Origin of the sequence: Streptomyces sp. NPDC056452, assembly GCF_042796085.1 — a bacterium.
GTDB lineage: Bacteria > Actinomycetota > Actinomycetes > Streptomycetales > Streptomycetaceae > Streptomyces.
Window position 1 is genome coordinate 112968 of sequence record NZ_JBHTRI010000007.1, and the last position, 53762, is coordinate 166729.

62 protein-coding genes, 1 tRNA gene and 1 riboswitch (1 of these 64 only partly in view) are annotated in these 53762 nt (G+C 70.1%); of the genes, 26 read left to right on the forward strand and 37 right to left on the reverse strand.

Translation table 11 applies throughout. The features are described from left to right. Positions 1–34: 34 nt before the first annotated feature. Entirely contained in the window at positions 35–1060 is a 1026-nt protein-coding gene (locus ACFQ6X_RS09510) for an NlpC/P60 family protein (protein ID WP_383178459.1), read from the forward strand. A 364-nt stretch (positions 1061–1424) separates the two neighbouring features. Then, complete coding sequence (locus tag ACFQ6X_RS09515; RefSeq protein WP_383178462.1) at positions 1425–2429, forward strand: MarR family transcriptional regulator; 1005 nt, start codon at positions 1425–1427, stop codon at positions 2427–2429. 44 nt (positions 2430–2473) lie between these two features. Here the strand turns inward: ACFQ6X_RS09515 and ACFQ6X_RS09520 are convergent, their stop codons facing one another. Further along, positions 2474–3136: a hypothetical protein gene (locus ACFQ6X_RS09520; RefSeq protein ID WP_383178466.1), complete on the reverse strand. Its 663-nt coding sequence runs from the start codon at positions 3134–3136 to the stop codon at positions 2474–2476. Positions 3137–3521: 385 nt separating this feature from the next. Here ACFQ6X_RS09520 and ACFQ6X_RS09525 point away from each other — a divergent pair, with 385 nt between their 5' ends. Beyond that, positions 3522–4253 carry an alpha/beta fold hydrolase gene (locus ACFQ6X_RS09525; protein ID WP_383178469.1) on the forward strand — a complete coding sequence of 244 codons (732 nt, stop codon included), beginning with the start codon at positions 3522–3524 and terminating at the stop codon, positions 4251–4253. A gap of 20 nt (positions 4254–4273) precedes the next feature. On the opposite strand, the gene ACFQ6X_RS09530 is transcribed toward ACFQ6X_RS09525, so the two are convergent. The 4 genes from ACFQ6X_RS09530 to ACFQ6X_RS09545 form a co-directional block, all read right to left on the reverse strand. Beyond that, a complete protein-coding gene (locus ACFQ6X_RS09530; RefSeq protein WP_383178472.1) occupies positions 4274–4753 on the reverse strand; it encodes a hypothetical protein in 480 nt (159 codons plus the stop codon). 10 nt (positions 4754–4763) lie between these two features. Further along, on the reverse strand, positions 4764–5132 hold the full coding sequence (locus ACFQ6X_RS09535; RefSeq protein ID WP_383178475.1) for an ArsR/SmtB family transcription factor: 369 nt from the start codon (positions 5130–5132) through the stop codon (positions 4764–4766). Beyond that, positions 5129–5575, reverse strand: coding sequence for an SRPBCC domain-containing protein (locus ACFQ6X_RS09540; RefSeq protein ID WP_329210645.1), 447 nt, complete (start codon positions 5573–5575; stop codon positions 5129–5131). Before ACFQ6X_RS09540 ends, ACFQ6X_RS09535 begins: the two co-directional genes overlap by 4 nt. Positions 5576–5670: 95 nt before the next feature. Continuing rightward, positions 5671–6117 carry an anthrone oxygenase family protein gene (locus ACFQ6X_RS09545; RefSeq protein ID WP_383178479.1) on the reverse strand — a complete coding sequence of 149 codons (447 nt, stop codon included), beginning with the start codon at positions 6115–6117 and terminating at the stop codon, positions 5671–5673. Positions 6118–6207: 90 nt separating this feature from the next. Between ACFQ6X_RS09545 and ACFQ6X_RS09550 the strand changes: the two genes are divergently transcribed. After that, positions 6208–6786 carry a TetR/AcrR family transcriptional regulator gene (locus tag ACFQ6X_RS09550; protein WP_383178482.1) on the forward strand — a complete coding sequence of 193 codons (579 nt, stop codon included), beginning with the start codon at positions 6208–6210 and terminating at the stop codon, positions 6784–6786. Positions 6787–6886: 100 nt separating this feature from the next. On the opposite strand, the gene ACFQ6X_RS09555 is transcribed toward ACFQ6X_RS09550, so the two are convergent. From ACFQ6X_RS09555 to ACFQ6X_RS09565, 3 genes are all read right to left on the reverse strand, one after another. Beyond that, positions 6887–7489, reverse strand: coding sequence for a hypothetical protein (locus ACFQ6X_RS09555; protein WP_383178485.1), 603 nt, complete (start codon positions 7487–7489; stop codon positions 6887–6889). Between the two features lie 95 nt (positions 7490–7584). After that, the gene (locus tag ACFQ6X_RS09560; RefSeq protein ID WP_383178488.1) at positions 7585–8877 is read right to left on the reverse strand and encodes an RNA polymerase sigma factor; all 1293 of its coding nucleotides are present in this window, start codon (positions 8875–8877) and stop codon (positions 7585–7587) included. 5 nt (positions 8878–8882) lie between these two features. After that, positions 8883–9233 (reverse strand): YciI family protein, encoded by a 351-nt coding sequence (locus ACFQ6X_RS09565; protein ID WP_351181475.1) that lies wholly within the window; start codon positions 9231–9233, stop codon positions 8883–8885. A 258-nt stretch (positions 9234–9491) separates the two neighbouring features. Here ACFQ6X_RS09565 and ACFQ6X_RS09570 point away from each other — a divergent pair, with 258 nt between their 5' ends. Beyond that, positions 9492–10253, forward strand: coding sequence for a MerR family transcriptional regulator (locus ACFQ6X_RS09570; RefSeq protein WP_383178493.1), 762 nt, complete (start codon positions 9492–9494; stop codon positions 10251–10253). An 86-nt stretch (positions 10254–10339) separates the two neighbouring features. Here ACFQ6X_RS09570 and ACFQ6X_RS09575 read toward each other — a convergent pair whose 3' ends face one another. After that, positions 10340–10945: a GNAT family N-acetyltransferase gene (locus ACFQ6X_RS09575; protein WP_383178496.1), complete on the reverse strand. Its 606-nt coding sequence runs from the start codon at positions 10943–10945 to the stop codon at positions 10340–10342. A 79-nt stretch (positions 10946–11024) separates the two neighbouring features. Between ACFQ6X_RS09575 and ACFQ6X_RS09580 the strand changes: the two genes are divergently transcribed. Beyond that, entirely contained in the window at positions 11025–11315 is a 291-nt protein-coding gene (locus ACFQ6X_RS09580; protein ID WP_383178499.1) for a hypothetical protein, read from the forward strand. Between the two features lie 19 nt (positions 11316–11334). Here ACFQ6X_RS09580 and ACFQ6X_RS09585 read toward each other — a convergent pair whose 3' ends face one another. Further along, positions 11335–12156 (reverse strand): SGNH/GDSL hydrolase family protein, encoded by an 822-nt coding sequence (locus ACFQ6X_RS09585; protein WP_383178502.1) that lies wholly within the window; start codon positions 12154–12156, stop codon positions 11335–11337. Further along, complete coding sequence (locus tag ACFQ6X_RS09590; protein ID WP_383178505.1) at positions 12143–12712, reverse strand: PadR family transcriptional regulator; 570 nt, start codon at positions 12710–12712, stop codon at positions 12143–12145. The genes ACFQ6X_RS09585 and ACFQ6X_RS09590 overlap by 14 nt, the downstream gene beginning before the upstream one ends. A gap of 127 nt (positions 12713–12839) precedes the next feature. On the opposite strand from ACFQ6X_RS09590, the gene ACFQ6X_RS09595 reads away from it, so the two are divergent. The 4 genes from ACFQ6X_RS09595 (at position 12840) to ACFQ6X_RS09610 (ending at position 16690) form a co-directional block, all read left to right on the forward strand. Continuing rightward, complete coding sequence (locus ACFQ6X_RS09595) at positions 12840–13436, forward strand: cysteine hydrolase family protein (protein ID WP_383178508.1); 597 nt, start codon at positions 12840–12842, stop codon at positions 13434–13436. Between the two features lie 159 nt (positions 13437–13595). Next, positions 13596–14978: an SGNH/GDSL hydrolase family protein gene (locus ACFQ6X_RS09600; protein ID WP_383178511.1), complete on the forward strand. Its 1383-nt coding sequence runs from the start codon at positions 13596–13598 to the stop codon at positions 14976–14978. A gap of 20 nt (positions 14979–14998) precedes the next feature. Continuing rightward, positions 14999–15655 carry a class I SAM-dependent methyltransferase gene (locus ACFQ6X_RS09605; protein ID WP_383178514.1) on the forward strand — a complete coding sequence of 219 codons (657 nt, stop codon included), beginning with the start codon at positions 14999–15001 and terminating at the stop codon, positions 15653–15655. 207 nt (positions 15656–15862) lie between these two features. Further along, positions 15863–16690: an alpha/beta fold hydrolase gene (locus tag ACFQ6X_RS09610; protein ID WP_383178517.1), complete on the forward strand. Its 828-nt coding sequence runs from the start codon at positions 15863–15865 to the stop codon at positions 16688–16690. Positions 16691–16758: 68 nt separating this feature from the next. Here ACFQ6X_RS09610 and ACFQ6X_RS09615 read toward each other — a convergent pair whose 3' ends face one another. Continuing rightward, positions 16759–17496 (reverse strand): SDR family oxidoreductase, encoded by a 738-nt coding sequence (locus ACFQ6X_RS09615; protein WP_383178520.1) that lies wholly within the window; start codon positions 17494–17496, stop codon positions 16759–16761. Positions 17497–17620: 124 nt separating this feature from the next. Here ACFQ6X_RS09615 and ligD point away from each other — a divergent pair, with 124 nt between their 5' ends. Further along, the gene (gene ligD / locus ACFQ6X_RS09620) at positions 17621–18580 is read left to right on the forward strand and encodes a non-homologous end-joining DNA ligase (RefSeq protein WP_383178523.1); all 960 of its coding nucleotides are present in this window, start codon (positions 17621–17623) and stop codon (positions 18578–18580) included. Between the two features lie 15 nt (positions 18581–18595). On the opposite strand, the gene ACFQ6X_RS09625 is transcribed toward ligD, so the two are convergent. Both ACFQ6X_RS09625 and ACFQ6X_RS09630 read right to left on the reverse strand, forming a co-directional pair. Continuing rightward, positions 18596–19555 carry a Ku protein gene (locus tag ACFQ6X_RS09625; RefSeq protein WP_383178526.1) on the reverse strand — a complete coding sequence of 320 codons (960 nt, stop codon included), beginning with the start codon at positions 19553–19555 and terminating at the stop codon, positions 18596–18598. Positions 19556–19716: 161 nt separating this feature from the next. Continuing rightward, the gene (locus tag ACFQ6X_RS09630; protein WP_383178529.1) at positions 19717–20193 is read right to left on the reverse strand and encodes a GNAT family N-acetyltransferase; all 477 of its coding nucleotides are present in this window, start codon (positions 20191–20193) and stop codon (positions 19717–19719) included. A 236-nt stretch (positions 20194–20429) separates the two neighbouring features. Between ACFQ6X_RS09630 and ACFQ6X_RS09635 the strand changes: the two genes are divergently transcribed. The 3 genes from ACFQ6X_RS09635 to ACFQ6X_RS09645 all read left to right on the forward strand — a co-directional run bounded on the left by ACFQ6X_RS09635 (position 20430) and on the right by ACFQ6X_RS09645 (position 23086). Beyond that, positions 20430–21281: an excalibur calcium-binding domain-containing protein gene (locus ACFQ6X_RS09635; protein WP_383178532.1), complete on the forward strand. Its 852-nt coding sequence runs from the start codon at positions 20430–20432 to the stop codon at positions 21279–21281. Positions 21282–21424: 143 nt separating this feature from the next. Then, positions 21425–22279: a ketose-bisphosphate aldolase gene (locus ACFQ6X_RS09640; RefSeq protein ID WP_383178535.1), complete on the forward strand. Its 855-nt coding sequence runs from the start codon at positions 21425–21427 to the stop codon at positions 22277–22279. Between the two features lie 27 nt (positions 22280–22306). Beyond that, a complete protein-coding gene (locus ACFQ6X_RS09645) occupies positions 22307–23086 on the forward strand; it encodes a DeoR/GlpR family DNA-binding transcription regulator (RefSeq protein ID WP_383178538.1) in 780 nt (259 codons plus the stop codon). 18 nt (positions 23087–23104) lie between these two features. Here ACFQ6X_RS09645 and ACFQ6X_RS09650 read toward each other — a convergent pair whose 3' ends face one another. The 3 genes from ACFQ6X_RS09650 to ACFQ6X_RS09660 all read right to left on the reverse strand — a co-directional run bounded on the left by ACFQ6X_RS09650 (position 23105) and on the right by ACFQ6X_RS09660 (position 25744). Further along, positions 23105–23632, reverse strand: coding sequence for a hypothetical protein (locus tag ACFQ6X_RS09650; RefSeq protein WP_383178541.1), 528 nt, complete (start codon positions 23630–23632; stop codon positions 23105–23107). 61 nt (positions 23633–23693) lie between these two features. Next, on the reverse strand, positions 23694–24278 hold the full coding sequence (locus tag ACFQ6X_RS09655) for a TetR family transcriptional regulator (RefSeq protein ID WP_383178544.1): 585 nt from the start codon (positions 24276–24278) through the stop codon (positions 23694–23696). After that, entirely contained in the window at positions 24275–25744 is a 1470-nt protein-coding gene (locus ACFQ6X_RS09660; RefSeq protein ID WP_383178547.1) for an MFS transporter, read from the reverse strand. Before ACFQ6X_RS09660 ends, ACFQ6X_RS09655 begins: the two co-directional genes overlap by 4 nt. Before the next feature lie 175 nt (positions 25745–25919). Here ACFQ6X_RS09660 and ACFQ6X_RS09665 point away from each other — a divergent pair, with 175 nt between their 5' ends. Then, positions 25920–26222 carry a hypothetical protein gene (locus ACFQ6X_RS09665; RefSeq protein WP_383178550.1) on the forward strand — a complete coding sequence of 101 codons (303 nt, stop codon included), beginning with the start codon at positions 25920–25922 and terminating at the stop codon, positions 26220–26222. 169 nt (positions 26223–26391) lie between these two features. On the opposite strand, the gene ACFQ6X_RS09670 is transcribed toward ACFQ6X_RS09665, so the two are convergent. Beyond that, the gene (locus tag ACFQ6X_RS09670) at positions 26392–27858 is read right to left on the reverse strand and encodes a DUF445 domain-containing protein (RefSeq protein WP_383178553.1); all 1467 of its coding nucleotides are present in this window, start codon (positions 27856–27858) and stop codon (positions 26392–26394) included. Positions 27859–27999: 141 nt separating this feature from the next. Here ACFQ6X_RS09670 and ACFQ6X_RS09675 point away from each other — a divergent pair, with 141 nt between their 5' ends. Beyond that, the gene (locus ACFQ6X_RS09675; RefSeq protein ID WP_383178556.1) at positions 28000–29253 is read left to right on the forward strand and encodes an SGNH/GDSL hydrolase family protein; all 1254 of its coding nucleotides are present in this window, start codon (positions 28000–28002) and stop codon (positions 29251–29253) included. Between the two features lie 12 nt (positions 29254–29265). Here the strand turns inward: ACFQ6X_RS09675 and ACFQ6X_RS09680 are convergent, their stop codons facing one another. The 4 genes from ACFQ6X_RS09680 to ACFQ6X_RS09695 are packed head-to-tail and all read right to left on the reverse strand — an operon-like array spanning position 29266 to position 32685. Further along, positions 29266–29955: a DUF1707 domain-containing protein gene (locus tag ACFQ6X_RS09680; RefSeq protein WP_383178559.1), complete on the reverse strand. Its 690-nt coding sequence runs from the start codon at positions 29953–29955 to the stop codon at positions 29266–29268. Between the two features lie 34 nt (positions 29956–29989). Further along, the gene (locus ACFQ6X_RS09685; RefSeq protein ID WP_383178562.1) at positions 29990–30964 is read right to left on the reverse strand and encodes an ATP-binding cassette domain-containing protein; all 975 of its coding nucleotides are present in this window, start codon (positions 30962–30964) and stop codon (positions 29990–29992) included. 13 nt (positions 30965–30977) lie between these two features. Beyond that, positions 30978–31868 (reverse strand): ABC transporter permease, encoded by an 891-nt coding sequence (locus ACFQ6X_RS09690; protein WP_383178820.1) that lies wholly within the window; start codon positions 31866–31868, stop codon positions 30978–30980. A 16-nt stretch (positions 31869–31884) separates the two neighbouring features. Then, positions 31885–32685 (reverse strand): ABC transporter permease, encoded by an 801-nt coding sequence (locus ACFQ6X_RS09695; RefSeq protein ID WP_383178565.1) that lies wholly within the window; start codon positions 32683–32685, stop codon positions 31885–31887. 154 nt (positions 32686–32839) lie between these two features. On the opposite strand from ACFQ6X_RS09695, the gene ACFQ6X_RS09700 reads away from it, so the two are divergent. After that, positions 32840–35227 carry a transglycosylase domain-containing protein gene (locus ACFQ6X_RS09700; RefSeq protein ID WP_383178568.1) on the forward strand — a complete coding sequence of 796 codons (2388 nt, stop codon included), beginning with the start codon at positions 32840–32842 and terminating at the stop codon, positions 35225–35227. 3 nt (positions 35228–35230) lie between these two features. Here ACFQ6X_RS09700 and ACFQ6X_RS09705 read toward each other — a convergent pair whose 3' ends face one another. The 3 genes from ACFQ6X_RS09705 to ACFQ6X_RS09715 form a co-directional block, all read right to left on the reverse strand. After that, the gene (locus tag ACFQ6X_RS09705) at positions 35231–35551 is read right to left on the reverse strand and encodes a multidrug efflux SMR transporter (protein WP_329210587.1); all 321 of its coding nucleotides are present in this window, start codon (positions 35549–35551) and stop codon (positions 35231–35233) included. A 30-nt stretch (positions 35552–35581) separates the two neighbouring features. After that, positions 35582–35653, reverse strand: a riboswitch (guanidine-III (ykkC-III) riboswitch). A gap of 49 nt (positions 35654–35702) precedes the next feature. Beyond that, the gene (locus ACFQ6X_RS09710) at positions 35703–36041 is read right to left on the reverse strand and encodes a co-chaperone GroES (RefSeq protein WP_329210585.1); all 339 of its coding nucleotides are present in this window, start codon (positions 36039–36041) and stop codon (positions 35703–35705) included. 62 nt (positions 36042–36103) lie between these two features. Beyond that, positions 36104–36424, reverse strand: a complete 321-nt coding sequence (locus ACFQ6X_RS09715) for a DUF3618 domain-containing protein (RefSeq protein ID WP_329210583.1) — start codon at positions 36422–36424, stop codon at positions 36104–36106. Positions 36425–36553: 129 nt separating this feature from the next. Between ACFQ6X_RS09715 and bcp the strand changes: the two genes are divergently transcribed. The 4 genes from bcp (at position 36554) to ACFQ6X_RS09735 (ending at position 39930) form a co-directional block, all read left to right on the forward strand. Then, positions 36554–37021 (forward strand): thioredoxin-dependent thiol peroxidase, encoded by a 468-nt coding sequence (gene bcp / locus ACFQ6X_RS09720; RefSeq protein WP_383178573.1) that lies wholly within the window; start codon positions 36554–36556, stop codon positions 37019–37021. A gap of 130 nt (positions 37022–37151) precedes the next feature. Continuing rightward, complete coding sequence (gene proP / locus ACFQ6X_RS09725; protein ID WP_383178576.1) at positions 37152–38648, forward strand: glycine betaine/L-proline transporter ProP; 1497 nt, start codon at positions 37152–37154, stop codon at positions 38646–38648. 143 nt (positions 38649–38791) lie between these two features. Next, the gene (locus ACFQ6X_RS09730) at positions 38792–39793 is read left to right on the forward strand and encodes an HNH endonuclease signature motif containing protein (RefSeq protein WP_383178579.1); all 1002 of its coding nucleotides are present in this window, start codon (positions 38792–38794) and stop codon (positions 39791–39793) included. Positions 39794–39846: 53 nt separating this feature from the next. Continuing rightward, a tRNA-Leu gene (locus tag ACFQ6X_RS09735) sits at positions 39847–39930 on the forward strand. Between the two features lie 48 nt (positions 39931–39978). Here ACFQ6X_RS09735 and rdgB read toward each other — a convergent pair. The 4 genes from rdgB to ACFQ6X_RS09755 form a co-directional block, all read right to left on the reverse strand. Then, complete coding sequence (gene rdgB / locus ACFQ6X_RS09740; RefSeq protein ID WP_383178582.1) at positions 39979–40581, reverse strand: RdgB/HAM1 family non-canonical purine NTP pyrophosphatase; 603 nt, start codon at positions 40579–40581, stop codon at positions 39979–39981. Positions 40582–40602: 21 nt separating this feature from the next. Continuing rightward, the gene (locus tag ACFQ6X_RS09745; RefSeq protein ID WP_383178585.1) at positions 40603–40992 is read right to left on the reverse strand and encodes a hypothetical protein; all 390 of its coding nucleotides are present in this window, start codon (positions 40990–40992) and stop codon (positions 40603–40605) included. Positions 40993–41094: 102 nt separating this feature from the next. Next, positions 41095–41832: a ribonuclease PH gene (gene rph, locus ACFQ6X_RS09750; protein WP_383178588.1), complete on the reverse strand. Its 738-nt coding sequence runs from the start codon at positions 41830–41832 to the stop codon at positions 41095–41097. Between the two features lie 149 nt (positions 41833–41981). After that, positions 41982–42215: a glucose PTS transporter subunit EIIB gene (locus ACFQ6X_RS09755; protein WP_014156020.1), complete on the reverse strand. Its 234-nt coding sequence runs from the start codon at positions 42213–42215 to the stop codon at positions 41982–41984. 220 nt (positions 42216–42435) lie between these two features. On the opposite strand from ACFQ6X_RS09755, the gene ACFQ6X_RS09760 reads away from it, so the two are divergent. Both ACFQ6X_RS09760 and ACFQ6X_RS09765 read left to right on the forward strand, forming a co-directional pair. Then, a complete protein-coding gene (locus ACFQ6X_RS09760) occupies positions 42436–43755 on the forward strand; it encodes a PTS transporter subunit EIIC (RefSeq protein WP_383178592.1) in 1320 nt (439 codons plus the stop codon). 253 nt (positions 43756–44008) lie between these two features. Continuing rightward, positions 44009–45274: a PTS transporter subunit EIIC gene (locus ACFQ6X_RS09765; RefSeq protein WP_383178595.1), complete on the forward strand. Its 1266-nt coding sequence runs from the start codon at positions 44009–44011 to the stop codon at positions 45272–45274. A gap of 94 nt (positions 45275–45368) precedes the next feature. Here the strand turns inward: ACFQ6X_RS09765 and ACFQ6X_RS09770 are convergent, their stop codons facing one another. Continuing rightward, positions 45369–46121: an MBL fold metallo-hydrolase gene (locus tag ACFQ6X_RS09770; protein WP_383178598.1), complete on the reverse strand. Its 753-nt coding sequence runs from the start codon at positions 46119–46121 to the stop codon at positions 45369–45371. Between the two features lie 172 nt (positions 46122–46293). Between ACFQ6X_RS09770 and ACFQ6X_RS09775 the strand changes: the two genes are divergently transcribed. Then, positions 46294–46761: a type II toxin-antitoxin system PemK/MazF family toxin gene (locus tag ACFQ6X_RS09775; protein WP_383178601.1), complete on the forward strand. Its 468-nt coding sequence runs from the start codon at positions 46294–46296 to the stop codon at positions 46759–46761. A 93-nt stretch (positions 46762–46854) separates the two neighbouring features. On the opposite strand, the gene ACFQ6X_RS09780 is transcribed toward ACFQ6X_RS09775, so the two are convergent. The 7 genes from ACFQ6X_RS09780 to clpS all read right to left on the reverse strand — a co-directional run bounded on the left by ACFQ6X_RS09780 (position 46855) and on the right by clpS (position 51697). Then, the gene (locus ACFQ6X_RS09780; protein ID WP_383178604.1) at positions 46855–47805 is read right to left on the reverse strand and encodes a PLP-dependent cysteine synthase family protein; all 951 of its coding nucleotides are present in this window, start codon (positions 47803–47805) and stop codon (positions 46855–46857) included. Further along, positions 47805–48083, reverse strand: a complete 279-nt coding sequence (locus ACFQ6X_RS09785; protein WP_329210557.1) for a MoaD/ThiS family protein — start codon at positions 48081–48083, stop codon at positions 47805–47807. The genes ACFQ6X_RS09780 and ACFQ6X_RS09785 overlap by 1 nt, the downstream gene beginning before the upstream one ends. A 115-nt stretch (positions 48084–48198) precedes the next feature. Next, a complete protein-coding gene (locus ACFQ6X_RS09790) occupies positions 48199–48312 on the reverse strand; it encodes a putative leader peptide (RefSeq protein ID WP_329210556.1) in 114 nt (37 codons plus the stop codon). A gap of 121 nt (positions 48313–48433) precedes the next feature. After that, positions 48434–48868: a Mov34/MPN/PAD-1 family protein gene (locus ACFQ6X_RS09795; protein ID WP_383178608.1), complete on the reverse strand. Its 435-nt coding sequence runs from the start codon at positions 48866–48868 to the stop codon at positions 48434–48436. A gap of 111 nt (positions 48869–48979) precedes the next feature. Then, positions 48980–50413 carry an amino acid permease gene (locus tag ACFQ6X_RS09800; RefSeq protein WP_383178611.1) on the reverse strand — a complete coding sequence of 478 codons (1434 nt, stop codon included), beginning with the start codon at positions 50411–50413 and terminating at the stop codon, positions 48980–48982. A gap of 344 nt (positions 50414–50757) precedes the next feature. Next, the gene (locus tag ACFQ6X_RS09805) at positions 50758–51345 is read right to left on the reverse strand and encodes a DUF2017 domain-containing protein (protein ID WP_329210551.1); all 588 of its coding nucleotides are present in this window, start codon (positions 51343–51345) and stop codon (positions 50758–50760) included. A 43-nt stretch (positions 51346–51388) separates the two neighbouring features. Continuing rightward, positions 51389–51697, reverse strand: a complete 309-nt coding sequence (gene clpS, locus ACFQ6X_RS09810) for an ATP-dependent Clp protease adapter ClpS (RefSeq protein WP_031100168.1) — start codon at positions 51695–51697, stop codon at positions 51389–51391. A gap of 109 nt (positions 51698–51806) precedes the next feature. Between clpS and ACFQ6X_RS09815 the strand changes: the two genes are divergently transcribed. Continuing rightward, positions 51807–53135, forward strand: coding sequence for a nicotinate phosphoribosyltransferase (locus ACFQ6X_RS09815; protein WP_383178616.1), 1329 nt, complete (start codon positions 51807–51809; stop codon positions 53133–53135). Positions 53136–53324: 189 nt separating this feature from the next. Next, positions 53325–53762: the 5' portion of an isochorismatase family protein gene (locus tag ACFQ6X_RS09820; protein WP_383178619.1), read on the forward strand. The gene runs 147 nt beyond the window's last position; only the first 438 of its 585 coding nucleotides appear in the window; the start codon lies at positions 53325–53327; its stop codon lies beyond the right edge, outside the window.

The following is a 53762-nucleotide window of genomic DNA, read 5'->3' on the forward strand; positions in this document are numbered from 1 at the left end:
CCCGGTACGGCTCGAGGAGGAAGGAGTCGCCTTCGTGGCGTCCCACCGTCGCCCCAAACAGCCGAGCCGCACCCGCGTGACCGTGCTCACCGCGACCGCCGCCGCTGCCGTCGCACTGACCTCCCAGGCAGCCCACGCCGACCCCAAGCCGACCAAGAGCGAGGTCAAGGCGAAGGTCGACAAGCTCTACCACGAGGCCGAGGCCGCCACCGAGAAGTACAACGGGGCCAAGGAACAGCAGGACAAGCTCAAGAAGCAGGTCGACGCGATCCAGGACAAGGTCGCCCGCGAGCAGGCCGACCTCAACACCCTGCGGCGGGAGCTCGGCTCGATCGCCACCGCGCAGTACCGGTCCGGCGGAATCGACCCCTCGGTGCAGCTCTTCCTCGCCTCGGACCCGGACAGCTTCCTCGATCAGGCCTCCGCGCTTGACCAGTTGACGGCCAAGCAGGCCGAGTCGCTCCAGAAGATCAAGGCCAAGCAGCGCACCCTCGCGCAGCAGCGCAAGGAGGCCCAGGAGAAGCTCGGCACCCTCGCCGACGTACGCGAGTCGCTCGGCCGGAACAAGCAGAAGTTCCAGAGCAAGCTCGGCGAGGCCCAGCGCCTGCTGAACACCCTGACCGCCGCCGACCGCGCCAAGATGGCCGAGGGGGAGCAGCGCGCCAGCCGTGCCGCCGGCGACCGTGTCGAACTCGGCAACGAGGTCCCCGCGTCCGCCCTCGGCGCGGCCGCCCTCCAGGCCGCCGACACGCGCGTGGGCATGCCGTACGTCCGCACGGCCACGGGCCCCAACTCGTTCGACTGCTCGGGTCTGACCCAGTGGGCCTACGCCCAGGCCGGTGTCGAGATCACCCGCACCACGTTCACCCAGATCAACAGGGGCACCCACATCGCGCGCAGCCAGCTGAAGCCGGGCGACCTGGTCTTCTTCAGCAACACCTCGCACGTGGGCCTCTACGCGGGCAACAACACCGTGCTGCACGCCCCGTACCCGGGCGCCTACGTCCGCTACGAATCGATGAGCACCATCGGCAGCTACCAGGCCGCGGTCCGCATCTGATCCCCGCACCGACCCGGTCCGAAGCTCGGATCCCGAGACCCGGGACCCGAGCGCCGGACCGGGTCGGTTCGCTCTTTCGAGGGTACGGAGGCAAGCCCCGGCCCGGCGCTCGAGCTTCGGGATCCGGGGGCCGGGATCCGGGGTCCTGGATTCGAGCGGTGCCTTTCACCCGGTAGGCAAAAGAAGGGTGGGGAAGAACCTTCCCACCCTCCCCGACCCGTCACGGCCAGCAAGTATGACTAATCGTGACCGACTTGCGGCGGAGTGTCGCGCCTGCTTACGGTTCCCACAACTGAACGACCCCGACGCGGTGTTGGTCGCACCAGGCCGGGGTCTCACCCCAAGATCGTTAGGACCCGATCTCGTGGCTACCGAGCAGCCTAACTCCGCCCTGCGCGCACCCGCACGCCCCTCACGCCCGTACCGGAAAGCCCACCGCGGCTACGGCAAGCGCTCCGCGCCCGGCCAACGCCCGCCCGGGGCAGCCGATTTCGCACTGCTGCCGGAGCGCGAGCGGTACATCGCCGGATACGTCGACCTCCTGCCCGACGGTGCGGCCATGGACATCAAGTCGCTGGCCAAGGACCTTCCCCTGTACGGGCAGATGGCCATCGGAACCGCCCTGCGCGCCCTGGGCGTTGCCGGGCACCTGCGCCACGTACGGTGCCGGGTCGAGGCCCTCGGGCAGAGCCGCTGGGTCACCCTCACCTTCTGGTCGCGCACCGCCCGCGACAACGAATGGTGGGCCGCCCACCTCGACGCCGAGAGCGGCCGGGCAGCCGGGCCGACGACCGCCACCGCTCCCGCGCCGTACCCGGTCACCGCGGAAGCGGACCGCCAGGCCGAGCCCCCGGTCGCCGCAGCCGTACCGCAGCAGCGGAGTCCGGAACCGGAACCGGAACCGGCACCGGCCGAAGCCCCCTCCCCCGCATACCTCGCCCTGGCCCGACTGGGCCGCGCCGAACCCCGGCTCGCGCTCTCCGCCTCCGACTGCGACGCCCTGGAAGACCTGGCCGCAGCCTGGTTCGTACGCGGCGTGAGCGCCGACTACCTCACCCAGGCACTCACCTCCGGGCTCCCGGAGCAGGTCGGCTCCCCCGTCGGATTCGTCCGCCGCCGGCTCCTCGACAAGATCCCGGCCCAGCTGCCCGACGCCGCACCCGCACCGGACACCCCGGCACGCCGCCTGCTGGTCGAGTGCACCGAATGCGGCCGCCCCGGACCCGCCGAGTCGCTGCCCGACGGTCTCTGCCGCCCCTGCCGCACACCCGCCCCGGCGGAGCAGGAGGCCCCGGCCGGCCTGCCCACCGAGCGCGATGTCCGCAGCTACGTCGACGTACTGCGCGGCAAGCACCGCATGCCCTCGTAACCGCCGATCAGCGACTGCTTGCCACGCCCCGCACACGCCACGGCTCAAGCCGGAGCCTCCCGGAACAGCCTCCCGACAAGCCGCGCCCCCTCTACGGCGACCACGGCGGTGACCGTGTAAATGCCAGACGCTATGGCCATCACATAGCCATTCGGATCGGTGACCCAATCAGCGCTCAAGCTGATGTTGACGAACTCACCTCCCGACAGGACATAGGGAATCCCGAACAGGAAGAAGTCGATCACCAGCGTAATGGCCACCATGGAGAGAAAGCCGAACGCGATCAGGTTGCACGGTGCGGCCAGCAGGTACGTCAGACCTCTGCTCGAATCGCCGCCGCGATAGGCGTTGAGCATGAGGAGGGCGGCACATGAGGTGAACCCGACGGATATCATGTCCGTGTGCAGATAGGGCGACAGTGATTCCATTTCGAGAAGTGAATCGAAAGGCAAATTGGCGAAGCGGTCTCGCCGCTCAGGGTCGAAGGCCGACGAAATGATGCTGCCGACGATGCAGGCGAGCCGGAGCATGACGTACTGGACGACGATCACCATGGCAGTGATCATCAATGTGATGACGAGCCGCGGGAGTGGCTTGCCGAGGAGCCTGGCAATTCCTGCGCTTCCGGCGCGCCGGGTCGCCCTCGCCAGCTTCATCGCATTCTGAGCATTCGTTACGTACGATTCGACCGCGTAGGCCAATGTCACGAGAGCGATAATGGCGGGGTGTATACCTATCAAGGCAAAAAAGCTGCCCAGTGAAGCCGTGAAGTCTGGCAAGCTCGGCAAGGGACCTCGCTAGGGAGTCGGCCCAGTCGGCGCATGGCGCCGATACGGATTCTCGGCGGGAGACGCTGCAACAGCATTGCGCACACGGCGCGTCTACCGCTGAGCTTCACGGATTTCCCTCCGCGCTTACCCCGGTGTCCCTGGTGCGTACGAGATCGACGTTGCGCGTGGGCAGCAGGGGCAGGTCCGGCGGAGGACGTGTCGCGCCGCGACCGAGCATCCCCTGGCCGGCATCTCCACGCCCCGGTCCTGGACGGCCCGCCGGTAGGGTCGGCCGCAGGAGAGCACTGATCCGGGGGGACTCATGACGGCTGCGGGTGCACCGCCCATCGTCTTCGTGCACGGGACGCGGTTCAGCGCGGGACAGTGGAGTCCACAGCTCGCCGCACTCCAAGAGGACTTCCCGGTGGTTGCCGTCGACCTGCCCGGACACGGCGCCCGCTCCGCCCAGCCCTGGAGCCTGAACGCGGCGACGGAGATCATCGCTTCCGCGGTGGACTCGCTCGGCTGCGGACCGGCTCTCGTCGTCGGCCACTCGCTCGGCGGATACGCCTCGCTGGAGTTCGCGCGACGCCGCCCCGAGCAGCTGCGAGGGCTGGTCCTCGCCGGGGCCAGTGCCTCGACCCGTGGCCCGTGGGCAAGGCCGTACCGGTGGGCGGCCGGGCTCGTCCCCCGCATACCGGCGGACCGGCTGACCCGGTGGAACGACCGGTTGCTGCGCCGGCTCTACGCACCCGAGGTGGTCGACGCGACCATCCTTTCCGGTTACGCCTTCCACACCCTGCCGGCCGCCTGGGGCGAGGTGCTGGGCCGCTTCGACGCAGGTGCGATGCGTCATGTGGCGGCTCCCGTGCTCATCCTGAACGGCGAGAAGGACACCGTCTTCCGGTCCGGCGAGTCGGACTTCGTCCGCGCCCATCCGTACGCCCGCGTCGAATTGATCCCGCGGGCAGGACATCTCGCGAACTTCGATGATCCGGACGCCTTCACCGATGCGGTCCGCCGCTTCGCCCAGCAGCTGCCTGCTGCCGGCTGAACTCGCCGGAGCCTGGCCCGTCAGGGCTTCCCGGGCACAGTGGGAAGGTCCAGGAGCTGTCGGGTATGCCCCGGCACATGGCTCTCGGCGAGGCCGTCGATGAGGCTCGACAGCGGGATCGGCCCGTCCAGCACCAACTCGTCGTCGGACAGCAGGAGCGTCGGCACCAGGACCGAGGCGGCTTGCTCGTTGAGCCGATCGGCGATGTCGCAGAGGACGGCGGCCTGGCTGCGGACGTGATCGATCAGGTCCGCCCTGCCCGAGTGCTCGGCGATGATCCGCCCAAGGTTCCAGGTGTCGAGGGAGACCCGGTTGTCGAAGGCGGGCCGCGCGCCGGCCACAACACCGAGAGCAACCGCCGCGGTTGCGGCATCGACGCTGAGGACATGCGCCAGGATCCGGTCGGCGTTCCACCCTCCGTCGTCGGCGTCGCCGAGGTCGGGGGTCGCCGCGGCGTCGAGCAACCTGCCGTAGGCGCTGCGCAGTTCTGTCGTATCCATGGATGCCTCCTCAGTCGGGTCGTGTCGAGGGCGATTCCCGCTCGGCCGCCTCGGCGACGCGTTTGATGTCGGCCAGCCGCCGGTCCCAGTCGGTGGCGAGCGTGGCCATCCACCGTGCCGTCGCGTCCAGCGCCGCGGGCCGCACCGTGTAGCGGACCTCGCGTCCGACCCGGCCGCCGGTCACCAGACCGGCGGCATCCAGAACGGCGAGGTGCTTGACCACTGCCTGGCGCGATACGGGGAGCCCCTCGGCGAGCGTCGTCGCGGTGGCCTCGCCCTGTGCGGCGAGCAGATCGAGCAGTCGGCGTCGCGTCGGATCGGCCAGCGCACCGAGGACGCTGTCGACGACCTCGGCCGCGCCGGGAGGTTCTTCCGTCACGTGGAAGGCTGTTCCGCGCGGGCCTTGAGCGCGTCGAGCTCCAGGGGCCAGCCTCCGCTGTGGTCCTTGAGGTTCTGGCTGCGCAGCTCCTGGGAACCTGCCAGCGCCGCGAACCCGCTCTCGACGACACGCAGCCGCGTCCGGTCGCCCTCCTGGGCCAAGGTGAACTCCACGAGGGTGCTGTTGTTCTCGCGCAGCTCCTCCCCGGGGAAAGCGCTGGTCCAGCGGTACGCCAGGTACGTCGGCGGCTCGACCTTCTCCACGCGCACCGGGAAGTCGCCGTGCTCGGGGTGCTTCGCGATCATCACTGCCCCTTCCTCGGCCACCGTGCCGGGCAGGCTCGCCTTGTCGGCCACCCAGAACCCGGGCTGGGCCACCAGCGACCAGACCCGTTCCAGGGGGGCCTCGATCAGGGTTTCGCGTTCGATCCGGTCCTCGCTCATGAGCTGACTCCGTTCATCGCCGCCAGTAACTTGCAAGCCCAGAGTTGCACAGCCCTGGACTTGATGCAACCCAACGGTTGCACATCCGCCCCGAGTCAGGCGAGGGCGGCGACCAGCAGGGCGAAGGCGGCGACGATGACCGCGACGCGGACGTAGTGGAAGCGGTCCCAGCGGTTCATCTGCTGCTTCCAGTCGGCAGGCCGGTTCTCAGGGGTCCACGTCTTGCCCCGGTTGTTGATCGGGACGAGCAGCGCGATCGACATGATCACGCTGAGGATCAGCAGCCCACCGGCGGTGACGACAAGGCCGGCGCCCCGGTGGCCCCATCCGGCGACGGCCCAGACCGCGACGAGGACGAGCGAGCCTATGTACCAGACCGGCATCACGGCGCCGAGCATCCGGCCCCCGTGTGCGCGGCCGAGTTGACCACTGTCGTCGGGGAGCGCATCCAAGATCCGGTTGATGACGAAGGCGACGGAGAACTCCACTCCCACCATCAGGCCGACGGTCACGGTGGTGAACACCTCGAGTGCGTTGAGCATGATGACCCCTCTGTTTTCTAGCGTTGCTAGCTGGTGAGGCAACGCTAGTACTACTGCTGCTTGATTGTCTAGCGGTGCTAGGATCGAGTCATGTCGGTTCAGGAACGCAAGGAGCGTGAACGGGGGGTCCGCGAGCGCCTCATCGTGGCGACAGCCCGTGAACTCGCCGAGCAGCAGGGCTGGGACGCGGTCACCACCCGCCGCCTCGCCGAGCGCATCGAGTACAGCCAGCCCGTCCTCTACAGCCACTTCCGCGGCAAGCGCGAGATCATCGGCGCCGTCGCCCTCGAAGGCGCTGCCGAGATGGCCGCGGCGCTTCGGGCCGCGACCTCCGCCGCGGACGGCCCGCCCGCCCGGGTCACCGCTCTCGCCCGCGCCTACCTCGCATTCGCCGTACGCAATCCGGCGGTCTACGACGCCATGTTCCAGCTCGACGGCGGCCTGGCGTTCGCGGCCGAGGAGACCCCGGAGCCTCTGAAGGACGCCTTCGCCGCCCTCCTGGAGACTCTCGGCGAGGTCGCCGGGGACGGCGTCCACCCGGGACTGTTCACCGAGGTGTTCTGGGCATCCCTGCACGGGCTGGCGACCCTGACCCGGGCGGGACGGCTGCCCCCGGGGGACGCCGAGCGGAGAGCCGAGCTGCTGGTGGAACGACTCGCCGTGCTCTGACGCTTGGTACGGCCGAGCAGCAGGCGTCTTCGGGCCCGGCTGCCCTGCCTGCGGCAGCGCTCCCCCAAGGGCTGTCCCGCAATCCCTGGCCGGACAGCCCTTAGTAGGGGCCGCCGCGAAAGAGCACGCTGCCGCTGTGCTGCGGGCGGTCCCCGCGTTCGTGGGCCGCGTCCGACCGGTCGGCGGGGGCCGAGAGACGGGCGAGGGCCCGGAGGGTCTCCAGGCCGGCCAGCACCTCGTCACGGCGCGCCGCGGACTTCATCCAGGCCGGCAGACGGGCGAACATCGCCATCGTCGGGGAGGCGTGACGCTCGCGCAGCCGGGCTCCCACGTAGGCGGCGAGAGCATCGACGTGCTCCTCGTCGTAGGCCCACAGGACCCGTCCCGCACAGCGGGTCTGAAGCCAGAGCGGCCGCCGGAAGAAGGGGTCCTCGGTGCCGCCGGGCACCGCGCCGACCAGACCTGCGCCCCGCTCCTCGGCCGTCCAGTCGGCGACCGCCCCGCAGCCGGCGCAGGTGAGACGGCGGGGCCGGAAGAGGAGGGCGCTGAAGTACTTCGGGGCGTCGAGGCCGGGGAGAGGCGCGACGAGCGCGCGGCCACCGCACCTCGGGCAGACCACGAGCACCCGGCCGGTGAACTGGACGAGCCACTGGCCGTGGTCGTGATGGCGGACCGGTTCGGGGCGCGCGGGCTCGGAGCTCATGACGGACACCCTGCCAGGCCCGGACCACCCCGGCGACAGGGTTACGGCGGACCCGGCGGGATCCCCACCTCATGCCGCGGCACCCACCGCGGTGTTCAGCGGCTGTCGCGCTCGATCTCGTCCAACCGCCTGCGCGCATGCGCGCGTTCGGGCTCGGTGCCTGCCAGGCCGAGTGCCTCCCGGTACGCCTCCGCGGCCTCCGCGTGGCGGCCGAGACGGTGCAGCAGGTCGGCACGCGCGGTCGCATAGGGGTGGTAGGCGCGCAGCCTCGGCTCGTCGGCCAGTTCGTCCAGAAGGGCCAGCCCGGCCGCGGGCCCGTCGCGCATCGCCACCGCCGCGGCCCGGTTCACAGCGACGACCGGCGACGGGGTGAGCGCCTGCAGCACGTCGTAGAGCGCCACGATCTGCGGCCAGTCGGTGGCCGCGACGGAATCGGCCTCGTCGTGCAGTGCCGCGATGGCGGCCTGCACCCCGTACGGGCCGGGCGGGCCGCCCTCCAGCGCGGTGACCACCAGCCGGGTGCCCTCCTCGATCATGGCGGCGTCCCAGCGGCCCCGGTCCTGTTCGTCGAGCAGCACGATCTCCCCGCCGGGTCCGGTCCTGGCCTCGCGCCGGGCATGGATCAGCAGCATCAGCGCGAGCAGCCCGGCCGTCTCCCGCTCGGCGGGCAGCAGCGTGTGCAGGATCCGGGCCAGCCGGATGGCCTCCTCCGCCAGGGCGATCCGCTGCAACTGCGGGCCCGAGCAGGCCGCGTACCCCTCCGTGAAGATCGAATAGAGGACCTGGAGGACCCCGGGCAGCCGCTCCGGCAACTCGTCCGCGCCGGGCACACGGAACGGGATGCGGGCCTCGCGGATCTTCTTCTTGGCCCGCACGATCCGCTGCGCCATCGTCGTCGGCGGTACGAGGAAGGCCCGCGCGACCTCGGGGGTCGTCAGGCCCGCCAGGCAGCGCAGGGTCAGCGCGCTCCTGTCCTCGGCGCCGAGCGCCGGGTGCGCGCACGTGAAGAAGAGCTGCAGCCGCTCGTCGGGGAGACCACCGTCCACGTCGGCGGGCGGGGCATGGCCGGCCCGGTCCGCCTCCACCTGCAGGACGGCCAGCCGGGCGGCGTACGCCTGGTCGCGGCGCAGCCGGTCGACGGCCTTGCGCCGGGCCGTCGTCAGCAGCCAGGCGCCGGGCCGGGCCGGTACGCCGTCGACCGGCCAGTGCACCAGGGCCGCCTCGATGGCGTCGGAGGTGACCTCCTCGGCCAGGTCCAGGTCGCCGAAGCGACGGACGAGGGAAGCCAGCAGCCGGCCGTGCTCCTCGCGGAAGACCGATGCGACGGAGGACACCGCAGATGGCCCGTCCTCCGGCGCCGCCCCGGGTCCGGTGGCTCCCTCGTCCATGACGCTCAGGCCCCGAAGTCGGCGACCGGCCGCACGACGACCGACCCGCTGCCGCGCGCGCCCGGGCACCGGGCGGCCCAGTCGAGGGCGACATCGAGATCCGGTACGTCGATGACGAGGAAGCCGCCCAGGACCTCACGGGTCTCGGCGAAGGGCCCGTCCGTGACGGTCCGCTCCCCCGCGGGTCCGACACGGACCGTCGTGGCGGTGACCAGGTCGGCGAGCGACTCACCGGAGACGAGGATCCCGGCGTCCTTGACCTCCTTGTCGTAGGCCATCCAGTCCTCGACCGTGCACTCGGCGGCGCCACCGCTCTCGTCGGTCGCACCGCTGTGGATCAGCAACATGTACTTCATGGTCCGGCTCCTGTCGTGCTTTGTCATGCTCTGTCTTGCGTCCGGTACACGTTCTCCGTGTACACCATGACGACGTACGGGACCCCGGCGTATCGACACGCCCTTCCAAGATTCTTTGCCCGCCCGTCGAGCGGGGCGCGGGGTGAGGAGCAGAGCCCCTGCTCACTGGGCTTGCAGTTGCCGCAGCGGCAGCTTCTACCGTCGTGAACAGGGCCGGAGAGACCGGCCCAGGTGAAGCACTGATGAGGGAGGCGGGCGATGGCCTGGCCGATTGCGGAGGTCGCCCGGATGTCAGGGGTGACGGCCCGCACGCTGCGGCACTACGACGAAGTCGGACTGCTGCCGCCTGCCTGGATCGGGACCAACGGCCACCGCTACTACGAGGAGCGCCAGCTGCTGCGGCTGCAGCAGATCCTCGTCCTGCGGGAACTGGGCGTCGGCCTGTCCGAGGTCGGCCGGATCCTGGCCGAGCAGGTCGACGAGCTCGAAGCCCTGCGCGGCCACCGTCGCCGGCTGCTCGCCGAGCGTGACCGGCTCGACGCGCTGGCCGGGACCGTCTCCCGAACGATCACCGAGCTGGAGCAGTCCAGAAAGGATGGTGGACCCATGACCGGTATCAGCCGGCCCGAGAACCTCTTCGAGGGCGTACGGCCCGCCCAGTACAGGGAGAGTCTGCGTGACTTCCCTGAGCTGGCCGGGAAGGTCGAACAGCGCGTCGCCGGGATGAGCCAGGACGAGATCGAGGCCGGACACCGGGAGCGCACCGCGCAGATGATCCGCCTGGCGGAACTGCTGGCCGCCGGTACGCCCGCCGGCGACGACGCGGTGCTGGCCGAGATCGACGGCCAGTACCGGGCGCTGACCGAGCTGCGCCCGGTCTCCGCCGAGGAGTACCGCGCGATCGGGCGCTCGTGTGTGGAGAACGCGCAGTGGCGCGCCGCGTACGAGGCGATCGCACCCGGCCTGGCCGCGTACCAGCGGGACGCCATCGAGGCGTACGCCTCGACCTGGCTGCGCTGAGCCGGGCGTGCCGCCGCCACGGAAGTCGACCCGTGGCGGCGGCACTTGGGCACACCGCCGTCCGGAGCGAGGACCGCTGACGCGGGTCAGGACTCCGGGTGGGCGGGGTCCTCGTGGTCCCGGACGCGGGCGTGCAGGTGCATGTCGTGCCGGCCGTCGGCGTGGACGGCCGAGCTGCGCTTGGTGCCCTCCAGGACGAAGCGGGCCCTGGCCGCGACCCGGCAGGAGATCTCGTTACGTGTGGAGTGGTCCAGCTCCAGACGGTGGAACCCGGCCTCCCCCAGCGCCCAGTCGCTCACGGCGGTGAGCGCGCCGGAGGCGACACCGCTACGGCGTGCGGCCGGGAGGACCCAGTACGCGCATTCGGCGACACCGTCGTCGAGGTTCATCCCGCGCAACGCGATGCGGCCGAGCACCTCGCCGCCGTCGCGGGTCACCGCCCAGTTGGCGGCCTTCTCCTGTGCCCAGTCCTGGCGGTAGCCGGCGAACCACTCACGGGCCTGCTCCTCGGAGGCGGGGCTACGTGTGTGCCAGCGCCGGATCTCGGGATCCCGGTAGGCGTCGAGGAAGACCGGGGCGTCGGCGGTGTCCCACGGCCGCAGCACCAGCCCCGAGGCGCGGAGCACGGGATGCGGAGCGGCGACGAGAGAACCGGCGGAGATGGCGGACTGCGTGGACAGCACGTGGGTCATGACCCCATCGTGCCCGCCCCGCCGTGCCCGGTACGGTCGGGTGCGAGGTTCGTCCACCACCAGTGAGCACGAGGATGCCGTGATCCGAGAGCTGTACAACGTCCGCACCGTGCCCTCGGAGCGGGCGACGACGACTCCCCTCACGCCGGACGAGGAACGACGTTGCAGGGCAACGCTGTTCACCGAGCTGGGCAACCGGATCGCCGACCGCGGCTGGGTGCGGTTTCCCGCCCACAGCCGGGAGGAGCGCGCGCGGCTCGTCGACGTCGGCCGGATGCTGAGCGAGCACTGGGGCATGACCGTCACGGTCGAGGCGGAGGACGAGTGCGCCCTGCGCCTGTCGCTCGCGGGTCACGCCCTGCGCCCGTAACGACAACGGACGGACCGGGTTACGAGGGCTCCCGCAGGCCCGTGTCCGCCGGGGAGGCGGGCGGTGCGGCGGCCAGGGGCAGAAGCTCCGGGCGCTTCGCGGTGCGGCCGTCGCCGGAGGACCTGCCGCGCAGTCGTCGTCCCAGCCAGGGGCCGAGGAACCCGGCCGCCCAGCGCAGTTCCGCCCGTGCGGCCTGCAGGCCCGAGGGAAGGGCCTGCGGCGGCAGCGGGAGCGTCCAGCTGTCGTCGCTCCCGGGCAGACCGATGGCCCGGGCGACGGCCGCGGCGATCCGCTCGTGGCCGAGCGGGCTCGCGTGCAGCCGGTCCTCGCTCCACAGCCGCGGGTCGGTGGCGACGGCCTGCGGTGCGATGTCGGCGACCGTGACGCCGTGCCGGGCCGCCGCCGCGCGGATGCGGGCGTTCATGTCGAACACGCGGGACCTGACCGGCCGGGCGATCGGCGCGATCTTCCCCACGTCGGGGAAGGTCATCGTCACCACATGGGCCCCGGCTGCCGTGAGCGCGGCGAACATCTCCTCCAGGTGCCCCGCCACCTCCTCGGCGTCGAAACCGGGCCTGAGGAGGTCGTTGACCCCGGCCAGCACGGTCGCGAGGTCGGGGCGCAGGGCGAGCGCGGGGCCCAGCTGTTCCGCGCGGACCTGGCCGGCGACTCGTCCTCGTACAGCCAGATTGGCGTACTGGAGACCGGGGTTGGCGGCCGCGACGCGCGCGGCGAAGAGGTCGGCCCAGCCGCGCAGGCCGGTGGCGTCGTCGCCGTCGCCGACCCCTTCGGTCTGACTGTCGCCCAGTGCGACGTAACGCAGGTACTCACCGCTCGGCACGGGTGGTCCGCCTCTCTCTCAGCACGTTCGCGATCCGCAGGCACCAGTCCCGGTGCCCCTCCTCGAAGGCGAGGCCGCGCAGGCACGTCAGGTACGGACCGACTCGCTCGCCCGTGCGGAGGTACTCCTCCTCGTCCAGGTCACCGCGGAACTGCCGCAGCAGATTGCCGAGGAGTTCGATCTTCGCCTCGGCAGCGGACGCCCGCTCCTCCAGCTGTTCGATCACCGGCCCGGTGCCGATGCGGTCGGCGGCCTGGACCTTGACGAGCAGGTCGTCGCGGATGAACGAGGGCTTCGAGACGTCCGCGGCGAACCGTTCCAGCTCGGCGCGGCCGGCGTCGGTGACGTGGAAGAGGCGTTTGTTGGGCCGGGTCTCCTGGATCACCTGCCGACCGGCGACCAGCCCGTCCTTCTCCAGCCTGGCCAGCTCCATGTACAGCTGCTGGGGCAGGGCGTGCCAGAAGTTCGCGACGCCGATGTCGAAGGCCTTCGCCAACTGATATCCGCTGTACTCACCGTCCAGCAGTGCTGCCAGCACGGCATGCCGCAAGGCCATCGAAGCGCTCCTTCTCCCGTTTCTGGTCCGCCTTCCATCCTACTCAATAAATTGTCTAGTCATACCTTTGAGCACGCGAGCGGGAAATCATGTGGAGGCGCACTGCACCGGCCACGAGGATGACGGGATGAGCAACCACGCCGTTCCCGCTGAAGCCTTGCTTGTTGTCGACGTCCAGGACGCCGCCGTCGCCGGTGACGGAGCCCTGCCGAACGCCGCCGGACTCCTGGACCGGACGAGGGACCTCCTCGCACGGGCACGGCGGGACGGGGCACTCGTCGTCCACCTGCAGAACGACGGGAAGCCCGGAGCGGGCGACGAGCCCCACACGCCGGGCTGGGAGCTCCACCTCCCCGTCGAGGCCGGCCCCACGGAGACCGTGATCCGCAAGACCCACGACGACGGATTCAAGGAGACGGCACTGGGGGCCCTGCTGACCGGCGCGGGAGTGCGATCGCTCGCCGTCTGCGGGCTGATGTCCGAGATGTGCGTCCAGGCGACGGCCCGCACCGCGCTGGCGCTCGGGTACCGCGTCGTCCTTCCGCACGACGCCCACGCCACGCACGACATCCCGGCGGCTCCCGGAATCAGCGGGGTGATCCCGGCCGCCATGGTCTCGCGGGTGGCCGCATGGGCGATCAGCGGGGGCGCCGACGTCACGACGCGGGCCTCGGACGTCGGCTTCACCGCACCATCCCGGCCCAACTCCCCCACAGCCGCCTGACGGTACGCGTTCCGCGACGCATCGACGAGAACGGGCGAAAACTTTCGAAGCGTTGACCGAAATCTGTCGGAGGGCTAGCCTGCCGCCTGAATCCCTGGGCGCAAGTGAGGACGCGGTCCATATACGTGGACCGAACTCCCTGCTTGCCCCTACTTCTTCATGCCCTGCTTCCCCCACCCGCCCAGAGGGAGCACCACCGTGAACCGAAGATCATCGATCATCGGCCTGCTCGCCACCGCAGCACTCGCCGCCACCGTCGCCACCCCCGCGATCGGAGCCGGGGAAGGTGGCCACGGGCCGGGCAGTTCGCCGGCGCCGACGGAACGGAACGCGCGCTGGGTGAGCACCTGGACGTCCATGCCGCAGCTGACGGAGCCGGGCAACATGCCTCCGGCGCCGTTCACCCAGGAGGGCTCCGTGCTGACGGACGCCACCCTGCGGCAGACCGTCCACGTCTCGGCCGGCGGCGAACACATCCGGCTGCGCTTCTCCAACGCGTTCGGCGGCGCGGTGCTGCCGATCACCAAGGTGACCGTGGCCCTGCCGCGCGACGGCAAGGCCGGAACGAGTGCGGTCCAGCCGGGCACCACGCACGAGGTGACCTTCCAGGGGCGCTCCTCGGTCTCGGTGCCGGCCGGTGCGCAGGCGGTCTCCGACCCGCTGGACTTCCGGCTCGAGCCGGGCTCGAACCTCACAGCGACGGCCTACCTGGCCACCGGCCAGGCGTCCACCGCGATCACCTCGCACCCCGGCTCCCGTACGACCTCCTACCTGCAGGCCGGGAACCACGTCGGCGACACGGACCTCACCGGGGCGACGCCCACCGACCACTGGTACTTCCTCAGCGGCGTCGAGGTCTGGTCCAGGAACACCACCTCGGCCGCCGTCGTACTCGGTGACTCGCTGACCGACGGCCGGGGCTCCACCACCAACATGAACGACCGCTGGCCCGACCTCCTGCAGAAGCGCCTCAAGGCCGGTCCCGCCACCGCGAAGGCCGCGATCGTCAACCAGGCGGCCGGCGGCAACAGGCTGCTCAACGACGGCCTGGGCCCCAACGGCCTGGCCCGCCTGGACCGCGACGTCCTGGCACAGAGCGGCGTCGACTGGCTGCTCGTCTTCGAGGGCGTCAACGACATCGGCACGGCCGAGGCATCACCGGCCGCGCAGAAGCAGGTCGCGGCCGACGTCATCGCCGCGTACGAGCAGATCATCACGCGGGCCCACACGCAGGGCATCCGTGTGTACGGGGCGACACTCACCCCCATCGGCGCCAACACCGGGTACGACGACCCGGACGGCTACCGCGAGGAGGCACGGCAGACCGTCAACACCTGGATCCGTACGAGCGGCCGTTTCGACAGCGTGCTCGACTTCGACAGGGCCGTGCGCGACCCGCTCGCCCCCACCCGGCTCCGGGCCTCGTTCGACACCGGCGACCACCTCCACCTCAACCCCGCGGGCTACCAGGCCCTGGCCGACGCGGTCCCGACCCGGCTGTTCCAGCAGGCTCCGCTTCCCCGGGGCTTCGGCTACAACTGACCGCTGTCTAGGGTCGGGGCATGACCGACCACTCCCACCTGGCCGCCGTCCGGGACTCGTACGACACCGTCGCCGCCACCTATGCCGTACGGGTCCCGCGGCCCGCCGAACTCGACCCTCTGAACCGGGCGATGCTGGCCGCCTTCGCCGAGCTGGTGCTTGCCGGGGGGAACGGACGGGTCGCGGACCTCGGCTGCGGCCCGGGCCTGGTGACGGCGCACCTGGCCTCGCTGGGCCTGGACGCGTTCGGCATCGACCTGTCCCCCTCGATGGTCGGGATCGCCCGGGAGGGCAACCCCGAACTGCGGTTCACGGAAGGCTCGATGACCGCGCTGGACCTCGCGGACGACGAACTGGGCGGCATCCTGGCCTGGTACTCCACGCACCACACCCCACCGGAACAACTGCCGCTCGTGTTCGCCGAGTTCCACCGCACCCTGGCGCCCGGCGGGCATGTGCTCCTCGGCGGTTACATCGGCGACGACGAACGCCTGAGCCCCACCGAGGCGTACGGCCACCCGGTGTCCTACCGCTCCCACTTCCTGCCTCTGGACCGCCTCGCGGAGCTGCTGCGCGGGGCGGGTCTCGTCGTCGCGGCGCGCCTGGAACAGGCGCCGAGCGGGCGGGCGAAGCGACCCGACGTCTGCATCGTGGCCCGGAAGCCGCAACGCCCGTAGACCCCTGAACCGCGGGTCCCTGCGCCGCCGTGCGCCGCGGCGCCGATCGCGGCATCCTCGCAGCGGCGGTAAATTGTCGACATCAGCGCCACCGGACACCGTGCCGGGCCGGGCGCGGCCCGGCAGGCGTGCGGCACGGCCGACGTGCGGCGCAGCCGGCCCGGTGGGTGCACACAGTCCGTACCGACTCGTTCGAGAGGACCCGTCATGCCGTTCATCACCACGCAGGACCGGACGCCGATCTTCTACAAGGACTGGGGAACGGGACAGCCTGTCGTGTTCAGTCACGGCTGGCCCCTGAACGCCGACGCGTGGGATCCGCAGGCCCGGCTGATGGCGGAGAACGGCTTCCGCTCCATCGCCCACGACCGGCGCGGGCACGGGCGTTCCGGGCAGCCCTGGAACGGCAACGACCTCGACACGTACGCCGACGACCTGGCGGCACTGATCGAGGAGCTCGATCTGCGCGACATCATCCTGGTCGGCCACTCCACGGGCGGCGGCGAGGTGACGCGCTACATCGGCCGCCACGGCACGGGCCGGGTCGCCAAGGCCGTCCTGCTCGGTGCGATCCCGCCGCTGATGCTCAAGACGGAGGCGAATCCGGAAGGGCTGCCGCGCGAGGTGTTCGACGGTATCCGCAAGGGCGTCGCGACCGACCGCTCCCAGTTCTACCGGGAGCTCAGCGAGGCCTTCTACGGCGCCAACCGCCCGGGCGCGGACGTCTCCCAGGGCACCCGCGACGCGTTCTGGCAGTGGTCGCTGCAGGTCGGGATCAAGGGCGCGTACGACTGCGTCGAGGCGTTCTCCGAGACGGACCTCACCGAGGACCTGAAGGCGTTCGACATCCCCACCCTCATCGCCCACGGCAGCGACGACCAGATCGTCCCCATCGTGGCCGCGGCGGAGAAGTCCTCCAAGATCGTCAAGGACGCCACGCTCAAGGTGTACGAGGGGGCGCCGCACGGCCTGTCGATGGTCGCCCCGTTCAAGGACGTCTTCGACGCGGACCTGCTGGCCTTCGCCCGCGCCTGAGCGGGCCGCCCGCACCATCCGGCCCGGCGGCCGCGGAAGCCCTGCCGCCGGGCCGCCGGCCGCGCCGGTCAGGCCGAGGCGAGCCAGTCCCGGTAGTGGGTGGGCGCGATGAGCACGTCGCCCTTGGCGATGATGGCGTCGCCCGGTACGGCCGCGAACATTCCGGCGCTGTCGTCCGTGACGACGGTGCGCTTCTCACCGCGGGCGGCCAGCGTGATCCTGCCGAGCTCGTCCAGCGGAAAGACGTCGGGGCCGGCGACGTCGCGGGTGCCGCCGAGGGGGCTGTCGACGGCGACGTCGGCCACCGCCCGGGCGACGTCGGCCGCGGCCATGGGCTGCAGCGGAGTGGACGGCAGGCGGACGGTCTCCCCGTCGTCGGTCCAGGACAGAACCGCGTCCATGAACTCGAAGAACTGCGTGGCCCGGACGATCGAGTACGGGACGGGCCCGGCCTTGAGTACGTCCTCCTGGAGGACCTTGGCCCGGTAGTAGTCGAGGCCGGGCACCTGGTCCGCGCCGACGATGGACAGGACGACCGCGTGGCCGACCCCCGCCCGCTCGGCTGCCGCGAGGAGGTTGTCCATCGTGATGCGGAAGAAGTCGAGGGAGACGTCGTCGAAGGTGGGCGAGTTCGTCAGGTTGACGACGGCATCGGCCCCTTCGAGCGCCTGGGGCAGCCCCTGACCGGTGAGGAGATCGACACCGGTGGACAGCGAGTGCGGTACCGCGTCATGTCCGGCAGCGTTCAGGATCTTCACCACCTGTGAACCGATGAGTCCCGTTCCGCCGATCACTGCGACCTTCATGTCTTGTCTCCCGGAGAGTGAACCCTGGATCCGATATGCCGGATTTGCCACGACTCACTCACTCTACTCAGACGGCCGGGAAAGCGGCCGGGAAAGTACCGCCACGGGCTGAGAAGGTTGATCCATGGCCACTCTGCCCCGGATTGCCCCGATGCTCGCCACGCCCGGCACCCTGCCGCCCGCGGCCACCGACGACCAGTGGGCGTTCGAGGTGAAGCAGGACGGCCAGCGGGCCGTCGTCTATCTGCCGGGAGACGGCACCGTGGAACTGCTGGCCCGCTCCGGCGCCGACATCACGGCCGCCTATCCGGAACTCGCGGCGCTCGGCCCCGCGCTCGGCGGCGTACCGGCCGTGCTGGACGGCGAGATCGTCGCGCTGGACAGCCAGGGACGCAGCGACTTCGAGCGGCTGCAGTCCCGCATGGGGCTCTCCGGTTCGCCCGCCAGAGCCGCCCGCATGGCGGAGCGGGTCCCCGCCCACCTCGTCCTGTTCGACGCCCTGTTCCTCCGCGGCACCAGCCTCCTCCCGCTGCCCTACACACAACGCCGTGCGGCCCTGGAGGGGCTGGGGCTCGGCGGGGCGCACTGGTCGACGCCCGCGGTCGTCGTCGGGCACGGCGAGGAGGCCCTCGGGATGACCCGGGAGGCCGGGCTGGAGGGCCTGATCGCCAAGCGGCTCTCCTCCGCGTACGAGCCGGGGGTCCGCGCCCGTACCTGGATCAAGATCCGCCACGTACACACCGTGGACGTCGTCGTCGGCGGCTGGGTGCCCGGTCGCGGCCGGCTGGACGGGCTGCCCGGAGCGCTGCTGGTCGGCGAACGGCACGAGGGCGGGCTGCGCTACGCGGGCAACGTCGGGACGGGGTGGAGCGACGCGGAGCGGACCACCCTCGGCGAGCTGCTCCAGGTCGCCGAGATCGACACCTGCCCGTTCGACGAGGTGCCTCCGATCGCGGGTGCGCGATGGGTGCTGCCGCGACTGGTCGGCGAGGTGCGGTACGCGACGCGGACCAGGGCGGGGCGGCTGCGCCAGCCCTCCTGGCACCGGCTGCGGCCCGACCTGGCCCCCGACGACCTGGAGTGAGGGAAGGCGCCGGACTCAGGACGCCGTCCGCTTCCTGGCCGCCGTCTTCCGCGCCGGTTTCCCTGCCGACTTCTTGGCCGTCGCCTTTCCGGCCGTGGTCTTCCCGGCCGCCGTCTTCTTCGCGGCCCGCTTCCGGGTACCGGACTTCATCTCGTGCACGGTCGCGTGCTCGTCCTCCGTCCCGGTGGCCTCGCCGCGCGTCTCCTTCGCCGCCTTCACCGAGGCGTTCAGCGCGGCCATCAGGTCCATGACCTTCCCCGACTCCTCCTCCTCGCCCCCGCGCGGCTCCGGCAGCTCCTTGCCCTCCGACTTGGCGGCGATCAGCTCCTCCAGAGCGTCCCGGTATCGGTCCCGGAAGCCGGAGATGTCGTCGAGGGCCATCGTGTCGGTGAGCTGGACGGCCCGCTCGATCTCGTCCTCGTCCAGCTCGACCTCGCCGGGCGCCAGGGACTCGGGGCTGCGGATCTCGTCCGGCCACCGCATGGAGTGCAGCACGATGGCGTTGTCCCGCACCCGCAGCAGACCGAGGCGCTCGCGGTTGTGCCAGGCGAACTTGGCGACGGCGACCTTGTCGCTGCGCTCCAGCGCCTTGCGCAGCAGGGTGTACGGCTTCGCCGCGACCTGGCCGTCGGTCGCGAGGTAGTAGCTGTCGCTGATGCGTACCGGATCGATCCGGTCCGCGTCGACGAACGCCACGATCTCGATCGCCTTCGCCGTCGGCAACGGCATCCGGTCGAGCTCCTCGTCCGTGACCGGCACGGTCCGGTCCTTGGCGATCTCGTACCCCTTGCCGATCTCGTCCTGCGAGAGGACCTCGCCGTCGAGCTCGCACACCTTGCGGGTACGGATCCGGCCCATGTCCTGGAGGTGGTACTGGTGGAAGGAGATCGAGTGGTTCTCGGTGGCGGACACCACCTTGATCGGGATGGTGACCAGCCCGAAGCTGATCGCTCCGGTCCACAGGGGCCGCGGCATCCAGTACCTCCAGACCCCCCTGTCGGCTGGGCCGGGAGGCGGACCGGAGCGCCCGGAAGGGAGAACCGGCCCGAGAGGGCCGAGGCGCGACCGGGCCACCGCCCGTACTCCCGATCCTCGCGCCACGGCCGCGGGACCGCATGTGGATCACCGCAGGTACGTCACGCGCGCGGCAGGTCCAGCTCGCCGACGACCTGGTCGCCGCTCATCTCGCCGGTCCTGCGGAAGCCGAGCCGCAGATAGAAGTCCTCCGGCCCGTGCTCCCCCGGCAGCCAGGTCACCGTCGCGCGCTCCTGCCCGCGCCGGACGATCTCCTCGCACACGGCCTCCACCGCGAAGCGCCCGTACCCCCGGCCCTGTTCACCGGCGGCGACGGCCAGCCGCCAGAGTCCGGAGCGGGGCCGGTCGTCCGGGACCTCCGGGTTGAACCGCACGTCCAGGAAGGCCATCACGAAGCCCACCGGCCGGTCACCGTCGACGATCAGGCGCGGCCAGGCCGTCTCGGGCTGCACGTACGCCTCGGCCAGCGACCGTGCGACCGGAGCGACGAAACGCTCCTGCTCGGGGGCGACCGTCAGACGGCAGGCGTCGAGCACGTTTTCGGGGGTGACCTTCTCCAGGCGGAGCTGCGCTTTCATGCGGGCACCGTACAAATTCCGCCGCCGGCCGGGCCACCGAATACCGGCGGAGCAGGCCGCCGGGCGCCGGTACACACGGGGCAGCGATGCTCCGCGCGACAGACCCTCCACACCTCCTCCACGCTTTCATCACAATTCCGCTTCCTTTCGCCGAAGCCCTCCTCCCGGCTCCCCACCGCTGCGAGCATCGCCGCTTCACCCGCACAGAAATACTGCGCACATGCCTTGGGGGACACATGACTTCGAGAGTGAAGAGCGGTCCGGTCCGGATCTCCGCGGGGATCGCCGTCCTGGCGATGGCCCTGGCGGGGTGCGGAGGAAGCGGCAGTGACGCGAAGACGGTGGCCGACTCGCCCCGGACAGCCTCCGGCGAGCGGGCACTCGCGCTCGTGGACGACGAGGCGAGCGCGGACGCCGGCACGGAGATCGTGATCGAGGCGCTCGCCAACGATGCCGTGACCCTGGAGGACGGCACGGACGCACCGCTCCTCGGCACCTACGAGACGGCCCGGTTCACCTTCTCCGTCGAGAGCCCGACCCCGCACGGGACCGTCACCGTCAAGGGGACGTCGCTCGTCTACACGTCCGCGGCCGATTACGGCGGCGAGGACAAGTTCACCTACCACGTCCTGGTCAACGGGAAGGCGGCACCCAGCGGCAGTGCCGTCGTACGGATCACGGTGGCCGCACCTGCCCCGACCCCGACTCCCACGCCCACACCCACGCCGAAGCCGAAGCCGAAGGTGAAGGTTTCCACCGAGCCCTCGGTGTACTACAGCAACTGCGACGCGGTACGGGCGGCAGGGGCCGCACCCGTCCGCCGCGGGGACCCGGGCTACGCGGCCCATCTGGACCGTGACAACGACGGTGTCGGCTGCGAGCCGTACGGGGCCGGGTCCGGCGGAGGATCCTCCAGCGGTGGTTCGACAGGCGGCAGTTCGACGGACGGCGGTTCCTCCGGCGGCGGCGACACCTACTACGCCAACTGCTCCGCCGTACGCGCCGCAGGGGCCGCACCCATCCACCGCGGGGACCCCGGCTACGGCTCCCACCTCGACCGGGACGGCGACGGCGTCGCCTGCGAGTAGAGCGAACGGAAAGGGAGCGAGCGGAGGGCGCCGAGCGGGCAGATGTGAGTACAGGGGACCCGGGAAGCTTGAAGTTGCTTCAAGTGCGCAATAATCGAGCAACTTCAAGCATCGCTCGCCGTCGTACCCACGAAGGAAGCCCCATGCCGCTCATATCCACCGGTGACATCGCACACCGCGCCAGGACGAACACGACAGGTGTCGGGGCGTTCAACGTCGTGCAGATCGAGCACGCGCAGGCCATCGTCGGTGGGGCGGAAGCGGCCGGGCTGCCGGTGATCCTGCAGATCAGCGAGAACACGGCCCGCTACCACGGCTCCCTCGAACCGATCGGGCTCGCCTCGCTCGCCCTCGCACGGGCCGCGAGCGTTCCCGTGGCCGTCCATCTCGACCACGCCGAATCGGCCGGCCTCGTACGCGAGGCCGTCCGGCTCGGCTTCACCTCCGTCATGTTCGACGCGTCCACGCTCCCGTACGACGAGAACGTCGCCGCGACCCGCGCCGTCGCGCAGTACTGCCACATCCACGACGTGTGGGTGGAGGCCGAACTCGGCGAGGTCGGCGGCAAGGACGGGGCGCACACCCCCGGGGTGCGCACCGACCCGGACGAAGCACGGGCGTACGTCGGCGCCACGGACGTCGACGCCCTCGCCGTGGCCGTCGGCAGCTCGCACGCGATGCTCACCCGCGACGCCGCGCTCGACTTCGGGCTCATCTCCCGGCTGCGCGACGCGGTGGGCGTCCCGCTGGTCCTGCACGGCTCGTCCGGAGTCGGGGACACGGGCCTGGCCAGGGCCGTCGCCGCGGGCATGACGAAGGTGAACATCTCCACCCATCTGAACAAGCTGTTCACCCAGGCCGTCCGCGCCTACCTGGACACCCACACCGAGGCGGCCGACCCCCGCACGTACCTCGGCCCGGCCCGCGAAGCCGTCACGACCGAGGTGACGCGCCTGCTGCACGTCCTGGCCCGGACCGGCCCCGGCCAGGCGCGATAGGGTTCGGCGGCGAACAAGGAGGAACAGGTGGCGGCACACACCCGATGGACCCGGCTGCTGGAGATCCTCAGCGAACAGGGTCATCTCGACGTCCTCGACGCGGCCGCGCGACTGGACTGCTCCGCCGCCACCGTACGGCGCGACCTGGACGAGCTCGCCCGGCAGAACCTGCTGACCCGCACCCGGGGCGGCGCGGTGGTCAGCACCGTCGCCTACGACCTGCCCCTGCGCTACAAGGCGGCCCGCAGGGCGGACGAGAAGCAGCGCATCGCGAAGGCCGCGGCCGAACTGATCCCCTCGGGCTCCACGGTGGGGATCAACGGAGGCACGACGACCTCGGAAGTGGCCAGGGAGCTGGCCGTACGGCCGGAGCCCGCGGGCGGCGGGATCGCGCTGACCGTGGTCACCAACGCGATCAACATCGCCAACGAACTGGCGGTCCGCCCGCAGGTGAAGATCGTCGTCACCGGCGGGGTGGCCCGCCCGAACTCGTACGAACTCGTCGGCCCGCTGGTCGACTCCGTCCTGCGTACGCTCGCGCTCGACTACACGATCCTCGGCGTGGACGCCGTCCATCCGCTCTTCGGAGCGGCCACCCACGACGAGTCGGAGGCCGGCGCCAACCGGGCTCTCGCCGAGTGCGCGGGCACGGTGATCGTGGTGGCCGACTCCTCCAAGCTGGGCCGCCGGGCGTTCGCCCAGGTGTGCGAGACGAGCGCCGTGTCGATCCTGGTGACGGACAAGGACGCGCCCGAGGAGACCGTCGAGGAGTTCAAAGGCCTCGGGATCGACGTGCTGCGCGTGTGACGCCCCCGGCCTGCCGGGTCAGCGGTAGTCGTCCGGGTGGCCCTGCATCCAGGTGTTGATGCGGTCGCGGGTGCCGATCAGCTGGGTGCGGTGCTTCTCCAGGTTGGCCGTGGAGGTGTCGTTCTTCAGCTCCGTGCGCAGGGTGCCCATCCAGGCCAGGGGCTCCTTGAAGTGGCCGGGACCCTTCGCGTCCGCCTTCATGGCCTCGTCGAGACCGGTCAGTTCCTCGTTGACCCTGCCCAGGAAGTAGGCGCAGTCACCGGCGCCCGGGGTGCAGGTCTCGTTCAAGGTCGCCTGCAGACCGGCGAATGCGTCGCGGACCAGCTCGGGACCCGCTTCGGCGACCCCCTCCGGGCTCGCCGGGGGAGACGCCTCCCCCTCCGCCCCGTCGGCCGTCGCGCTCGCCGCCGTGGCGTTCACCTCCGGTGCCGCCTGCGGGACGTCACTGCCCGGCCCGTTCGTGGTGGTCGCCTCCGAGCAGCCGACCAGGCCCGCTCCCAGGATCACGGCCGGTATGGCGGCACGCAGAGCGCTGCGGATGAACATGAGGCCCCCCTCGTCGTTTGGCCCAGACCTTACTGCCTGCCGCCGGTCCGCCGACGAGCGGTCAGCCCGCGACCAGGCTCTGGAGCGCGGGGGCGTACAGGTCCGCGAGATGCTCCGGGGTGGCGCGGGAGCCCGCGCCCTCGCGGTGGAGGCTGAGCGTGGCGCCCAGGCCGATCAGATGGCCGGCGATCAGCTCGGCGCGCAGGGCGCGTTCGCGGCCGGGGAGACGGGCCGTCAGGCGCCCGGTGACCTGCTCGTGGAACCGGGCGCGGAGCAGGGAGCGCTCGTCGTGGTTGCCGAGGGAGAAGACGACACGCAGCAGGGGGTCGGTCTGGTGCGCCCTGCGGCTGCGTACGAGCGTCAGCACCATGTGGCGGCCCAGCCCGTCGAGCGGGGCGTCGAAGAGCTCCTCGGCGGCCGGGCCGAAGTCCGCGACGGTGTTGAAGAGTTCTTCCTTGCGGCCGAAGTGCTTCACCACGAGGGACGCGCTCACACCGGCATCGGCCGCGATGCCCCGGATGGTCACCTCCGCGTACGGGCGCTGCGTGAACGCCCTGCGCGCGGCACGCAGAATCGCGCTCTTGCCCGTGGGGGCCTCCGGTGCGGATGGTGCGGGTGTCGCTGCTGCGGTGACTCGGGCGGTCATGCGCCCTCCTGGATCGGCATCGCCCGCGTACGGCCTCTGCTCCTGCGGTTCCCCTTGACCGTACCCGTATCCGCGCGCCCGCCCGGCAGGCACAGGGTCACCGCCAGGGCCAGCAGCGCTGCGCCCGCCGCGATCAGGAAGACCAGCTGGTAGGCCTGGAGTGTCGGAGCCGTACGGCCACCGGCCAGGAAGGTCATGTTGGCGAGCACCGCCGCCACCGTGGCACTGCAGAACGCCTGGCCGATCGAGCGCATGAGGGTGTTCAGTCCGTTGGCGGCGCCCGTCTCGCCGATCGGGACCCCGCGCATGACCAGGGCGGGCAGCGCCGAGTACGCGATGGCGGTGCCGGCGGCGACGACTGTCGCGCCCGCGACGATGAGCCACAGGCTGTGGCTGGTGAAGAACCGCACCACGTAGCCCACGGCGATGATCCCGGCGGCCAGCGCGAGGCTGGTCTTCGGGCCGCGCCTGGCAGAGATCCGCGCCGATACGGGCGAGAGCGCCACCATCGCCAGGCCGCCCGGCAGCAGGCACAGGCCGCTCACGACGAGCGAGGCGCCGAGCCCGTAGCCGGTGGCTTTCGGCTCCTGCACCATCTGGGCGGTGACCAGGGAGTTCGCGTAGAAGGCGAAGCCGATCAGCAGGGCGGCGACGTTCGTGAGGAGCACCGCGGGACGGGCCGAGACCCGCAGGTCGACCATGGGGGTGGGCATGCGGAGCTCGTACGCGCCCCAGAGCAGCGCGACGACGACGGCGACGGCGAGCAGACCGAGGGTGCGCGCCGACGTCCAGCCCCAGGCGCCGCCCTGGGTGACCGCGAGCAGCAGGCAGACCAGCGCCGCGGACAGGCCGAGCGCACCGATCGCGTCGAAGCGGCCACGGGAGCGGAGCGGGGACTCCGGTACGCAGCGGAGCACCAGGACGATGTCCAGGACGCCGATGGCCCCGGAGACCCAGAACATCGTGTGCCAGTCGAAGTTCTGGATGACGACCGCCGCGACCGGCAGGCCGACGGCCGCCCCGATACCGAGCGTCGAGCTCATCAGGGCGACCGCGGACAGCACGCGCTCGGGCGGCAGTTCGTCCCGCAGAATGCTGATGCCCAGGGGCACGACGGCGATCGCCGCCCCCTGCAGGGCACGGCCGGTGATCAGCACGCCGATGTGGGAGCTGACGGCGCACAGCACCGAGCCGACGACGAGGACGCCGAGGGACGCGACGAGCACCCGGCGCTTTCCGTACATGTCGCCGACCCGGCCGAGGACGGGGGTGAACACCGCGCCGGTGAGGAGGGTGACGGTGACCAGCCAGCTGGCGGCGGCGGGGGTGGCTCCGGTGAGGGCCGGTATGTGCGGGAGGAGCGGGACGACGATCGTCTGCATGACCGCGACCACGACGCCGCAGAAGGCCAGCACGCCGACGGCGAAGCGAGGGTGGTCCGGGGCGGCGGTGGCCGGGGCGGTCATGCGGTCTCCTACGCAGTGGGGTGCACAAGCGTTCACCTTCAGGGTAAACGCTTGTGCACCCCCTGGGTGCCGCTGGAGTTCGGAGCAGCGCGTTAGCCTCGGAGCCTCGACTTGCACGAAGACCCGTACGAAGACCCGTACGAAGACCTGTTCGAAGGAAGCGAAGGTGGCTGCGATGGCGAAGGTCCCGGCGGCGGCAGTGGCGGCGAGCGGTCTCCTCGGGGGGTACGGAGTCGCCCGGTGGACCGGGAAGCGGCCGCTCGGCGGTGTCGCGCTCGCCGCCGCCGGCTCCCTCGCCGCGTACGAGTGGAACCGGCAGGCCGGGACCCGGGCGGCCGTCGGGCTGACCGTCGCCTACGTCGCCGCGTTCGCCGGATCGCACCCGCTCGCCAAGAAGGTCGGCGCCTGGCCCGCCGTGTTCGCCGTCGCGGGCGGGGTCGCCGCGGCCTCGTGGGCCGTCACACGGCGCAGCGCCTGAGAAAAGGCGCGCCCGGCGCTGAACACCGGCGGCGCGGGGCACGTACTGAACGGCAACTCCCCCGCGTGACCCGGGGGTGCCCCCGTACGACAGGACGGGGACACCCCCGGAGCTTTCCCTCCACCGCGCCGCCCCGGCCACGGTTTCCGCCGACGCCCCGGGAGCGCCGTCAGGCGCCCAGTGCCCGTGAGACCGAATAGATCACCAGACCGGCCAGCGCACCCACCACCGTGCCGTTGATCCGGATGAACTGCAGGTCGCGGCCGATGTGCGCCTCGATCTTCCTCGAGGTCTGGTGCGCGTCCCAGCCGGCGACGGTGTCGCTGATCAGCGACGTGATCTCCGTGCGGTACGTCGTGACGACGTACACCGCCGCGTCCTCCAGCCAGCCCTCCAGCTTGGCCTGCAGCCGCTCGTCCGTCGCCAGCCTGGCGCCCAGCGACATCAGCGAGGCCCTGGCACGCAGGCGCAGCTCGCTGCGCTCGTCCTCCGCCGCCGCGATGATCATCGTGCGTACCGAGGACCAGGCCGACGCGATGACGTCCTGCACCTCACCGCGCCCCAGGATCTCCGACTTGAGCCGCTCCACACGCGCCCGGGTGTCCGAGTCCGTCTGGAGGTCGGCGGCGAAGTCCGTCAGGAACGTGTCGATCGAGTCGCGCGCCGGGTGCCCCGGCATGTCCCGCATCTCCGTGACGAAGCGCAGCAGTTCCTTGTAGACCCGCTCGCCCACCCGCTTGTCGACGAACCGCGGCGTCCAGCCCGGAGCCCCGCCCTGCACCGCGTCCATCACGGACTCGCCGTGCTCGACCAGCCAGTCGTGGGCCCTCACACAGACGAGGTCGACGACCCTGCGGTGCCCGCCGTCGGCGACGACCTTCTCCAGCATCTTGCCGATGCCGGGGCCGACCTCCGCCGCATCCGCCCGCCGGGTGATCGCCTCGCCGACGACCGCCTGCACGTCGGAGTCCCTGAGCACCGTCAGCGCACCGCGCAGCGCGGTCGCGAGCTCCGCGGTCACCCGGTCCGCGTGATCCGGCTCGGCCAGCCACGCCCCGAGCCGTTTGCCGACGCCCAGAGCGTGAATTCGGTCACGAACGACGTCTCCGGAGAGAAAATTCTCGCCCACGAAGGAACCGAGTGACGCCCCGAGCTGGTCCTTCTTGGTGGGGATGATGGCCGTGTGGGGGATGGGGAGTCCGAGCGGGCGGCGGAAGAGCGCCGTGACCGCGAACCAGTCCGCCAGCGCACCCACCATGCCCGCTTCGGCAGCCGCCGCGACGTAGCCCGGCCAGCCACCCACACCCTCGTTCTTCGCCCAGGTGGCGAGGACGTAGACGAGCGCGACGAGCAGGAGCAGACCCGTGGCGGTGGTCTTCATACGGCGCACTCCGCGCTGTTTCTCCTCGTCGGCAGCGGTGTACGCGAAACCGGCCAGCGGCGCCGCCGTCCGCCGGGCACCCCGTCCGCCCGCCCCGGTTTCGGATCCGCCTTCCCCCGTGCCGCTCCCGGCGCCACCGGCCGCGGTCCCGGCCCCGGGCATCAGCCCCGGCGGCCCTGACGCGGGACCGTGCGGCCCCGGTCCCGCCCCGGAGCCCTGGCCGGACCCCGTTCCCTGTCCCGCGTCGTGTTCCATCCGCTCCACCCGTCCGCGTACGCGTCACCCAGTGCCGTACGCATTGTCCCTACCTCACCTACTCCCGGGCCGCACGTCGAGTTCCCCACGGCCTGTCGCATCATGAGACCAGCCCGATCATCACAAGGAGAATCACCGCCCATGCCCAGGCGCCAGGGGTATGCCCTGCTCATCGCCCTCGTAGCAGGCACCGCCGCGCTCGCTGCCGCCCTCGCGTTCGGTACGACACTGATCGCCGGGGAGACCCGGGCGCCGCTCCCCGGACCCGAGGCGCACGCGGCCGCACGCAATCCCGCCGCGCCGGCCAACTCCACCGGAACCTGGGTCGCCACCTGGACCGGAGCACCCGTCAGCGGCGAACCGGACACGGAACACGGCCTCCCCGGACGCACCATCCGCAACACCGTGCACACCAGCGTCGGCGGCGACGCCGCCCGCATCACCCTCTCCAACCTCTTCGGCACAGCCCCGCTCGTCATCGACGAAGCCACCGTCAACACCCGCCCGGTGACCTTCCGCGGCCGGCCCGTGGTCACCGTCGCCGCGGGCCGTCAGATCGTCAGCGACCCCGTGGTCGTGCCCGTCGCACCCGACGCCGACCTCGTCGTCACCCTGCGCACCCCGTACCGGAGCGGCCCCGTCACCTCGCACGCCCACGCCCTGCAGACGTCGTACCTGGCCGACGACCGCGGCACCTGGCGGACCGACCGGTGGCGCTACCTCACCGCGGTGGACGTACGCAACGAGACCTCACCCGGCGCGATCGTCGTGATCGGCGACTCGCTCACCGCGGGCAGCGGCTCCTCCACCGACGCCAACAACCGCTGGCCGGACGTGCTCTCCGACCGGCTGGAGCACCGCTACGGCATCGCCAACCAGGGCATCGCGGGCAACCGCCTGCTGCGCGACAGTGCCCCCGAGAGGAACGGCCGCGGCGGCATCGGCGGAACACACCGCTTCGAACGCGACGTGCTGTCCGTCGCCGGAGCCAGGACCGTCATCATCGCGCTGGGCATCAACGACGTGCAGCAGGCTCCCCAGGAGGAGGACCCCCAGCGCATCGTGGCCGGACTGCGGTCCCTCACGGAACGCGCCCACGCCCGCGGACTGCGGGTCCTCGGGACGACGCTGACACCCTTCCAGGGCTTCGGCACGTGGACACCCGAACGCAACGACGTGCGCCTGGCGGTCAACGAACAGATCCGGGCGGGCCGGATCTTCGACGACGTCATCGACTTCGACCGGGCGGTCCGCGACCCCTACGCCCCCAACCGGCTCCTGCCCTCGTACGACTCGGGCGACCGGCTCCACTTCAACGACGCCGGCTACCGGACGCTGGGCCGCCTCGTCGACCTCGCGACGGTGACCGGAACGCCGAAGGCCGGATCCTTCTGACCGCGCCCGCCCTCAGGAACCGTCCGGCTTCTCCAGGCGCAGCCGCTCCGCCTCCTTGAGGCGCTGCCGCTGCGCCTTGCTCCACTTGCGGTCCACACCGACCCCGCCCATCAGGGCGAACCCGGTCACCCGCACCCGCGGCGCGTCCGGAGCCGGTTCGCCGAAGTCGGCGTCCTTCGTCTGCTCGTCGAAACCGCCCATGACGCCGATGCCGTTGACATGGAGGTGCACGTTCGGCGGGACCTTCACCTGCAGCCCGCCCATGATCGCGAAGCAGCGGATGACGACGTCACGCTCCTCGAAGTCCGCCTCGCGCAGATCGATCTCGCCCCCGCCCCACATCGCGAACGCGGTGAACTGCCGCCCCACCGTCCAACGGCCCTTGCGGCTGAAGCCGCCCCAGAAGGCGAACCCTCCCGAGGACGTCGCGGGGCCACCGATGCGCCTCGACCAGTCGACGGACGTCCCCGGGGCGCGCACGGGCGACGAGGCGCCCAAGGGCGCAACAGCCGTACCCGGCACCGGGAGATCACGCACGAGCGGCTCCAACTCCCCGTGCGTACGCGCCTTGTACGTCGCGTCGAGCCGTTGCTCGAACTCGTCCATCTCCAGCCGGCCCTCGGCCACGGCCTCCCGCAAGGTCTCCGCGACCCGCTCACGTTCCGCATCGGAAGCACGCATGTCCGGACGTTCACTTGTCATACCGCGCAGCCTATAGAGCAACCCGAACACGGGCCTAGAGACGAGAATCCGACACGTACATCTTCGCGATCACGGCCTCGATGTCCGGCTCCCGCACCGACAGGTCCACCAGCGGATAATCCGCCGCGATACGCGCCACCAGGGGCGCCGCCGACGCCGACGCCGGGAACGCCAGCCACTGCCGGGGCCCCTCCACCTTCACCACCCGCACCGAGGGCTCCGAAGCCAGCTCGATCGGCGGCAGCACCCGCTCCAGATCGACCACCAGCGTGCGCTCGCTCTCCCCCACCTCATGCAGCCCGGACAGCGCACCGTCGTACACCAGACGGCCGTGGTCGATCACCATCACCCGCTTGCACAGCTGCTCGATATCGGTCAGATCGTGCGTGGTCAGCAGCACCGTCGTGGCCCGCTCCGCGTTCAAGTCCCGCAGGAACTCACGCACCTTGGCCTTGGAGACCACATCGAGCCCGATCGTGGGCTCGTCCAGGTACAGCACCTCCGGATCGTGCAGCAGCGCCGCCGCGATGTCGCCCCGCATCCGCTGCCCCAGCGACAGCTGCCGCACCGGAGTCTCCAACAACTCGCCCAGATCGAGGAGTTCCACACAACGGTCCAGGTTCTCCCGGAACCGGCGGTCCGGGATCCGGTACATCCGGTGCATCAGCCGGTACGAGTCCCGCAGCGGCAGGTCCCACCACAGCGTCGTACGCTGCCCGAACACCACACCGATCCGGTGCGCCAGCTTCGTACGCTCCCGCGACGGATCGATGCCCGCGACCCTCAGCCGGCCGCCGCTCGGGGTGAGGATCCCCGTCAGCATCTTGATCGTCGTCGACTTGCCCGCCCCGTTCGGGCCGATGTACCCGACCATCTCGCCACGCGGCACCCGGAAACTGATGCCGTCCACCGCACGCACCTCGTGCCGCTCCCGGCGCAGGAAACCCGTCTTGCGGTGTACGTCGAAGACCTTCTCGACCCCGTCGAGCTCGATGAAGTCCATGTCCATGCCCACTCCTCCCTCAGCTTCCCGTACTGCGGTAGGCCCGCAGCCCCGTCCGCCACGCCAGCCCCGCAAGCACCCAGCACAGCCCCGCCACCAGCGGCGGCAGGAACGCCACCCACTCCGGCAGCCCCAACGGATAGTCCCTGCCCAGCACATACAGCGCGGGCAGCCAGCTCACGAAGGCCAGCGGCACCACGAACGTCACCCCGCGCACCAGGTCCCGGGCGAAGATCGACGGCGGGTACTGGAGCAGAGTCGTCCCCCCGTAGGTGAACGCGTTCTGCACCTCCGAGGCGTCCTGCGCGAAGAACTGGAACGCCGCACCCACCACGAACACCGCCGCGAAGATCGCCGCCCCGCTCAGCACCATCAACGGCAGCATCAGCACCTTCAGCGGGGTCCACGCGATGTCCAGCGTCACCAGGGCATAGCCCAGCACCAGGAGCGCCTGCGTGATCCGGCCCAGCCGACGCAGCGCGAACCGGTCCGCCGCCACCTGCGCCAGCACCGGCACCGGCCGCACCAGCAGCGTGTCGAGCGTCCCGTCCCGCACCCGCTGCCCCAGCCGGTCCACCGACCCCACCAGCAGATCGCACAGCCCGAAGGAGGTCGCCGACACCCCGTACAGCAGGGCGACCTCCGGCAGCGTGTAGCCGCCCAGCGCGTCGACGTGCGAGAACATCAGCATGACCGTGATGAAGTCCGCCCCGGTCATCACGAAGTTGCCGATGGTCGTCATCACGAACGACGCCCGGTACGCCAGCGTCGAACGCAGCCACATCGCCGCGATCAGCCCGTACGCCCGGACCCCCTCGACCAGCCGCGACCGGTCGGCGAACGCGATCTCCGGCCGCCCCGGCTCCCGCGCGGCCCCGTTGCCCGGCCGCTCCGGCTCCCTCGCGGCCACCCACTCCGTCCCGGCCTCAGCCACCCTGCACCACCACCCTCCTCGTCGCCACGGACTGCAGCAGACGCCCCGCCAGCAGCAGCGCCACCGCCCATCCGGCCTGGAAGGCGTACGCCCGCACCAGACCCCACCCCGTGCGCTTGCCCAGGAACACATCGGCCGGGACCTGCAGCAGCGACGACCACGGCAACGCCCGCGCCACCTCGCCCAGCACGCCCGGGAACAGATTCAGCGGCAGCAGCATCCCGGAGAAGAAGAGCCCCGCCAGCATGGCCATCTGCAGGGCGCCCGCACCGTCCATCAGCCAGAACGCCGACAGCGCGACCAGGAAGCGCAACGCGAAACTCACCACGACCCCCAGCAGCACCGACACCAGGAAGGCCGGCCACATCCACACCGACCCCGGGAGCGCCAGGTCGAAGGCCAGGGCCCCCAGCACCATCGGCACGATCCCGCGCCCCAGCAGGTGGAAGGCCGCCCGGCCCAGGTCCCCCGCCAGCCACCACAACTGGAGATCGGCGGGTCGGTACAGGTCCACGGCGATGTCGCCCGTACGGATCCGCTCCGTCAGGTCGCTCTCGAAGCCGCCGCCCATCATGGCGCAGGTCATCAGCAGGGCCTGCCCCAGCCACACGTACGTCAGGGCCTCGGACTGGTCGTAACCGCCGAGCTGCGGACGCTCGTCCCACAGGGCGATATAGGTGTACGCCATGATGAAACCGAAGACGGTGTTGGTGAACACCCCCGCCGCCGTCGCCACCCGGTACGTCGCATGCCGCCGGAACCCACCGGCCGCCACCACCGCATAGAGCCGCACCGCGCCCCCTCCCCCGCCTCACCGGGCCAAAGCGCACGACCCTAGTTCACGACCGGCGGCCGCCGCGACCCGTTATCCGGGGAGGATCCGGTGGTTATCACTCCGAAAAGTGCACTATGGGATAACTGCCCGCAGCCGAGGAGCCTCCACAGCCATGAGCCACGAGCCACCGCAGCCCGGCGGAGACCACGGAGAGCCAGGTCGAAAGGGTCCCGCCGGCTGGCCGCCCCGGGACCCCACCACCGCGGCGACCAACCGGAACCCGCAGCCCACGGACAGCGCACAAGGCGGCAAGGGGCGCACAAAACGCGTCAAGCGGCCCAAGCGCACCGGTTGGCGCCGTGCCGTACCCACCTGGCGCATGGTGCTCGGCAGCACCCTCCTCATCGCGCTCCTGCTCATCGGCGGATTCATCGCCGGATACAAACTCGTCGGCATCCCCGCCGCGAACGCCGCCGCGACCGCGCAGTCGAACGTCTACCTCTACGAGGACGGCAGCGTCATCGCCCGGGACGGCGAGATCAACCGGGAGAACGTCCGGCTCGACCAGATCCCCGGCACCGTCCAGCACGCCGTACTCGCCGCCGAGGACCGGGACTTCTACTCCGAACCCCCCATCGACGTCAAAGCCATGACCCGCGCCGGCTGGAACACCCTCACCGGCAAGGGCCGCCAGGGCGGCTCCACCATCACCCAGCAGTACGTCAAGAACTACTACCTCGGCCAGGAACAGACCGTCGTACGCAAAGCCAAGGAATTCTTCATCTCGATCAAGCTCGGACGCGAACAGAGCAAGGACGAGATCTTCGAGGGCTACCTCAACACCAGCTACTTCGGCCGCAACTCCTACGGCATCCAGGCCGCCTCCCACGCCTATTACGGCAAGGACGCCAAAGACCTCGACACCGGCGAGGGCGCCTACCTCGCCTCCCTGCTCAACGCCCCCAGCGCCTACGACGTCGTCGCCCACCCCGAGAACCGGGCCGCGGCCCTCGCCCGCTGGAACTACGTACTCGACGGCATGGTCAAGGAGGACTGGCTGAGCCCCTCCGACCGCGCCGCCATGACCTTCCCCGTCCCCGGCAAGGCCAAGCCCGCCACCGCACTCTCCGGACAGCGCGGCTACCTCGTCCAGGCCGTCGAGGACTACCTCGCCGCCAACAGGATCCTCGACGAGAACACCCTCGCCACCGGCGGCTACCGCATCACCACCACCCTCGAGAAGAAGAAGCAGGACGCCCTCGTCGAAGCCGTCGAGGACAACGTCCTGGCCAAGACGAGCGACGACCGCAAGGCCGACCGCAACGTCCGCGTCGGCGGAGCCTCCATCGACCCGGCCACCGGCCACGTCCTCGCCATGTACGGCGGCATCGACTACACCAAGCAGTACGTCAACAACGCGACCCGCCGCGACTACCAAGTCGGCTCCACCTTCAAGCCGTTCGTCCTCACCGCCGCCGTGGCCAACGGATCCACCACCCAGGACGGCCGGGGCATCACCCCCAACACCCGCTACGACGGCACCAACAAACGCACCGTCCAGAGCGCCCACGGCTCCACCGGTTACTCCCCCGCCAACGAGGACGACGTCGACTACGGCTCCCTCACCGTCCGCGAGGCCACCGACAAATCCGTCAACGCCGTCTACGCCCAGATGGCCCAGGACGTCGGCCCCGACGCCGTCAAGGACACCGCGGTCTCCCTCGGCATCCCCCAGAACACCCCCGACCTCACCGCCTCCCCCTCCATCGCCCTGGGCCCCGCCACCGCCAGCGTCCTCGACATGACCGAGGCCTACGCCACCCTCGCCGACCACGGCAAGCAGCGCGAGCACACCCTCGTCGCCAAGATCAGCAAGAACGGCGCCGACCTCGCACTCCCCGCCAGGAACACCCGGCAGGCCGTCAGCCGCGAAGCCGCCGACACCACCACCTCCGTCCTGCGGAGCGTCGTCGACGGCGGCACCGGCACCGCGGCCCGAGCGGCGAACCGCCCCGCCGCGGGCAAGACGGGCACCGCCGAGGAGGACAAGGCCGCCTGGTTCGCCGGCTACACCCCCGACCTCGCGACCGTCATCGCCGTGATGGGCCAGGACCCCGTCACCGGCGTACAGAAACCCCTGTACGGAGCGCTCGGACTCGCCCGCATCAACGGCGGCGGCGCACCCGCACAGACCTGGGCCGCCTACACCGCCGTCGCCCTCGAGGACGACGAGGTACAGCAGTTCGAGCTCGAAGCCGAGGAAGGCCCGGAAGAAGCCGACCCGGACGAGGAAGGGAACGAGGAGTCGGACGAACCCGGTGAGGACCGGAGCGAAACCGACTCCCCCGACTCCCCCGAGTCCGACGCCCCCTCCGACGTCAGCACGGAGACCTCCCGGGCCCCACAGGCCCCCAGGACCGCCACCCCGGCCGACGCCCCCTCACGCACCTCCGCCGCCAGAACACCCGACACCCCCGACGGCGACCGCCCCGTCCCCGGCAACCCGGAGGACGACGGCTTCATCGAAGGAGCCCGCGGCCCCGGCCTGCCCCGCCGCTGACACTCAGTGCCCGGACGTCGCCTTCAGACCCACCACGGCCACCAGCAGCAGACAGACGAAGAAGATACGGGCGGCCGTCACCGGCTCGTGCAGCACCACCATGCCCAGCACCGCCGCACCCGCCGCACCGATCCCGACCCACACGCCGTACGCCGTACCGATCGGCAGCGTCTTCGCAGCATGCGACAGCAGGACCATGCTGGCCACGATCCCGAGGCCCGTGAACACACTCGGCCACAGCCGTGTGAACCCCTCGGTGTACTTCATCCCGATCGACCAGCCCACTTCCAGCAGACCGGCAACAATCAACAGAACCCACGCCACGACGGCACCTCCGAGAACGCGAACAACACGGGTGCGTCGTCTTTACGGAAACCCGGTACGGCGCGTCTCGTCGGGATCGGTCCAGCCTAGCAAAACCCAGCCAAAAGGCCTGGTGACAACGGTCACCAGGCCCCCACACCCACCTGCCGGACTACAGATACAAGCCGGTCGAATCCTCGGAACCCTCGAACCGGTCCGCCGCCACCGCATGCAGATCCCGCTCCCGCATCAGCACGTACGCCACACCCCGCACCTCGACCTCGGCACGGTCCTCGGGGTCGTACAGCACCCGGTCCCCCGGCTCCACCGTCCGCACGTTCTGACCCACCGCGACCACCGCGGCCCACGCCAGACGCCGGCCGACCGCCGCAGTCGCAGGAATCAGGATGCCGCCGCCCGAACGCCGCTCGCCCTCGGGCGAATCGGACCGGACCAGCACACGGTCGTGCAGCATCCGGATGGGCAGCTTGTCGTCGGTGTCGTTGCTCACGCCCCGAAACCTACCTGCCCCGAACCGCTCCGCACGCCCCCGGGGCCACCCGGAACCCGCCCTCAGCGCTTACGGCCACGCACCGAAACCGTCAGCAACGCCACCGCGCCGACCACCAGCAGCGCCGCCGGAATCACCCGCTCCAACCGCGGGGAACCCTCCTCCGACACGAACTGCGCCTTCACATCCGACACCGACCGGTTCACCGCGACGAAGGCACGCCCGGCGGTCCGGTCGACCGTCGACGCCACCTTGGCCTTCGCATCACCGATGATCGTCTTCGGATGCACGCGCACCCCGATCTCGTCCAGCACCACCGCAAGCTGCTCACGCCTGCTGATGATGTCCGCCTCGATCTGCGCAGGGGTCCTCATATCCGACACTGCGCCGCCTCCGTGGTCGTCGTCCGGTAAACCTTCATCGACAGTCTGTCAGCTCGACCGCTCCTACACCCGGCGGCACCCCCTATTACGCTCGGTCCCACACACCCCGCGTGCCACTCGAGGAGAAACATGAGCGAGCGACTCCAGACCGGCGACACCGCCCCCGCCTTCACCCTTCCGGACGCCGACGGCAACGAGGTCTCGCTCGCGGACCACAAGGGCCGCAAGGTCATCGTCTACTTCTACCCCGCCGCGCTTACCCCCGGCTGCACCAAGCAGGCCTGCGACTTCACCGACAACCTGCAGCTCCTCACCGGTGCCGGATACGACGTCATCGGCGTGTCCCCCGACAAGCCGGAGAAGCTCGCCAAGTTCCGCGAGAAGGAGAACCTCGAGGTCACCCTCGTCGCAGACCCCTCCAAGGAGACCCTGGAGGCGTACGGCGCCTACGGCGAGAAGAAGCTCTACGGCAAAGTGGTGACGGGCGTCATCAGGTCGACGATCGTCGTCGACGAGGAGGGCAAGGTGGAGCGCGCCCTCTACAACGTCAAGGCGACCGGCCACGTAGCGAAGATCATCAAGGATCTCGGGATCTGACCGGGTTCCACCCCCGCCACCTGGCCGAAAACATGTGAGCGACGTCGCAATCGGCCATGAATTCGGTTTGCAACCGCCATGACCGCGCAGAAGCCTTTCCTGGAACACCCTTCGAGGAAAGGAACCGGCCATGGCGGCCTCCGACCCCCACCAGGCGGCCGACCCTGACGCGGTCAAACGCCACCCCGCGCTCTTCCGTGCCATCAGGAAGCGCAAGAACCCCCGGCTCCGTCGGACCGACATCACCGTCACCGACGACCAGGCGGTCAAGCGCGCGGTCAAGGCGGCATCGCTCGGTAACGCCATGGAGTGGTTCGACTTCGGTATCTACTCCTACCTCGCCGTCACCATCGGGCACGTCTTCTTCCCTTCCGGGAACGACACGACCCAGCTCCTCTCCTCCTTCGCGACCTTCGCCGTGGCCTTCCTCGTCAGGCCGCTCGGGGGAATGTTCTTCGGCCCCATGGGCGACAAGATCGGCCGGAAGAAGGTCCTCGCCCTCACCATGATCCTCATGGCGATCGGCACCTTCGCGATCGGCGTGATCCCCTCCCACGACACGATCGGACTCTGGGCCCCCGCCCTGCTGATCCTCTTCCGGATGCTCCAGGGCTTCTCCACCGGCGGTGAGTACGGCGGCGCCTCCACCTTCATCGCCGAGTACGCCCCCGACAAGCGCCGCGGCTTCTTCGGCAGCTTCCTCGAATTCGGCACGCTCGCCGGATACGTCGGCGCCGCGGGCCTGGTCACCGCCCTGTACGCCCTCCTGGACACCGGGCAGATGGAGTCCTGGGGCTGGCGCATCCCGTTCCTCGTCGCCGGACCCCTCGGCCTCGTAGGCCTCTACCTGCGACTGCGCCTGGACGAGACCCCCGCGTTCCAGAAGCTGGAGGGCGGCACCGCCCACGCCACGGAGGCCGCCGACCACGTCGAGTCCACCGCCAAGGGCGACCTCGCCAAGATCTTCCGCCAGTACTGGCCGACGCTGATCCTCTGCATCGCCCTGGTCGGCGCGTACAACATCACCGACTACATGCTGCTGTCGTACATGCCGACGTACCTCTCCGACGAACTCGGCTACAGCGAGACCCACGGCCTGCTCATCCTGCTCGCCGTCATGATCTTCCTGATGCTGGTCATCAGCCAGTTCGGCAAGCTCTCCGACCGCTTCGGCCGCAAACCGCTCCTGATGGCCGGCATGCTCGGGTTCCTCTTCCTGTCCCTGCCGTCCTTCCTCCTGATCCGCCAGGGCAGCATCCCGGCGATCACCATCGGCATGCTGATGATGGGCCTCTCCCTGGTCTGCATGCTGGGCACGATGTCCGCCGCGCTCCCGGCCCTGTTCCCGACCAACGTGCGCTACGGCTCCCTGTCGGTCGGCTACAACATCTCGGCCTCGCTCTTCGGCGGTACGACCCCGCTGGTGATCACGGCCCTGATCAGCTGGACCGGCTCGAACCTGATGCCCGCGTACTACGCGATGGCGGCGGCGCTGGTGGGCGTGATCGCGGTGGCCTGCATGAAGGAAACCGCCAACCAGCCCCTGGCCGGCTCCCCGCCCTCGGTGGAAACGGCGGAGGAAGCGGCGGAACTGGTCCACGCGCAGAGCCCGGACCCGAAGTTCTGACGCACGTTCCTTTCGGAAGGGCCCGTACCGCACGAAGCGGTACGGGCCCTTCCGCATCTCATCGCATTCCGGACGTGACCATCCGATTAACGGTTCGTTGCTCCGTACGAGGCCGCGAACACGCGGCCGAGGACGGAGGCAGGATGTCCGAGGCGTACGACCCAGCGAGGCTCGTGCCGGCTGTAGCGGCAGCAAGCAACTGGACGGACCTCTTGCGCCGTCTGGGCTTGAACGAGAGTGGCGGGAGGCACCGCGTCCTGAAGGAGAAGGTCGCAGAACTTGGACTCGACACAAGCCACTTCAAACATCGCAGTCCGTGGCGCAAATACCCGGATGCAGCCAATGCTGCCGCCGCGACATCGTCGTCATCGCTCCGCGAGGTCGTGCTCAAACTGGGTGCGACCCCGGCGACCGGCACGTTGTCTCACATAGCCCGCCGCATCGCAGCTGCGGGGATCGACATCAGTCACTTCCCTGGGATGAATCGCCCGCAGTTGGGCCTCCTGTTCAGCAACGAGGAACTACAGGCTGCTGCCAACTCCAGCGAGTCCGTCCGCGGGGTGACGCGTGCTCTGGGTGCCCCTGATGACGGCCGGTCGCGCGCTGCAGTAGCCGCGATGCTCCGCACCAGGGGCATCAACACCTCCCACTTCCGCAATGCGCGCCTCTCCATCTCGGAGGAGGCGTTGCGTATCGCAGTGCGGGAAGCCGTCAGCTTCCCCGACGTCATGCGCGCCCTCGGTCTTGAAGTGACCGATTCCAACCACCGACGGGTTCGACGCAAGATCCTTCAGATGCACCTGGACATAAGTCACTTCAAACGCCGCTCGTGGGGATCGGCGCATGTGCCTGAACAGAGGCAGATTGCCCCAAAAGCACTTGTGATCATGCCGCAGGGATCGACGCGCATGAACCGGACACGCCTTCACCGGGCGCTCCAAGAGATCGGCGTGCAGTACCGATGCACATCGTGCGGGAACACCGGCGAGTGGCTGGGGAGACCAATCACGCTCCAGATCGACCACATCAACGGCAACTGGCTCGACAACCGGGCGGAAAACCTGCGCTATCTGTGCCCGAACTGTCATGCGCTGACAGACACGTGGTGTCGCAACCGACGCCCAAGGAGTCGGACGGGAACCTGATTCGCATGCGCGTACCGTGCGGGACGCCCTCCCGTTAGCATGGTCGATGGCATGCGGCCGTGTCGTAACTGGCAGCCGAGCTGGGTTTAGGTCCCAGTGGGAGAAATCCCGTGTGGGTTCGAATCCCACCGGCCGCACGAATGCCGAGTGGTCCGTCCTGGTCAGGACGGACCACTCGGCATATGTCACCCCACCAGCTCCCGCACCACCGGCACCAGCGCCCGGAACGCCTTGCCCCGGTGGCTGATCGCGTTCTTCTCCGCGGGTGAGAGCTCCGCGCAGGTCCGGGTCTCGCCGTCGGGCTGGAGGATCGGGTCGTAGCCGAAGCCGTTCGCGCCCGAGGGGGCGTGGCGCAGGGTGCCGGTCAGGCGGCCTTCGACCACGCGTTCCGTGCCGTCGGGGAGCGCGAGGGCCGCCGCGCACGCGAAGTAGGCGGTGCGGTGGGGGGCGTCGATGTCGCCGAGCTGGGCCAGGAGCAGGTCCAGGTTGGCGCGGTCGTCGCCGTGGGTGCCGGACCAGCGGGCCGAGAAGATTCCGGGGGCGCCGCCGAGTACGTCGACGCAGAGGCCGGAGTCGTCGGCGACGGCCGGGTGGCCGGTGGCGCGGGCCAGGGCGTGGGCCTTGAGGAGGGCGTTCTCGGCGAAGGTGACGCCGGTTTCCTTGACGTCGGGGATCTCGGGGTACGCGTCCGCGCCGACGAGGTCGTGGGTGAGACCCGCGTCGGCGAGGATCGCGTGGAGTTCGGTGATTTTCCCGGCGTTGCGGGTGGCGAGGATCAGGCGCGTCATGCGTCGATTATCGCCGCACGGTCACGGGGAGCAGACCTTGCCGATCTCGCCGGCGGCATCGGTGACCGGGGTGATGTCGGGAGTGGCGTCGCCCTTCTCGATGGAGGCGCGGACGTTGGTGACGCCAGCCTGGAGGTCGTCGACGGCCTTGCTGAGGTCGGCGTTGTCCGTGGTGTCGCCGAGGTCCTTGAGCTCCTTGTCGATCTCGTCCAGGGCCTCGGAGGCCTGCGTCGGGTCGTTGGAGGCGTTGGAGATGGCCTGCTGGAGGTTGTTGACGCTGGTGGCGATGGCGTCGGCGGTGCGGACGCAGTCCAGAGCCTTGTCGACGGCTCCGCAGCCGACGGCTGCGGTGAGGGTGAGCAGGGTGGCCGTGACGGCGAGTGCGGTGCGGTGGTGGCGGCGCGAGGCCATGGAGCGGTCCCTCCCCGGGGGTTGATACGTGGACGGACGCACGGTTCGACCCGTGCGCCCGTATCCGTTACGACGCTGTGTGGTGCGTATTTGGTTGCTTCTTTACTCGCCGAGGGTACGCGCGAGTGCCGCTTCCTGGATCTTCGTCAGGTCGGCGCAGCCGCCCGTGGCGAGGTCGAGGAGGGCGTTGAGTTCGGCGCGGTCGAAGGGCTCGGCCTCGGCGGTGCCCTGGACCTCGACGAAGCGGCCGTCGCCGGTGCAGACGACGTTCATGTCGGTCTCGGCGCGGACGTCCTCCTCGTAGCAGAGGTCGAGGAGGGGGGTGCCGTCGACGATGCCGACGCTGATCGCGGCGACGGTGCCGGTGAGCGGCTTGCGGCCGTGCTTGATGATCTTCTTGCCCTGGGCCCAGGTGATGGCGTCGGCGAGGGCGACGTAGGCACCGGTGATGGCGGCGGTGCGGGTGCCTCCGTCGGCCTGGAGGACGTCGCAGTCCAGGACGATCGTGTTCTCGCCGAGGGCCTTGTAGTCGATCACCGCGCGCAGGGAGCGGCCGATGAGGCGGCTGATCTCGTGGGTGCGGCCGCCGATCTTGCCGCGTACGGATTCGCGGTCGCCTCGGGTGTTGGTGGAGCGGGGCAGCATGGAGTACTCGGCGGTGACCCAGCCTTCGCCGCTGCCCTTGCGCCAGCGCGGGACACCTTCGGTGACGGAGGCGGTGCAGAAGACTTTGGTGTCGCCGAAGGAGATGAGTACGGAGCCTTCGGCGTGCTTGCTCCATCCGCGTTCGATGGTGACGGGGCGGAGCTGTTCGGGGGTGCGGCCGTCGATGCGAGACATGGCGCCGAGCCTATCGGCTGCCGGGCGTGACTCCGTTCGGGTGCACCGCAGGCCCCGTTCCGGGGCCGGTGAGGGCCGGGGCAACGGGGCCTGCGGGGTGCGGCGCGGACCTGGGTGGGCCGGCCGGGGCCGGCCAGGGGGTCAGCCGGTCACATCATGTCTTCGATGTCGGCGGCGATGGGGTCGGCGTCGGTGCCGATGACGACCTGGATCGCGGTGCCCATCTTGACGACGCCGTGGGCGCCGGCGGCCTTCAGTGCGGCTTCGTCGACCTTGCTGGGGTCGTGGACTTCGGTGCGGAGGCGGGTGATGCAGCCTTCGATCTCGTCGATGTTCTCGATACCGCCGAGGCCGGCGACGATCTTCTCAGCCTTGCTGGCCATGTCCTTCTCCCTGGTCTGTGCGTGTGGGGGCGGCCCACCGTGGGTCCGTTTCGTCACGGTAACGCACGGTTGGCCCAACTTCACGGGCGGGTAACCGCGCTGTCCCCAATGATGACGATCACCGGCGCCCTGCCTTACGGGCGGGCTCCGCACCGTATCGCAACTGGTCTACACCAGTTTGCAACGACCGCCAAACCTGGCGTGTTCCAGGAGGATGCCGATGAGCTCCAGCAGCGCAGCAGGCGCGGCAGTGCCGCAGAAGAAGTGGTGGAACAGCGCCTTCCAGGGTCTGCAGAAGATGGGTCGCAGCCTCCAGCTGCCGATCGCCGTTCTTCCCGCGGCGGGCATCCTCAACCGGCTCGGCCAGCCTGACGTCTTCGGCGACGACGGCCTCGGCTGGACGAACATCGCCAAGGTCTTCGCGGCGGCGGGCGGCGCCCTGCTCGACTCCGGGCTCGGCCTGCCACTGCTCTTCTGCGTCGGTGTCGCGATCGGCATGGCGAAGAAGGCGGACGGTTCGACCGCGCTCGCTGCCGTTACGGGCTTCCTCGTCTACTACGCGGTCCTGCACGCGTTTCCGGTCGACTGCGCGGAGGGTTCGGACTTCGCGGGAGCAGGCACATGGGGCGGCGTCTGCGTCGCCGACGACACCACCGTGACCGCGGCCGCCTACCAGAACCCCGGCGTGTTCGGCGGCATCGTGCTGGGTCTGCTGTCGGCCTGGTTCTGGCAGCGGTACCACCGGGTCAAGCTGGTCGACTGGCTGGGCTTCTTCAACGGCCGCCGGCTCGTCCCGATCATCATGGCGTTCGTCGGCCTGCTCTTCGCGAGCCTGTGCGCCTGGCTGTGGCAGCCGGTCGGTGACGGCCTGACCAGCTTCTCCGAGTGGCTGGTGGACCTGGACTGGCTGGGTTCCGGCATCTTCGGCATCGCCAACCGCGCCCTGCTCGTCTTCGGTCTCCACCAGTTCCTGAACACGTTCGTCTGGTTCCAGTTCGGCGACTACACCAAGCCCGACGGCACGGTCGTGCACGGTGACATCAACCGGTTCCTGGCGGGCGACCCGACGGCCGGGCAGTTCACCACGGGCTTCTTCCCGATCATGATGTTCGCGCTTCCGGCGGCGGCACTGGCGATCACCCATTGCGCGAAGCCGCACCGGCGCAAGGCGGTCGGCGGGCTGATGGTCTCGGTGGGCCTGACGTCGTTCGTCACCGGCATCACCGAACCGATCGAGTACTCGTTCCTCTTCGTCGCACCCCTGCTGTACGTGATCCACGCGTTCCTCACCGGCGTCTCGATGTCGGTGACCTGGGCGCTGGGGACGAAGGACGGCTTCAGCTTCTCGGCAGGATTGATCGACTACGTCATCAACTGGAGCCTGGCGACCAAACCATGGCTGATCATTCCGATCGGGCTGGCCTTCGCGGTCGTCTACTACGCGATCTTCCGGTTCGCGATCACGAAGTTCAACCTCCAGACGCCCGGGCGGGAGCCCGACGAGGTGGAGGAAGAGATCGAGAAGGACCTCACGAAGTAGTCCCCGCCGGGCTCCGGACCCGGCTCGGCAAGGCCCTCGGACCTGGTGGTCCGGGGGCCTTTTCGTGTCACCCAGGGTGGTGGTCGAACTACTGCGCAAATTGAAGGTTCCTTATCTAACCCTCACCGTGCTAAAACTGGTCTACACCACTCAGTGGTCCAGACCACGCGGCCGTTTTTTCCGCCGCGTTTCTCGAGTCGCCGCCTCCTCTCATCTCTGACCTGGGCGGCACCGTGCCCCATGGAGGAAGTTGATGAGTACGGACACCGCTCCGGTGGCCCCCGCGAAGAAGCGGGGCGCCGGCGTGATGGCTGTCATGCAGCGCATCGGCCGCAGCCTCATGCTGCCCGTCGCTGTTCTGCCCGCGGCCGCGCTGCTGGTCCGGCTCGGCAATGCCGACATGCTCGGCCGCGAGTCGTTCCCGACCGTCGTCACCAAGCTGGCCGGCTACATGGCCGCCGGTGGTGGCGCCATTCTCGACAACATGGCCCTGCTGTTCGCAGTCGGAATCGCCATCGGCTTCGCCAAGAAGTCCGACGGCTCGACGGCCCTCGCCGCCGTCACCGGCTACCTGGTCTTCCAGAAGGTGCTCGCCACCTTCACGGACAGCAACCTGCCGCAGGTCGCGAGCGTCGCGGACGGCAAGATCGTCATGAGCGACGCACCGGTCAACGCCGGCGTGCTCGGCGGTGTCGTGATGGGCATAGTCGTGGCCCTGCTGTACCAGAAGTTCTACCGGACGAAGCTGCCGGACTGGGCGGGCTTCTTCAGCGGCCGCCGGCTGGTCCCGATCCTCTCCGCCTTCGCGGGTCTGGTCATCGGTATCGTCTTCGGGCTCATCTGGCCCGTGCTCGGTGCGGGTCTGCACAACTTCGGTGAGTGGCTGGTCGGTTCCGGCGCGGTCGGCGCGGGCATCTTCGGTGTCGCCAACCGTGCGCTGATTCCGGTCGGCATGCACCACCTGCTCAACTCCTTCCCCTGGTTCCAGGCAGGCGAGTACAACGGCGCCCACGGCGACATCTCGCGCTTCCTCGCCGGTGACCCGAACGCCGGACAGTTCATGACCGGCTTCTTCCCGATCATGATGTTCGCCCTCCCGGCGGCGTGCCTGGCGATCGTCCACTGTGCCCGTCCGGAGCGCCGCAAGGTCGTCGGCGGCATGATGTTCTCGCTCGCGCTGACCTCGTTCGTCACGGGTGTCACCGAGCCGATCGAGTTCACGTTCATGTTCATCGCCCCGGTGCTCTACGCGATCCACGCGGTGCTGACCGGTGTCTCGATGGCCCTGACCTGGGCACTCGGCATGAAGGACGGCTTCGGCTTCTCGGCCGGTCTGGTCGACTTCCTGCTGAACCTGGGCATCGCGTCGAAGCCGTGGATGCTGGTGCTGGTCGGCCTCTGCTTCGCAGTGATCTACTACGTGGTCTTCCGCTTCGCGATCACCAAGTTCAACCTTCCGACGCCGGGCCGCGAGTCCGACGAGGAGCTCGCCGAGCTCCAGAAGGCCGAGGCCAAGTAGGCCCCGCCCGTACGACAACGACGACGCCCCCGTCCCTCCCGCAGGAAGGACGGGGGCGTCGTCGTACCCCCGGGCGAACGAGAGGCGCGGGGCCCTAGATCTCGTACACCGCCCCCGGAACGGCCAGCTCGACCGGGCCGTCGTACACCTCGCGGGCATCGGCGAGGTTGCGTTCCGCGTCGGTCCACGGCGGGATGTGGGTGAGGACGAGCCGTCCCACTCCGGCTCCCGCGGCGTATTCGCCGGCTTCGCGCCCGTTGAGGTGGAGGTCCGGGATGTCTTCCTTGCCGTGGATGAACGATGCCTCGCAGAGGAACAGGTCCGCGCCCTCGGCAAGTTCGGCCAGGGCGTCGCAGGTGCCTGTGTCCCCGGAGTACGCGAGCGCGCGGCCGTTGTGTTCGACGCGGATGCCGAAGGTGTCGACGGGGTGGCAGAGCTTCTCCGTGCGGACGGAGAAGGGGCCGATCTCGAACGATCCGGACTTGAGCGTGTGGAAGTCGAAGACTTCGCCCATCGCGTGGTCGGACGGCGTGTCGGCGTGCGCGGTGGTCAGGCGCTGCTCGGTGCCCTCGGGGCCGTACACGGGGATGGAGGCGGGCCGTCCCCCGTCGTTCGGGTAGTAGCGGACGACGAAGTACGCGCACATGTCGATGCAGTGATCGGCATGGAGGTGGCTGAGGAAGATGGCGTCGAGGTCGTAGAGACCGACATGGCGCTGCAGCTCGCCCAGGGCGCCGTTGCCCATGTCGAGGAGCAGCCGAAAGCCGTCGGCCTCTACGAGGTAGCTCGAGCATGCCGAACCCGCGGACGGGAACGAGCCGGAGCAGCCGACGACGGTGAGCTTCATGGAGCGTGAACCTCCGTGACGTGGGAACGGGGAGGGTTCGTGCGGTCCGTCGAGCGTAAGGCGCGAAACCGCTGGTCGCTCCTCCGCAGCCTGCCGTTGTGGGGGAACTCACCTGTGCTGTCACCGGTTCGATGGAAGCCCGCGAGTCCGCGGGCGCCGGTACGGTCGGGATATGAACACGTGGTGGTGGGTGGCGCTGGCCGCCGTTGTCCTGCTCGCTCTGGTCGTGACGGTCACCGATGCGCGGGGGCGGGGTGGCCGCGGACCGCGGCGTCCGGGTGGGCGGACCCGCCCGCCGGGGCGGGAGCGGGAGCGGCGGCCCCGGCCGGGTGCGGTGCCGCGGCCCGGGGAGATCTGGTGGGCGGAGGTGCCGTACGAGGACGGGCCCGGGTCGAAGGACCGGCCGTGTCTGGTGCTGTCGGTACGGGGTGGCACGGCGGTCGTCGCCAAGATCACCAGTAAGCATCACGAGGAGCGGCCGGGCGTGATCGCGTTGCCGCCGGGGGCGGTGGGCGATGCGCGGGGGCGGCAGAGTTTCCTGGAGACGGACGAGCTGCGTGATGTGGCGGTGTCGGGGTTCCGCCGGAAGGCGGGCGAGGTGGACCCGAAGGTGTGGGGCCGGGTGCGCGGGCTGGGGTGAGGCGTGCGCGGGATTTGGCCCCGAAGAGCCTGAGCGCCGGAAACGGGCTGGGGATTCCAGCCCGTTTCCGGCGCTCGGGGTCCGGCCGGGCGGCTACGCCCAGAGCTGGCCGTGCAGGGTCTCGATGGCGGCCTCCGTCGTGGGGGCCGTGTAGACGCCCGTCGACAGGTACTTCCAGCCGCCGTCCGCGACGACGAACGCGATGTCGGCCTGCTCCCCCGCCTTGACGGCCTTGTTGCCGACGCCGATCGCGGCGTGGAGCGCGGCGCCGGTGGAGACGCCCGCGAAGATGCCCTCCTGCTGGAGGAGTTCGCGGGTGCGGGTGACCGCGTCGGCGGAGCCGACGGAGAAGCGGGTGGTGAGGACGGACGCGTCGTAGAGCTCGGGGACGAAGCCCTCGTCGAGGTTGCGCAGGCCGTACACGAGGTCGTCGTAGCGCGGCTCGGCGGCGACGATCTTGACGTCCGGCTTGTGTTCCCGCAGGTAGCGGCCGACTCCCATGAGCGTGCCGGTGGTGCCGAGGCCTGCCACGAAGTGCGTGATGGACGGGAGGTCGGTGAGGATCTCCGGGCCGGTGGTGGCGTAGTGGGCGCCCGCGTTGTCCGGGTTGCCGTACTGGTAGAGCATCACCCAGTCGGGGTGTTCGGCCGAGAGCTCCTTGGCGACGCGGACGGCCGTGTTGGAGCCGCCCGCCGCCGGGGAGGAGATGATCTCGGCGCCCCACATGGCGAGCAGGTCGCGCCGCTCCTGCGAGGTGTTCTCCGGCATGACGCAGACGATGCGGTAGCCCTTGAGCTTGGCCGCCATCGCGAGCGAGATGCCGGTGTTGCCGCTGGTCGGCTCCAGGATGGTGCAGCCGGGCGTCAGACGGCCGTCCTTCTCCGCCTGCTCGACCATGTGGAGCGCGGGGCGGTCCTTGATCGAGCCGGTCGGGTTCCGGTCCTCCAGCTTGGCCCAGATGCGGACGTCCTCGGACGGGGACAGCCGCGGCAGGCGGACCAGGGGCGTGTTGCCCACGGCCGCCAGCGGGGAGTCGTACCTCATCAGCGCATGCCGCCGGCGACGGCCGGGAGGATGGTGACGTTGTCGCCGTCGGCGAGCTTGGTGGAGATGCCGTCGAGGAAGCGGACGTCCTCGTCGTTGAGGTAGACGTTCACGAAGCGGCGGAGCTGGCCGCCGTCGACGATGCGCTCGCGGATGCCGTTGTGGCGGCTCTCCAGGTCGGCGAAGAGGTCGGCGAGGGTCTCCCCGCTTCCTTCGACCGCCTTGGCGCCGTCGGTGTAGGTGCGGAGGATGGTCGGGATGCGGACCTCGATGGCCATGGCGTGGGCTCCTGTCGAAAGCGGGGAGTGGCGTGGGGCGCGCGTTTGTGCCCCCGCGCTGGGGGTGGTGCGTCTGTGGTGGCGCTCGGGGCCGCGGCTCAGGCCTTCGGGCGGCTCACGGGCATGCTGCAGCGGGACAGATCGCGCTGGACAGCCTGCACAGGTCGACGTGCAGCCGCGCGACGAGCAGCATGCCCGGCGTCTTGTCGCTCACGTCATGGGGAACCATGCGGTCATCGTATCGATTCCCGACCGGGAATCCGGAGTGTGATCCCACATCGTGGATGGTGAGCGTTCGCCATGTGGACAACGGGCTGGGGCGGTGCTCATGGCACCGCCCCCGGGGGAGCTCAGGAGGCCGGGGCGTACGCCTCGACTACCTCGACGTCCTCCTCCGTGATCTCGCCGTCCACGATGCGGTACGAGCGGAACTGGAAGGGGCCCGACTCGTCGGTGTCGGCGGTGGAGACCAGGACGTAGTGGGCGCCCGGCTCGTTGGCGTACGTCACGTCGGTACGGGAGGGGTAGGCCTCGGTCGCCGTGTGCGAGTGGTAGATGATCACGGGTTCCTCGTCCCGGTCGTCCATCTCGCGGTAGAGCTTGAGCAGGTCCGTCGAGTCGAACTCGTAGAACGTGGGCGAGCGTGCGGCGTTGAGCATGGGGATGAAGCGTTCCGCGCGGCCCGTTCCGGCCGGTCCCGCGACCACGCCGCACGCCTCGTCGGGGTGGTCGGCGCGGGAGTGCGCGACGATCTGGTCGTAGAGCGCCTGGGTAAGGGTCAGCATGGCGCCAGGATAAGCAGACGGGCCCCCGCGTACCGAGGAGCGGTACACAGGGGCCCGGATGCTGGACGGGCTGTTGGGGCAGCCGATGTCCTGGGGGCGCCTTCGCGCAGGTCAGCGCTTGGCGAAGGAGGTGTTCTCGGGGTTGCGGGACTTGAGCACCAGATACGAGACGCCCAGGATGAGGCCCCACAGCGGCGCGCAGTACAGCGAGATGCGGGCGTCCTTGTCGACGGCCATCATCACGATCACCAGGCCGATGAACCCGAGGGCGAACCAGCTGCTGAACGGAGCGCCGGGAGCCTTGAAGGTGGACTGCGGCAGCTCGCCGCGGTCGGCCTTGGCGCGGTAGCGGAGCTGGCAGACGAGGATCATGATCCAGGCCCACATGCCGGAGATGGTCGCGAAGGAGACGACGTAGTTGAACGCCTCGCCCGGCCACTGGTAGTTGATCCACACGCCGACGAGCATCAGCCCGGCCGAGAAGGTGGTTCCGACGAGCGGGAGGCCGTTCTTCGTCAGCTTGGTGAAGGACTTCGGCCCCTGCCCGTTGAGCGCGAGGTCCCGCAGCATGCGTCCGGTGGAGTACATGCCGGAGTTGCACGAGGAGAGCGCGGCGGTGAGGACGACGAAGTTGACGATCGCGGCGCCGACGCCGAGGCCCATCTGCTCGAACGCGGCGACGAACGGCGAGACGCCCGGCTTGAACGTGCTCCACGGCACCACGGACAGGATCATGATCAGCGCGCCGACGTAGAAGACGGCGATGCGCCACGGCACGGTGTTGATGGCCTTGGGGAGAACGGTCTTGGGGTCCTTGGACTCGCCGGCGGTGACACCGACCAGCTCGACCGCGAGGAAGGCGAACATCACGATCTGGAGGGTCATCAGCGTGCCGCCGATGCCTTCGGGGAAGAAGCCGCCGTCGTTCCACAGGTTGGCCACGGTCGCGGTGTCACCGGCGTCGGAGAAGCCGAGCGTGAGGACTCCGGCACAGATGAGGATCATGCCGACGATCGCGGTGACCTTGACCATCGAGAACCAGAACTCGAGCTCACCGAAGAGCTTCACCGAGATCAGGTTCGCGCCGTACAGGATGATGGTGAACACCAGCGCGGACAGCCATTGCGGGATATCCCACCAGTACGTCATATAGGTGGCCGCTGCGGTGACTTCGGTGATTCCGGTGACGACCCAGAAGAGCCAGTACGTCCAGCCGGTCACGAATCCGAAGAACGGGCCGAGGAATTCACGTGCGTACTCCGAGAAGGAGCCGGATACCGGGCGGTACATGAGGAGTTCGCCCAGGGCACGCATGATGAAGAAGATGACCAGACCCGCGATGGCGTACGCCAGGATCAGACTGGGCCCTGCCCGGTCGATGGCCTTGCCGGCGCCGAGGAAGAGCCCCGTGCCGATGGCGCCGCCAATGGCGATCATCTGGATCTGCCGGGCTCCCAGGCCACGCTGGTAGCCCTCACCCGTCGTGCCCGTGTCCACGGCCTGGCGGCCGGGCTGTCCCTTGTCGTCGACCTGCGCCGATGTCATGGTGGTGCGCCTTTCTCCACGCCGATCCGCGCCCTCGTAGGCGTCGGATCAGGTCCTGATCCCCCCGGATATGGATGGAGTGCCGCCGGCGTTCGGCCGGCTTGTAGCGCCCCCGGGGACAGGGGTGGCGTCCCCGGGCGGTCGTGAAGATTTATCACGGGCGCCCGGGCGAGCCATCGGACATTATGTGGCGCACGCCACAGGAAAAAGCGGACAAGGGTTTCCAGCCGCTGCAAAGAAGGCTATTCAGGTGACGGGATCGTTATTCGGATTTGAGCATCCGTTGAGCGAACGGAGCACGGCCGGAAGACGGCCGTCCGAACACGGCACCGGAACGGAACGCCTCAGTGGGGCATCAGCGTTTCGATGAGCGTTTCCTGGAGGGCGCCCAGCCAGAGATAGGCCATCACCATCGGCTTGCGCGGATCACTGTCGGGAAGCCGGTAGAGCGAGCCGTCCTGCCCCTCGTCCTCGTCGGACACCTCGAGGCGGGTGCCGATGGTCAGCCTGAGGTCGTTGAGGGAGCCCAGCCAGCTGCGGCACTCGTCGGCGGTGAGGGTGAGCACCGCGCCGCCGTCACCGGTCGGCGTGAGCGCGTCGAGCGTCCGTACGACGAGGAGGGCGTCCTCGCGCTTGCGGGTGCGCAGGTCGTTCTCGGTGAAGCGGCGGAACTCCGCGGACGCCTCGCGCAGTTCCTTGTCCTCGTCCCCGTACGCCTCGGGGAAGAGCCTGGCGAGCGCCGGGTCGGTGGGCGGTTCGCTCGGGCCCTCGGCGAAGAGGGAGGCGAGCGGGTCCTCGCCGTCGGCGGGTTCGTCGCCGGGGCCGACCAGTTCCAGGAGCTGGACGGCGAGGGAGCGCAGGATCGCGATCTCGACCTCGTCGAGAGCGACGGACGCGCCGCCGCCGGGGGTGGCCTCGAAGTGGCCGGCCATGGGTTCTCCGATGGATGGGTCGGGCGGAGGGACAGCGGTCAGGTCAGTTGCGGTCCTGGGTCAGCGTGGCCCAGAGCCCGTAGCCGTGCATGGCCTGGACGTCGCGCTCCATCTCCTCGCGGCTGCCGCTGGAGACGACCGCGCGGCCCTTCTGATGGACGTCCAGCATCAACTTGTGCGCCTTGTCCTTGGAGTAGCCGAAGTAGGCCTGGAAGACATACGTCACATAGCTCATGAGGTTGACCGGGTCGTTGTGCACCAGCGTCACCCAGGGGACATCGGGCTCGGGGACGGCGAAGGTCTCCTCGGCCGATTCGGGACGTTCGATCTCTACGGGGGCAGCAACGCTCACCTACCCCATGCTGCCACCAGGAGGGGCCCGGCGCACAAACGGAGCCCCTCCGCCGCCCTGGCACCCCTAGATCTCGTCACTTTGACGAATAGGGGGTAGCATCCCTGCCATGAACTCAGCGGACCTTGGGCGACGGGTCGGTGTGCCGTCGACCGCACTCTTCACCGACCAGTACGAGCTCACGATGGTGCAGGCCGCACTGAAGGCGGGCACCGCGGACCGGCGCTCCGTCTTCGAGGCCTTCACCCGGCGGCTGCCCGAGGGGCGGCGCTACGGCGTCGTCGCGGGCACCGGGCGGGTGCTGGACGCCGTGGAGAACTTCCACTTCGACGACGAGATGCTCGGCTTCCTGCGCGACCAGCACATCGTCGACGCCTCCACGATCGACTGGCTGGCCGACTACCGGTTCAGCGGTGACATCTGGGGCTACCCGGAGGGCGAGGTGTACTTCCCGGGCTCGCCGCTCCTGCGGGTCGAGGGCTCCTTCGCCGAATGCGTGCTGCTGGAGACCGTGATCCTCTCGATCCTCAACCACGACTCGGCGATCGCCGCGGCCGCCTCCCGGATGTCGGCCGCGGCCGGTGGCCGCCGGCTGATCGAGATGGGCGCGCGACGCACCCATGAGCTGTCCGCGGTGGCCGCGGCCCGTGCCGCGTACATCGGCGGCTTCCACACCACCTCGGACCTGGCGGCCGGCTTCCGGTACAACATCCCGACCGTCGGGACGAGCGCGCACGCCTTCACGCTGCTGCACGACAGCGAGCGGGACGCGTTCCGGGCGCAGGTCGACTCACTCGGCCGCGGGACGTCACTGCTGGTGGACACGTACGACGTGACCGAGGCGGTCCGTACGGCGGTGGAGGTCGCGGGGCCGGAGCTCGGAGCCGTACGGATCGACTCGGGGGACCTTTTGCTGGTCGCCCACCGCGTGCGGCAGCAGCTGGACGAGCTGGGCGCCACCGAGACGAAGATCGTGGTGACGTCGGACCTCGACGAGTACGCGATCGCCTCGCTGGCCGCCGCGCCCGTCGACGCGTACGGGGTCGGCACGCAGCTGGTCACCGGGAGCGGGCACCCGACGTGCTCGATGGTCTACAAGCTGGTGGCCCGTGCGGGCTCCGCCGATCCGGCCGATCCGCTGCTGCCCGTCGTGAAGAAGTCGCTGGGCGCGAAGTCGTCGAGGGGCGGCCGCAAGTGGGCGGCGCGCCGGCTGGACGGGTACGGGGTGGCCGAGGCCGAGGTGATCGGCACGGGGCCCGTCCCGGAGGAGCTCGCGGACCGGCAGCTGCTGGTCGAGCTGGTCAGGGCGGGCGAGGTGGTCGCCCGCGAGCCGCTGGAGGCTGCTCGTGAGCGGCACGTCGCGGCGCGCAAGGGGCTGCCGATGTCGGCGATCCAGCTGTCGCGGGGGGAGCCGGTGATCACCACGGAGTACGTGTGAGGCGGGGCGGGCGGGGGCCCGGTCGCGGCTTCGTTCCGGTCGGGCGGGGTAGGGGGCCCATACCCGCCGGGTGCGACCCCTCCCGCACGCTCCGTCCAGTCTCTAGGCTCGTTGGCGTCCCCACTGTCCCGTTTCGCCCGCCGCATCCCCGCCGGATCCCCGCCGAACCCCCACCGAAGGACACCCGTCATGCATCGCGCCTTGATCGTCGTTGACGTTCAGAACGACTTCTGCGAGGGCGGCAGCCTCGCGGTGGCGGGCGGCGCCGATGTCGCCGCCGCCATCACCGACCTCATCGGTGCCGCCCAGCCGGGGTACCAGCACGTGGTGGCCACCCGCGACCACCACATCGACCCGGGCGACCACTTCTCCGCGCAGCCCGACTTCGAGCACTCCTGGCCGGTGCACTGCGTCGCAGGTACGGAGGGCGTGGGCTTCCACCCGAACTTCGCTCCCGCCGTCGCCTCCGGCGCGATCGACACGGTCTTCGACAAGGGGGCGTACGCCGCGGCGTACAGCGGGTTCGAGGGCGTCGACGAGAACGGCGTCGGGCTCGCCCAGTGGCTGCGGGACCGCTCCGTCACCGCTGTCGACGTCGTCGGCATCGCCACGGACCACTGTGTGCGT

Coding starts and splice junctions, on each gene's coding strand:
- ACFQ6X_RS09525 (WP_383178469.1), top strand. CDS start 3,522: ATGACGGCTGCGGGTGCACCGCCCATCGTCTTCGTGCACGGGACGCGG.
- ACFQ6X_RS09530 (WP_383178472.1), bottom strand. CDS start 4,753: ATGGATACGACAGAACTGCGCAGCGCCTACGGCAGGTTGCTCGACGCC.
- ACFQ6X_RS09540 (WP_329210645.1), bottom strand. CDS start 5,575: ATGAGCGAGGACCGGATCGAACGCGAAACCCTGATCGAGGCCCCCCTG.
- ACFQ6X_RS09545 (WP_383178479.1), bottom strand. CDS start 6,117: ATGCTCAACGCACTCGAGGTGTTCACCACCGTGACCGTCGGCCTGATG.
- ACFQ6X_RS09550 (WP_383178482.1), top strand. CDS start 6,208: ATGTCGGTTCAGGAACGCAAGGAGCGTGAACGGGGGGTCCGCGAGCGC.
- ACFQ6X_RS09555 (WP_383178485.1), bottom strand. CDS start 7,489: ATGAGCTCCGAGCCCGCGCGCCCCGAACCGGTCCGCCATCACGACCAC.
- ACFQ6X_RS09560 (WP_383178488.1), bottom strand. CDS start 8,877: ATGGACGAGGGAGCCACCGGACCCGGGGCGGCGCCGGAGGACGGGCCA.
- ACFQ6X_RS09565 (WP_351181475.1), bottom strand. CDS start 9,233: ATGAAGTACATGTTGCTGATCCACAGCGGTGCGACCGACGAGAGCGGT.
- ACFQ6X_RS09570 (WP_383178493.1), top strand. CDS start 9,492: ATGGCCTGGCCGATTGCGGAGGTCGCCCGGATGTCAGGGGTGACGGCC.
- ACFQ6X_RS09575 (WP_383178496.1), bottom strand. CDS start 10,945: ATGACCCACGTGCTGTCCACGCAGTCCGCCATCTCCGCCGGTTCTCTC.
- ACFQ6X_RS09590 (WP_383178505.1), bottom strand. CDS start 12,712: ATGGCCTTGCGGCATGCCGTGCTGGCAGCACTGCTGGACGGTGAGTAC.
- ACFQ6X_RS09595 (WP_383178508.1), top strand. CDS start 12,840: ATGAGCAACCACGCCGTTCCCGCTGAAGCCTTGCTTGTTGTCGACGTC.
- ACFQ6X_RS09600 (WP_383178511.1), top strand. CDS start 13,596: ATGCCCTGCTTCCCCCACCCGCCCAGAGGGAGCACCACCGTGAACCGA.
- ACFQ6X_RS09605 (WP_383178514.1), top strand. CDS start 14,999: ATGACCGACCACTCCCACCTGGCCGCCGTCCGGGACTCGTACGACACC.
- ACFQ6X_RS09610 (WP_383178517.1), top strand. CDS start 15,863: ATGCCGTTCATCACCACGCAGGACCGGACGCCGATCTTCTACAAGGAC.
- ACFQ6X_RS09615 (WP_383178520.1), bottom strand. CDS start 17,496: ATGAAGGTCGCAGTGATCGGCGGAACGGGACTCATCGGTTCACAGGTG.
- ligD (WP_383178523.1), top strand. CDS start 17,621: ATGGCCACTCTGCCCCGGATTGCCCCGATGCTCGCCACGCCCGGCACC.
- ACFQ6X_RS09625 (WP_383178526.1), bottom strand. CDS start 19,555: ATGCCGCGGCCCCTGTGGACCGGAGCGATCAGCTTCGGGCTGGTCACC.
- ACFQ6X_RS09630 (WP_383178529.1), bottom strand. CDS start 20,193: ATGAAAGCGCAGCTCCGCCTGGAGAAGGTCACCCCCGAAAACGTGCTC.
- ACFQ6X_RS09635 (WP_383178532.1), top strand. CDS start 20,430: ATGACTTCGAGAGTGAAGAGCGGTCCGGTCCGGATCTCCGCGGGGATC.
- ACFQ6X_RS09640 (WP_383178535.1), top strand. CDS start 21,425: ATGCCGCTCATATCCACCGGTGACATCGCACACCGCGCCAGGACGAAC.
- ACFQ6X_RS09650 (WP_383178541.1), bottom strand. CDS start 23,632: ATGTTCATCCGCAGCGCTCTGCGTGCCGCCATACCGGCCGTGATCCTG.
- ACFQ6X_RS09655 (WP_383178544.1), bottom strand. CDS start 24,278: ATGACCGCCCGAGTCACCGCAGCAGCGACACCCGCACCATCCGCACCG.
- ACFQ6X_RS09660 (WP_383178547.1), bottom strand. CDS start 25,744: ATGACCGCCCCGGCCACCGCCGCCCCGGACCACCCTCGCTTCGCCGTC.
- ACFQ6X_RS09665 (WP_383178550.1), top strand. CDS start 25,920: ATGGCGAAGGTCCCGGCGGCGGCAGTGGCGGCGAGCGGTCTCCTCGGG.
- ACFQ6X_RS09670 (WP_383178553.1), bottom strand. CDS start 27,858: ATGGAACACGACGCGGGACAGGGAACGGGGTCCGGCCAGGGCTCCGGG.
- ACFQ6X_RS09675 (WP_383178556.1), top strand. CDS start 28,000: ATGCCCAGGCGCCAGGGGTATGCCCTGCTCATCGCCCTCGTAGCAGGC.
- ACFQ6X_RS09680 (WP_383178559.1), bottom strand. CDS start 29,955: ATGACAAGTGAACGTCCGGACATGCGTGCTTCCGATGCGGAACGTGAG.
- ACFQ6X_RS09685 (WP_383178562.1), bottom strand. CDS start 30,964: ATGGACATGGACTTCATCGAGCTCGACGGGGTCGAGAAGGTCTTCGAC.
- ACFQ6X_RS09700 (WP_383178568.1), top strand. CDS start 32,840: ATGAGCCACGAGCCACCGCAGCCCGGCGGAGACCACGGAGAGCCAGGT.
- bcp (WP_383178573.1), top strand. CDS start 36,554: ATGAGCGAGCGACTCCAGACCGGCGACACCGCCCCCGCCTTCACCCTT.
- proP (WP_383178576.1), top strand. CDS start 37,152: ATGGCGGCCTCCGACCCCCACCAGGCGGCCGACCCTGACGCGGTCAAA.
- ACFQ6X_RS09730 (WP_383178579.1), top strand. CDS start 38,792: ATGTCCGAGGCGTACGACCCAGCGAGGCTCGTGCCGGCTGTAGCGGCA.
- rdgB (WP_383178582.1), bottom strand. CDS start 40,581: ATGACGCGCCTGATCCTCGCCACCCGCAACGCCGGGAAAATCACCGAA.
- ACFQ6X_RS09745 (WP_383178585.1), bottom strand. CDS start 40,992: ATGGCCTCGCGCCGCCACCACCGCACCGCACTCGCCGTCACGGCCACC.
- rph (WP_383178588.1), bottom strand. CDS start 41,832: ATGTCTCGCATCGACGGCCGCACCCCCGAACAGCTCCGCCCCGTCACC.
- ACFQ6X_RS09755 (WP_014156020.1), bottom strand. CDS start 42,215: ATGGCCAGCAAGGCTGAGAAGATCGTCGCCGGCCTCGGCGGTATCGAG.
- ACFQ6X_RS09760 (WP_383178592.1), top strand. CDS start 42,436: ATGAGCTCCAGCAGCGCAGCAGGCGCGGCAGTGCCGCAGAAGAAGTGG.
- ACFQ6X_RS09765 (WP_383178595.1), top strand. CDS start 44,009: ATGAGTACGGACACCGCTCCGGTGGCCCCCGCGAAGAAGCGGGGCGCC.
- ACFQ6X_RS09770 (WP_383178598.1), bottom strand. CDS start 46,121: ATGAAGCTCACCGTCGTCGGCTGCTCCGGCTCGTTCCCGTCCGCGGGT.
- ACFQ6X_RS09775 (WP_383178601.1), top strand. CDS start 46,294: ATGAACACGTGGTGGTGGGTGGCGCTGGCCGCCGTTGTCCTGCTCGCT.
- ACFQ6X_RS09780 (WP_383178604.1), bottom strand. CDS start 47,805: ATGAGGTACGACTCCCCGCTGGCGGCCGTGGGCAACACGCCCCTGGTC.
- ACFQ6X_RS09785 (WP_329210557.1), bottom strand. CDS start 48,083: ATGGCCATCGAGGTCCGCATCCCGACCATCCTCCGCACCTACACCGAC.
- ACFQ6X_RS09790 (WP_329210556.1), bottom strand. CDS start 48,312: ATGGTTCCCCATGACGTGAGCGACAAGACGCCGGGCATGCTGCTCGTC.
- ACFQ6X_RS09795 (WP_383178608.1), bottom strand. CDS start 48,868: ATGCTGACCCTTACCCAGGCGCTCTACGACCAGATCGTCGCGCACTCC.
- ACFQ6X_RS09800 (WP_383178611.1), bottom strand. CDS start 50,413: ATGACATCGGCGCAGGTCGACGACAAGGGACAGCCCGGCCGCCAGGCC.
- ACFQ6X_RS09805 (WP_329210551.1), bottom strand. CDS start 51,345: ATGGCCGGCCACTTCGAGGCCACCCCCGGCGGCGGCGCGTCCGTCGCT.
- ACFQ6X_RS09815 (WP_383178616.1), top strand. CDS start 51,807: ATGAACTCAGCGGACCTTGGGCGACGGGTCGGTGTGCCGTCGACCGCA.